This window comes from Chryseobacterium sp. CCNWLW53 (genome assembly GCF_037083525.1).
Lineage (GTDB): Bacteria > Bacteroidota > Bacteroidia > Flavobacteriales > Weeksellaceae > Chryseobacterium > Chryseobacterium lathyri.
The window spans coordinates 1-57,671 of sequence record NZ_JBAOJR010000002.1 but is presented as its reverse complement, the minus strand read 5'-3'; the positions used below and the strand labels follow the sequence as shown (position 1 = coordinate 57,671).

The following is a 57,671-nucleotide window of genomic DNA, read 5'->3' as shown; positions in this document are numbered from 1 at the left end:
GCTCACGCTGCATGATTCTGTAAAAACATTTTTGATGTCTTACTCTTCCGGAAAACTGGTCTACGATCTTTTCTATCTTCTGCCATTCATTGATATCTGTTCTTTCGAGAATATCTTTAGCAAAGAACTGACCTTCATTCATTCTGTATTCCACTAATTTCTCATACAGCTTTTCCTTGGATCCGAAATAATAAGAAATCATAGAGATATTTACATTCGCCGCTTTGGAAATCTCCCTCGTGGAAGTCCCTTCGAAGCCTTTTTCAGCAAAAAGCTTCTCTGCAGCAAATAATATATTTTCTTCTTTTGAAACCATAGCAATTCTATTTTTCAGGGCGCAAATTTACATAACATTTTGAATAAATCAAACGATTGATTGATTTTTTAATCAATATTTAATATTAGCTAATATAAACAGCTGAATATTAATTGCTTTTAAACAAAAATATTTTAAAGAAACTTAGGCCGCTATAGAATTCCATACACTATAAGGTCCGGAAAGGATCGGGACTTTATCATGTTATTTAAAATTTCAGAATGAATCTGTCTTAATTATGAGTTTTTGTGAATGTAACGTGATAGTTTGATTCCAAGGTCTGTCCATACAATTTTAGGATTTCCATTTCGGGTGAGGTGCAGATCCGCAGTGCTGATTTCTTCCAGAATACTTTCAATATTGGCCCCGCTGATGAATTTTGAGAATCCTGCCCAGTTGAAGCCGTCTGCATCAATCTTTTTATACACCAGATTTTCAGACTGGTAGTTTTGAAGCAGGGCAAGCCTGAAGATCTCGGAGCAGTAGTTCAGAAAGTTTTTCTGCTTTTCACGATTCCAGCCTGCAATTTCTCTGGCCCAGAGGATAATACTTTTCAGAAACTGAGGCTTCTTTTTTACCATGAATGCATCTCTTACCCATTGTATAAAAAGCTTTTCAAATTCATCGCTTTTATGTCCGGAATTTAAAATCTTCAGGGCTTCATTGAGATCTCCCTGTGCTTCATGAACAATTTCCCTAATCTTTTCTTCTGAAATTTGAAAATTCTTCTTAAAATAGTTTTCAAGATCTTCATCACTGATTCTTGGAACTTCTACGATCTGTGTCCTGGAAAGAATGGTGGGAAGAATATCATTGGCCGTTTCAGCAGTAAGAAGAATGAGCGTTTTTGCCGGTGGTTCTTCCAAAAATTTCAGAAACTTATTCGCGGCAGCTATATTCATTTTATCAGCTCTCCAAACGATCAGGATTTTGGTTCCGCCTTCAAAACTCTTTAAAGCGAACTTCTGGTTCTGGTCATCAATTTCATCTGCAGAGATAAAAAGCTGTTTGTTTTCAGATTCCAGAAAAGCGGTCCAGTCGTCATAGCTTGCATAGGGAGAAGCCATGATCATTTCCCTGAAATCCTCAAATTTATTTTTACTTAAAGAATTTTTGTTATCGGTAAAAACGGGGAAACTAAAGTGCAGATCAAGATGATTCAAGTGTTCCACTTTCGAAGCAGCATGCTCATTTTCCTGGCTGAAGATCTCTTTGGCATACGCCAAAACCATAGGAAATGTACCATATCCTTCTTTTCCTAAAAAAAGTTGGGCATGGCTTACCCTATTTTCAGCAATGCTTTCACGAAGAAGTTTTTTCAGATTTTCCTGTCCGGCGATGTTCTCCCAATTCATGGCTCAAAGATAAAGAATTTTTGGAACGGATGATTTGTGAGATGTGAATTTTGCTTCGCAAGTGAATGGCTAATTTTAGTAATATAATTTATAAATAAGACATAAAAATCATGAACAAAGCGGATTCACAATTGACAATTCATCATAATTATGGCTATTCATCCCCCTTAACAAACTTTAACCACATATAATTTTTACAATTCATTAATATTTAAGATATTTGCGCATTGTTTTAAAAATAAAGAATGAAAAAAATCTTTGCCGTATCATTCATATCAGTTGGATACTTCCTAAATGCACAGAGTATCAGTAACTCTCCGTATGCAGCTTATGGAATTGGAGATGTAAAATATGATAATACGATTGAAACTGCCTCTATGGGTGGTATATCTACTGCTTATATCAGTGACTTCACGAGCAGCTTCAATTTCGCAAACCCTGCGAATAACTCTAATTTCGAGCTTACAAGCATCAGGCTGGAAGCTACCAACGAAAACAATTACTTCAAAACCGATTATAACGATACGAAGTCTACCAAGCACTCTACGTATCTTTCTAATATTGCATTGGCTTTCCCTCTTTCTCCAAAGGTAAAGATGGGACTTTCCTATCAGCCTTACAGTTCCAAGAGCTATGAGATCATTAATAAAGATTTTAATGATGACGGAAGCTATTACACCAACCGTTTTAAGGGAAGCGGGACTTTGAACACTGCGCAGGCTGCGATTTCATACAAAATCGACCAAAACTTTGCGGTAGGTTTGAGAGCTAATCTTTATTTTGGAAATCTTTATGATCTGAACGAGCTTAGATCTTATGATAAAGACGGAGCTTCCAACGCTGAATACATCAACGGTTATGAAACCAAAAACAAGATCAAAAACTTTAACTTCACTCTTGGGGGTAGCTATCAAAGTCTGAATACCCGTACAGACAGAAAATTAACCATAGGGGCTACAGCTACATTTGGTAATACCAGCAATATGACTACTGATTACACCAACAGTACTTATGTATATGCTGATGCAGCACAAACGGTTAAAGCTTTGGAAACGATTATAGATCAGAAAAGCACAAGCTCTAAAAACCTTCTTCCATTACAGGCATCCTTAGGAGTTGGATATGGGAGTGAAAACCACTGGTTCTTCTCAGGACAGCTGGATTATAAAAAAGGAGAAGACATTTCTTATTTTGGAAAAACTTTTGACTTCCAGGATACCTACAGAATTTCTGCCGGGGGATGGTATCTGCCGAATTATAACAACTTCAGAAGCTATTTCTCAAGAGTAACCTACAGATACGGGGCGTTCTATGAAAGAGGAAATCTTAAAATAAACGGTACCAGCATCAATAAGTTCGGAGTATCTGCGGGAGTATTGCTTCCGTTCAAAACCAGCAGTATTACAAGAATGAGCGGTCTTGAACTTGGCTTGGAAGTTGGAAAAAGAGGAACTCTTAATAACAACCTGATCAACCAGAATTTCATCAACTTAAAAGTCGGCTTCAACTTTGCTGACAGATGGTTCAGAAAGACTCTGTACAACTAAAATGAATTTTTCAATAAAAATATCATATAAAAATATAGCATGCCTTTTTAGTTGTGCTATATTTTTTATACTGACATCCTGTGAAGAAGATCTCACCAAAGCCAATGGAAACAAAAGCAAGAACTTCCCATCACAGATCATCAATAACGCTAATATTATACAGAGGGATTCAGGTTTTATATCTTTAAAGGCCAAGGCTCCGATCATTGAAAAATACGAGCTGATCGACAGCCCATATGTTCTGGCTAAAAGAGGGATCAACATAGAGTTTTATGATAAAAAAAAGCCAAAGGTACCTGGTAAAATTACCGCTAAATATGCCCGTATTTTTGAATATAAAAGATTTTACGAAGCTAAAGGCGATGTAAGGATTACGACCAATGAAGGGCAGCGATTTGCTATGCAGAGTATTTATTGGGATCAGAAAAAGAAAAGGATCTATACAAAAGATACGGTATATGTCACTATGGAAGACGGCTCTACCCTGGTTGGTGCCAATGGGATGACAGCCAAAGATGATTTCTCCGAATATACTTTCTTCAACAATTCAGGGGATTTCAGTACAAAAAGACTTGAAGAAAAAAAAACACCGCAGTAATATGAAAGTTCAGGCTATTGGACTCATGTCCGGAACCAGTCTGGATGGTCTGGATATCTGTTTTGCCGCTTTTGAAAAAAAGAAGGATTGGAATTTTCAGATCATAAAGGCTGAAACCCTTCCCTATTCTCAAAACTGGGAAGAAAAACTCAGAAATTCGATTCATTTATCTTCGGAAGAATTACTGGAACTTCATTCAGAATATGGTTTTTATCTAGGACAGAGTGTCAGGGAGTTTATTGACCGTAATCATCTTGAAAATATTGATCTGATCGCCTCTCATGGCCACACTGTTTTTCACCAGCCTAAAAAGAAATTCACCCTCCAGATTGGAGATGGAAGAGCCATCAAAATAGAAACAGGGCTTCCTGTTATTTATGATTTCAGAAGCCAGGACGTGTTGATGGGAGGAAATGGAGCACCTTTAGTTCCCATCGGGGACGAACTTCTTTTCTCTGAATATGATGCCTGCCTGAATCTTGGCGGATTTTCCAATATTTCTCTAAAGCAGGAAGGCAAAAGAATAGCTTTTGATATTGCTCCTGTCAATATTGTCCTGAACAGGCTTGCTCAGAAATTCAATAAAAACTTTGACGAAAATGGTGATTTTGCAAGAAAAGGCAAGCTCCACGATGATCTTTTAGCCAAGCTTAATTCCTTAGATTTTTACAAGCTGTATCATCCTAAATCTTTAGGAGTTGAATGGTGCAATGAGACTATCTTCCCACTTTTGGAAGGCATTAAAACTGAAGATGCCATAGCTACTTTCACTGAGCATGTGGCCCAGCAGATCTCAAATGTTATTAACTTAAACCGTTTACAAAACGTCCTATGCACCGGTGGAGGCAGCTATAATATCTGTCTTATCGAAAAGATCAGGGAAAAAACAGAATTTACGGTTATCATTCCGGAAAGGCAGATCATTGACCACAAAGAAGCGCTGATCTTTGCCTTTATGGGAGTTTTAAGGATGAACAATGAAATCAATGTCCTTTCTTCTGCAACCGGCAGTACCAGAGATCACAGCTCAGGTGTATGGGCATAAAAAAACCTCCATTGCTGAAGGTCTTCATATTATTTGTAAGCTTCGATTTTATCTGTCAGTGTATTGATAAAGTTTTGAAGCGGTTTTTCTACCATCATTTTTATAAAAGGATTAAATTTCCCTTCAAAAAGCATCTGAACTTCAGTTTGACTTTCATTGATAGAGTTTAAAGCCGCTGTTAAGGTAAAATCCAGACTTGAGCTTGCAGACTTTAAAACGGCTTTCTGCTCATTCACTTCATCTATTTTCAGAGCAATTTCAGGCATTCCCTGAAGACCGAATTTGAATCCATTATCTCTGGTTTCAAATTTCTGAAGACCGTCCGGCATAAAATCTTTATAGTTTTCAGGCGATTTCAATATTTCAGACAAGTCTTTAGATGATTTATTGACAATAATCTTTCGTCCTTCTAAATTCATTTTTTATTTTTGTATTTAAATTCTTAATTCTTACAAATATATGTATAAAGTTTTTGTGAACGAAAAAAAATTATTAGTGTCTAAGCATCCCGAGCCTCTTGAAAAAGAACTTAGGTACGAAAGTTTCACAACTTTAGAGATTGCATTGGATCTTTTGGAAAATACTTCTGTGAAAGAACTTAATGTTTTCGGTGAGAATATTGAAGAAATCTGGAGCGAATTCCAGAAGCTTTTCAGAATCATAGAAGCGGCAGGTGGCCTGGTCAGCAACCCTGATGGAAAGCTACTTTTTATTAAAAGGTTAGGTAAATGGGATCTACCCAAGGGTAAAATGGAAAAAGGTGAATCCCGAGAAGAGTCGGCGGTAAGAGAGATTGAAGAAGAAACCGGACTAAAAGATGTGGAACTGGTAAAATTCATCAATACAACTTACCACATCTATATTGAAAGAAACGGTGAAAAAATCCTTAAATGCACGCATTGGTTTGAAATGAACTTCAAGGGTGAAGACACCTCAAAACCTCAGATAGAAGAAGGAATTACAGAAGTTGCCTGGAAAAACACCACTCAGATCGAAAATGAAGTTTTCCCAAGCACTTTCCAAAATATTAAGCTGATCGTAAAAGAATTCTGGAATTCAAAGCTTAAATAAATCCGATAGACTTTTCAAGAGCAATTCCCCTTGAACCTTTTAACAGAATATTTTCAGCGTGGATTTTATTCTGTTTAAGGTATTCTATCAATTCTGCCGTATTTTCGAAAGACAGCGATGAAAAATTGACTGCTTGAAAATGCTTTCCTACCGTAATGATTTGGTCAAAAGCTAATTCCTGGGCAAGCTTTAAGATATTTCGATGTTCTTTTTCACTCTCCTCACCCAATTCAAGCATATCACCAATAATGATGGTCTTACTGCCTTCAAAAGTTACAAAATTATGCAGTGAGGCAGTCATAGAGCTTGGATTGGCATTGTAGGTATCCAGAACTAATGTTGTATTTTCTTTTTTCACAACCTGCGAACGCATATTGGTCGGAGTATAGTTTTCAACAGCATGTTTTATTCTTTCAAAGCTGATTCCAAAATAAAGACCAAGACTGGCTGCTGCACATAAATTGGTAAAATTATATTCTCCAGTCAGTTTAGAAACAGCTTTTATACCCTGATAGTCTAGCCCTACAAAGTGTTCTTCGGAAAACAACCCGAACTGGTAATCGGAAGTACTTTTCCCAAAGGTAATTTTTGGGGTATAGTTTTCTGTCTTTTCTGCCTGTATCGGATCATTTTCATTGACAACAATAGTCTGATTATGATTTTTCAAATAATCATACAGCTCAGATTTCCCTTTAATCACGCCTTCAAATCCACCGAAGCCTTCAAGATGGGCTTTTCCAAAGTTGGTAATATATCCAAAATCCGGCTGTGCAATGGTACATAAAAGCTCAATCTCTTTCTGGTGATTGGCTCCCATTTCTACCACTGCCATCTCATGCTCAGGCTTAATGGAAAGAATCGTTAACGGAACTCCAATGTGGTTATTTAAATTTCCGGAAGTATACTGTACATTGAACTTCTCAGAAAGCACCGCATGGATAATCTCCTTGGTCGTTGTTTTTCCATTACTTCCCGTAAGTCCGATAACAGGGATTTTAAGCTGATTTCTATGGTGAACTGCAAGCTGCTGCAGAAACTCCAGCGTAGAAGGAACATAGAAAATATTTCTATCCTTATTTTCAAATTCCTGTTTCTCCACAACCACTGCCAGAGCTCCGTCATCAGCAGCTTTTTCTGCCAGGGTTGCAGCATTGAAATTTTCACCGGAAAAGGCAAAGAAAATATCATTCTTGCTGACTTTTCTACTGTCGATCGTCACTTTATCTGACTGTAAAAATAAAGGATAAAACTGTTCTATATTCATAGTTCAAAAATAAAAAAACCTTCCGGAAATCCGGAAGGTTTTTTATAAGTATTTTTTGATAATATTATCTTCTAGTTCTGCCTTTATCGTTAGCTCTGGCATCCTGTGCAACACGGAAGCCAATCCATCCATAAGCCTTACCTTCGTTTTTATATCTTCTTTGTCCCGGATCCAACCAATATGCTGTATCCTGCCAAGAACCACCTTTTACCACTCTTACGTCATTAGACACTGCAGAGGTTCTGTCTCTGGTATCTTTCTGAAGTTTTACTCTTCCTCCTGCATCTACAACAAACCTTCTCTGAGGAGCATTGTACATATCAAATGAAGAAGCCGAATCTGAAGCTCTGTAATATTCTAAAGAAGACTGTCTGTCACCATCTCTGTAGTTTCTGTGATCAGCAACGGTTTCTCTTTCAAACTGTCCTGGAAGACCTCTGTATACTAATCTACCATCTGATAAGGTATCATACTTGATTGTACCTTCGTCGATCATTTTGTAAGTTCCGTCACCGTTTCTTACAATAGCCTGAGGCATATTTCCTCTATAGTAGTTGAAATCGTTGAAGTCTTCATCAATAATTGGTCTGTACACGTCAGCCGTCCATTCAGAAACGTTTCCATACATACCGTAGATTCCAAGATCATTAGAAGGATATTGTCTTACGTCTGCTGTTTGTGCAGCTCCGTCATTTTTCCATCCTGCAATACCGGAATAGTCACCTTTTCCCATTTTGAAGTTTTCAAGGAACATTCCTTTATCTCTTCCTTTGGTACCTCTTAATCTTTCGATTTCAGGCTTTTTACCAAGGTATTGATTGTATTCTCTGTTTTTAGCCATACCAAGAGCAGCATATTCCCATTCCACTTCTGTAGGAAGTCTGAATTTCTGAACCATTGAAGCATTTGGGGCTCTGTTTGCAGAAAGAAGTCTCTGGTTGGTTGTTTTCATACCAGATTTTTGCTGCATTCTTTTCTCGTTGATGTATCCCTGCATTTCCGGATCATTCGCTTTGAATTTATCCATATTGAATGCAGTTCCACCCTGGTTATTGGATTCGTTGATATACAAATCTTTAGCAATAACTCCGGCTTGCATTAAAGCTTTTTCATTCGCTCTGTCTGTAAGCCATTCACAGTATCTGTTCGCCTGAGTCCAGGAAACGCCTACTACCGGGTAGTAATCGAATTCCGGGGAACGAAGATACGTTTCATTATAATCGTTTCTAGCTAGTTTGTTGTCCCATAAGAGAGTATCTGGCAAAGCGCCGTTATAGATCTCCTTGAAGCTAGGGTCACTTGGTGGAAATACATACTTCAACCATGTAAGGTATTCGCGGTATTCGTAGTTAGTAATTTCTGTTTCTCCGATGAAGAATGAACTTACCTGCATTCTGCGCGGTGTGTTATTCCAATCATGCATAACATCATCTTTCACTAATCCCATTGTAAAAGTTCCACCTTCTACATATACCATTCCTGGCCACCCCTTCTGTTTTTGTTGCTTTCCTGCAAAAAACCAACCTTGTTTTTCGTTTGGTTTCCAACCCGTCTTGCTGACAAATTTTTTAGTACCGCCTCCTTTGCTGGTCCCGGATCCGCCACAGCTGGTTAATGCAAGTGTAGAACTTAATGCTATTAATGAAAACAACTTTAGTTTTTTCATAGTCGATATAAATATTTTCAAAGTACAAAGAAAAAATAAATTATTCAATAAATCAAGTAAACATTTGATTTTTTTGAAAAACGTTAACAAATTAATTTTATTGTATCACAATTTAATTCTAAAATTTTCATTTTATTTGTAATTCAGAAATTTCAATAATAAACATGAAACAAAAAATCACCTTTTTATTACTAATCTCTTTTGTGTCAACACTTTGGGCCCAGAGAAAAGCCATAGAATGGGAAGGCTCTAAAATCCAAGATTTTGGTGACACAAAATTAAATCTTCCAAATTTCAAAAATGAAGGTTTTTCGTTCAGCCAAAATAATGTTTTTATCATCACCAAACAAAAAATAGGAGAAAAGCAGCTGAAAGTTTCGGATCTGGCCTGGGAAAGTGTTTCCACTAAGGATTTATATGATCTTGACAAAGGCAGACTGCCGGATTATGACATTGCAGATGTTGCCTACTATACGCTGGAAGGAGAAAGATATGCAAGCATCAGTGTGTCCTTATTTAAGAATGTAAAGGGACGTATCCAGAGACTTTCTTCATTTAATATTTCTGAAACAGCAGCTCCCAACAATTTCACATCCGGAAATGCAAACAAAGTGGGAAGCACTGCAAATCCTCTTTCGAGTGGTGGCTTTTATAAGATTAAAGTAGACAAATCGGGAATATTTAAAATTACAACACAGTTTTTAAAAGATAACGGCATTAATCCGGCTTCTGTAAATCCGAAAAATTTCAGAATTTATGGAAACGGTGGTGTAATGCTTCCTGAATATAACCTGGACACCAAATACAGCGCACTTCAGGAAAATGCTATTCAGGTAGTGGGTGAAGAAGATGGTGTATGGAATGACGGGGATTATGCTCTGTTCTATGCTCAGGGGCCAAACGGATATAATCTTTATGACGCATCCAACGGAAATGGTTTTAAGAGAGTGGACAATAGAATGGACAGAAGCAATAATGTCAAAAATATATATGAAGATTTTTCTTACTATTTTATCAATTTTGACAAGGGTGCAGGCAAAAGAGTTCAACCAGTCGACGTTAATCTTCCGGCCGGTAATTTAATAACAAGGTATGACAATTACCAGGTGATTAACAATGACCAGAAGAATCTTTTAAAAGTAGGACGAATCTGGGTAGAAGAAGCACCATTTACCACGGATAAAGCAGTAACTTTTACAACCAATTCACCAATACAGGCTGGTGATGTCATAAGATACAGGACACAGGTGATAGGCTATAGGTCTCAGCAGAATACTGTTGAATTTAAAATCAACAACCAAAATCCTATCCCTCAGACGGTTCCTGCCAATACCAATAATTATGTATTTGATTTTTATCAGCTAAGATATGACGGAACGATATCCAACCTGAGCGGAAATCAGATTACTCTTAATTACGCTCCCAATATTTCTGTAAACCCTAACGGAGTTTTCCATTTTGATTATGCGGAAGTACAGTATAAAGAAAATCTTGCCTTCAACGGATCTCAGATGAATTTCAGGGATTTCTCACTTACCAGCGGAACCAATATCAATTACGGCTTTGGTATTTCCAATGCAGCAAACCTTGAGCAGGTATGGGATGTAACTGATATTACGAATGCCAACAGAAGAGTAAATAAAGCGGGTGCCGGCAGTTTTAACTTCGGCTATTTTACTTCTGACCCAAATTTCAATAATGAATTTGTGGCTTTCCGTGCTGATGCAGCCTATAACCCTCAGTTTGTAGAAAGAGTTGCTAATCAAAATCTTTCCGGGCTGCAGAATGTGGATTACCTGATCATCACGGTTCCTGAAATGATGGGCCAGGCACAGAGACTGGCCAGCTACCACCAGACTAAAAACAATTATACGGTAGAGATCGTAGATGCGGCTAAGATTTATAATGAATTCGGAAGCGGAAGCAGGGATCTTACTGCAATAAGAGATTTTGTAACAAAACTTAATAACAGCGCAAGACTTAAATATGTATTTATTTTGGGAGACGCTTCTTATGACTACAAAAACAGGATCTCCGGCAATTCCAATATCGTTTCCGGCTATCATGGTGAAAATTCAGCAGATTTTGTCGGTTCTTTTATAACCGATGACTATATCGTAATGACGCAGCCGCAGACGGCTTCTTCTATTGAAAATAACCTGCCTGATATCCCTGTAGGAAGAATTCCTGCAGCCAATGTAACTGAAGCAGGAAATATGATCAGTAAAACCCTTGCCTATTACAATGCTCTTCCCGGCCAGTCTTCTCCTTTCGGAGAATGGCGTATGAAGCTTGATTTTGTAGTAGATGATGATAAAGATGGCGGAAGTCCTTTCCATGAGGTAATGAATAATACGCTATCCAGTGTTTTTGAAGCTCCCGGCCAGCAGGATCTGAAAGAATATAATGTGAGAAAATTATATCTGGATGCTTTCCCGGCCCAAAGTACAGCGGCTGGACAAAGGTTTCCTCAGGTGACTCAGGCCATTTCAAATGATATCGGGAACAGTCTTTATTTGTTCTATTTCGGACATGGAGGAATCAACGGATGGGCACAGGAAAGAGTGCTGACGAGTACTGAAATTCAAAATTCCAATAACTTCTCCAATGTATACAGCAGATTTCCGTTTGTATCTACCATTACCTGTGAATTTACATTATGGGATGAACCGGCTACTTCTTCTGCAGGGGAGCAGTTCATTAAGCTTAAGCAAGGAGGTGCTGCTGCCATGATCACATCAAGCCGTGCCATTGGGGTAGATTACGGACGTAACTTCACAGATCTTTATACGAAGAATATTTTCAAACTGACCAGCGACGATTTTGAAACTTTAGGATATGCCCATTTAAATGCTAAAAAACAAAAAGGAGCCAATATCGACCATCTGAAAGTAAATTTACTTGGGGATCCTGCAATGAAACTGAGCAGACCTCAAAGACAACTTGTTATCGACAATATTGAATCTCCGGTTCCGGGATTGATCAGAGGTCTCGATTTTATTAAAGTAAAAGGCCATATCAACAATCCTAACGGAACGGTTAATACAACCTTCAACGGAAGGGTTTCTATCAATATTTTTGATAAAAGATTAAACAAAAAAACCTTGAATAATGACGGAGCATTAGCGCCTGTCATGGATTACACAGAAGAAGGAAGTGCTATTGTTAAAGCTTCAGGCACCGCAGTAAACGGAGTATTCACTGTAGAATTCTATGTACCGAAGGATATCAACTATGCTGTGGGACAAGGAAGAATATTGGGCTACGCAGACAATAAAGTAACGGACGTATTCAATAACCAGGCAGTACAGGTGGGAGATATAAACCCTAACGGAATCAATGATAACGAACCTCCAAAAGTAAAATTGTACATGAATAATACAAATTTTGCTGACGGCGGAATCACGAACCAGAATCCAATGCTTTTGGCCTGTGTTACGGATGACACGGGAATCAACTCTACAGGATCCGGTGTGGGCCATGATATTACCGTTTATCTTGACGGGCAGATCATCAACACGGTTGTTCTGAATGATTTCTTTGCATCAGGCGAAGGAAACGGATGTCTGAGCCCGAGTCTTGCTGATTACCAGAAAGGAAATGTAACCTACCCTTTCAGGAATTTAGCAATAGGACAACACCAGTTAACATTTAAAGTTTGGGACATAAACAATAATTCTACAACGTCTACGTTAAACTTTGAAGTTAAGGATGAAACCGATCAGCATTTGATCATTAACAGACCGCTGAACTGGCCGAATCCGTTTACCAATAAAACGTACATCCAGTTTGAACATAACTGCGATGATATTTTAGATGTAAATGTTCAAATCTATACAATAACAGGAAAATTAGTGAGAACATTATCTCAGCCTGTGGTTGCAGAACCGTTCCTACAGGGCTTTAGAACGCCTCGTCAGGCAATAGAATGGGATGGAAGAGACGATTTTGGGTCAACTGTTGCAAAAGGTACGTATATTTTTAAGATATTTGCAAAAAGTCAAAATCAAGAAAAATGCAAAGGAAGTGCTACAGCTGTAGAAAAAATGGTACTTTTGAAATAAATTAAATAATACATAGACAATAATTGTTATAAAAAACTGATAATATATAAAAGACAACATATGAATTTAACTACTAAACTGCTTTTGGGATTTGGTTTAAGTGCTGGTTTTTTAGGCTATTCGCAAGATTTAAGTAAAATAAATCCAGTATTAACCGGAGCTCCTTTTCTAAGAATTGCACCAGATGCAAGAGCTGGAGGTATGGGAGACCAAGGGGTGGTAACTTCACCGGATGCATTTTCACAATTCTGGAATGCGGCAAAATATCCTTTTAGCAGAACAAGTTCTTCCATAGGTCTTAACTATACGCCTTATATGGGGAAACTTACCAATGATGTATTTTTACTATATGGTGCATTCCATAAATTTTTAGGCCAGGAAGAAAGATCCACTATTTCTGCAAGTATCTATTATTTCAACATGGGTGAGGTAGACCTTACTCAGCTGGTAGGTTCAGAAGTCACTTCTATGGGGACGTCAAAGCCTAATGAATTTTCCATTGACGTTGCTTACGGTCTGAAACTTTCTGATTCTTACTCAATGGCCGTTACCGGAAGATTCATCCGTTCGGATTTAGCCGGAGGTTTCAACACAGATACTACCCTTAAAGCTGCTAACTCTTTTGCAGTTGACGTTTCAGGATACTATACCTCTCCAAGATTTTCAAGTTTCGGAGGTTATGATGGTAAAGTGAATGCAGGTTTTGCTATTCAGAACCTAGGTCCGAAATTAGACTATACAGGAAATGAAGAATCAAGATCTTATTTGCCTACGATGGCAAGATTAGGGCTTGGATATGATATGTATTTGGATGACATGAACAAGATCGGCATTAGTGTAGAAGGCTCTAAGATTTTGGTTCCGGGATCAGAATATGTAGGAATAGATCCTAACACAAGACAGCCAAGATATGAAGTCCCTAACGTAGGAGTAATGGCAGGGATCGGAAAGTCGTTCAAAAATAAAAACTCTATCATGATGAGTGGTGCTCTAGAATATTCTTATGACAATGCATTTGCCGTAAGAACAGGTTACTTCCACGAAAGTGAAGAGCAGGGAGCAAGACAGTTCGCTACAGCAGGTATCGGATTGAAATACCGTTCTTTCGGGCTTGATATTTCTTATCTGATCAATATGTCAAAAATCAATACTGCTTTAGATAATACCCTTCGTTTCGGTCTTACCTGGAACATCGGTGATGAAACATCTAATGTAGATTATTAAGATATTTAATACCCAAATACAAAAAGCCTCATAAAAATGAGGCTTTTTGTATGCACCGAATCGACGAACAGGTCAATGGTGAATTTTGCTTCGCAAGTGAATAGTGAATTGAGGGATAAAGAAAATTCAATGCAAAGCAAATTGACAGCGCAGCTTATTCATCATTCACACTCCTTTGGCAAATAGTACAATCCCAGCACTAAATTTGTGTTAGACTCAACCACAATCTATTACCAATTGAAAAATTATTAAAGAAATATAATATATAAGTTTGCAAAAGTCTCATTTTTATAAGGCATTTCTTGTTTTCAATAATTAATTTTGTAGTATGAACTATTCAGCAGAACTCAAAAAATTTGTTACCAGCCAATATGTATATTCTGCGATCAGAATTACGCTGGCAACCGTTCTGCCTTGTTTAGTCCTCGCCCACTTCGGAATCCTGAAAGAATACTTTTTATTTCCTCTCGGAACCAGCTTTGTAGCACTTTGTGATCAGCCCGGACCTTTTATCAGAAGGAGAAATGCGTTGACCTTTGCTATTTTTTGTTTTGTGTTCGTTGCATTTATTGCCAGCATGGTCATGAATTTTAAAGTCCTGGTCATCCTGGAGATTATTGTGTTCGGAATGTTTTTTTCCCTTATCGGGGTTTACGGACAGAGACTTGCCGCTGTGGGTTCGCTATCTCTTGTTGTGCTGGCGATATTTATTGACGGGCATCTTACAGGAGGTAATATTTTTAAAAGCCTGCTGATCTTTGCATCCGGCTGTATCTGGTTTTTACTGATTTTCCTTGTGGTTACCACCATCCAGCCTTATAAACTGGCAGGACAGATGATCGGGGAAAATTATCTGCAGCTCGCAGAATTTTTAAAAATCAAAGCTAATTATTACCAGAAAAATCCTGATTTTGATAAACTGACCACTCAGGTTATTGCCAAGCAGGTCGGGATCAAAAACCTTCAGGAAGAAACCAGGGAAACCGTTTTCAAGACGAGAACCATCGTTAATGAATCAACAACAACCAGTCGTCTGCTGATGTTGATGTTCTTGAATTCCATGGACCTTCATGAAAAGCTGATGACCTCTGAAAGTGATTATCAGAAATTGCAGCAGAGCTTTGAAGACAGTATGATCCTGGTCAATATCCATGATTACCTCAACCTGCTCGCCGAAGAAATTACCAATATTGGAATCTCGCTTCAGATCGGAACAAGGGCAAAATCCATTTTTGATCTGGAACATGAACTGAAAAACCTTAACGTTCATTATTTTGATTTACGCAATAAGCAGCTGACTCCGGATAATCTGGAAAATTTCATGATCCTCCGTCAGATTCTGATGCGCATCAATGAGATTACAAAAGAGATCAATGAAATTTATAAAGTATTTTCCCAAGATGTGAAACTGGCCAAAAGCCTTTCTACAGGGTTAGATTTAAAAAAATTCATGCCTAATGAAGAAAAACTCAATTTCAAAGTTTTAAGGAATAATATTTCACTTTCCTCCTCTCATTTCAGACATGCAATAAGAATTACAACTGCTCTGCTTGTGGGCTATCTTTTTTCTATGTTCGATTTTCTGGGCCTGGGCCATACCTATTGGATCCTGATCACGATTACAGCAATATTAAAACCCGCCTATTCCATTACGAAAAAAAGAAATCTACTCCGTTTATACGGAACCATTGCAGGCGCAGTTATTGCCTATACGATTCTACATTTTATACACTTCAATGGTCTTTTATTTACCATTCTGCTTTTGAGCATGATTATGTGTTTCAGCTTTCTGAAAGGCCGCTATTTCTGGGCGGTGTTGTTTATGACGATCTATGTATTTCTGAGCTTTAACTTTTTAAATCCCGGAAATGTAAATGTGATCTTTAAGGACAGAATTCTGGATACCATTATAGCCGGAGTTATTGCTTTTGCCGTATCCTATATTGTTCTGCCTGTATGGGAGCATACTCAGAATCTTGATTTGATGAAAAAATCTGCGGCAGACAACCTGATCTATTTTGAAAGTGTCATTTCCAAGTTCTTACAGGGAAATTTTGACATTGAAGATTATAAAGTAAAGCGGAAAAATGCCATTATTTCGCTGGCCAACCTTTCCGACAACTTCCAGAGAATGATCTCTGAACCGAAGAACCAACAGAAAAAACTGGAAGTGGTACACCAGTTTGTCGCAACTTCACACCTAATCACAGCCTATACCGCTTCCCTTTCCCAATACTCTAAAAACAATGAAAAGTATCCTGAAATAGATGCCGAAAGCTGGAGCAGAAAGATTGAAGCCGAAATGCAGCAAACGTCCGTTTTACTACATGGAAACGAGATCAATGAAGCTTTAAAAATGGAAAGCCGTCTGGAACCGGAAGATTCTTCCATTGAAGATCTGATTTCGAAAAGAAAAACGGAGATAGAGGAAAATGATCTGGTTGACAGAAGAGATCCTGATAAAATTTCACATTTAACAGAACTTAAAAACATCCATGATATTCTGGAACTGATCTACGACGTAGCCAAAGAACAGAGAAAAGTAATTGAAAAATACAGAAGCGAAGCTGATTCTATTCCTCCACAATCGTAAAGCAGTAGTCATCAAAAAATTCCACTCTCGCCTTGAATTCGTCTGAAAACTGTTCATCATAAACCCTGCAGCTTATTTTATAAAGATGCTTGAGCTCAAACGGCTTTACTTCGTAATTCTTCTTAAGAGACCAGTATTTGGAATGATGGATCTTGTACATGCTTTCCTTTACACTCCATATAATAGTATAGAAAGCGGGGGCATTATCTTCAGGAATAAATCCTCTTTCATTCTCGTAAGTGAATTTATCAATAACCCTTAAAATTTTTGGATTGAATTTTTCAATATCAATACCTATTTTATTTTTAGAAACTGCTATAGCTGCGAAAGGAAATGAATGAGTGATAGAAATTTCCGCATCTTTAGGAGAAAGGAAGGGTTCTCTTTCTTTATATAGTATTTTGGAATTGGGTTTTAAACCTTTCAAAAGTTTACGGACCATGAGCACCTCCAGAAGCTTTTTCGGATGGTAGTCTTTTACCTTTTCAGCATTTTCCGGTTCCAGAAGCTCATTGATGTCAAGTTTTTCGCTTTCATCATATTTCCATACAAGAATCGTGGCATTGTCATCTGAAAAATCTCGGTAAAGGGGCATCGTTTTTTTATTCGATAAAAGTAGTGAAAAGATGTGGAAGATAAAAGAGGATGGGAGTAAGGAAGCACGAAGATGGAAGTTACTATTCGTTTGTCCATTAACTTTAAAGTTTTGATTACAAAGAATCTATTAAAAAAGAATTCTTCTTTACTTAATCATTATAAACTTCCATCTCCCCTCTCCCATTCTTATCTATTTATTTCGGCTGATGGTTCACATCATTTCTATGCTCAAGAATTTCAAGATTCTCATCTACAAAATAAGCGCTTCCAAATCCGTTCACATAAGAACCCTTTACAGGCTGCAGAGCAATAAGAATAAAATCTCCCATTTCTGAAATAACTTCAACCACTTTTCCGTGATTTTCTTTAAGTTTAGTAATAACAGTGTTCCAGGTTTCAGAATCTCTTTCTATCTGGGAAGCTGATGCCTCGACGGTGAGACGTTCACGGGCATAGATCTGCTTGGTTGCAGATTCGTCTTCAATAAACATCACTGAAGTTTTTCTTCCGTCCGCAAGATTTTTAGTGTGTCTTGCCATAAAAGATACCAGAACATATAACGTGTTTCCTACCTGTACAAAGGGTGCATAGCTGGAATTAGGAGTTCCTTCCGCATCTACCGTGGCCAAAATCACACTTTTGGTACGTTCTATCAGTTCCTTTACTTTTGGAGCAACCGGCTTTGCTTTTCTGTTAGCCTCTCCCTGGATATTCGTATGGTTCATAGTATAAAATTTATCTGAACAAAAATAGCTATTTATATTAAGACTAAATAATATTAAATCATGTATAATCTCATAAACTCTAACCCTGTCTCTCGTTTTTTTATCTTAATTATTAATTGTAATTTTGCAGTTCGTTATCAATTGAATTTAAACTTATTCATTACATATGAGTACTACAACACAATACGTTCCTTACAAAGTGAAGGACATATCCCTAGCAGAATGGGGAAGAAAAGAAATTACCCTTGCCGAAGCAGAAATGCCAGGTTTGATGTCTATCCGTGAAGAATACGGACCATCTCAACCCTTAAAAGGCGCAAGAATTGCCGGATGTCTTCACATGACGATCCAGACAGCTGTTCTTATCGAGACATTGGTGGCTTTAGGAGCTGAAGTTACCTGGTCTTCTTGTAATATTTTCTCTACACAGGATCACGCTGCTGCTGCTATTGCTGCTGCAGGAATTCCGGTTTATGCCTGGAAAGGTCTGAACGAAGAGGAATTTGACTGGTGTATTGAGCAGACTTTATTCTTTGGTGAAGACAGAAAACCATTGAATATGATTTTGGATGATGGTGGAGATTTAACGAACATGGTTTTCGATAGATACCCTGAATTCACAAAAGATATCAAAGGACTTTCTGAAGAAACCACTACAGGTGTACACAGACTTTATGAAAGAATGAAGAATGGAACTTTAGTAATGCCTGCTATCAACGTAAACGATTCGGTAACTAAATCTAAATTCGACAACAAATACGGATGTAAAGAATCTGCAGTAGATGCTGTAAGAAGAGCTACAGATGTTATGCTTGCCGGAAAAAGAGTGGTAGTTTGCGGATACGGAGACGTAGGTAAAGGTACTGCTGCCTCTTTCAGAGGAGCTGGTTCTATCGTTACCGTTACTGAAATCGATCCAATCTGTGCACTTCAGGCTGCCATGGACGGTTATGAAGTAAAAAGACTGGATACAGTTGTAGACAATGCAGATATCATCATCACTACTACAGGTAACTTCAATATTGTAAGAGGAGAACATTTCCTTAAAATGAAAGATAAAGCGATCGTTTGTAACATCGGTCACTTCGACAATGAAATCGATATGGCCTGGTTAAACAAAAACTACGGTCAGACAAAATCTGAAGTTAAACCTCAGGTAGACATCTACACCTTAGAAGGTGGGAAAGAAGTAATCATTCTTGCTGAAGGTAGGTTGGTAAACCTTGGTTGTGCAACAGGGCACCCAAGTTTTGTAATGTCTAACTCTTTCTCTAACCAGACTTTGGCTCAGATCGAATTGTGGAACAATTCTGCTGCTTACAAAAACGAAGTGTATATGCTTCCTAAGCATTTAGATGAAAAAGTAGCTGCTTTACACCTTAAAAAATTAAGCGTTGAACTGGAAACTCTTTCTCCGGAACAAGCTGAATATATCGGTGTAGATGTGAAAGGTCCATTCAAGCCTGAGTACTACAGATACTAAGATTTATTTTAATCTATATACAATCCCATTATTCAATATAGTGGGATTTTTTTATTGCTCTATTTTCAAACCTAACAAGTATTCCTTATTTTTGAAAAATAAAAAAAGAGAATGAAAAAATATTTATTTCTGGGGTTAATGGGCTCAGCGACAATTTTTACAAGCTGCAGCAGCGATGATAACGAAATTACAAATGATCCTTCAGAAAAAAAATTGTTATTAAGTAAAGTCACTACCATTTACTACGACAATCCTTCCAATCCTGAAACCACTGTATCTACATTCGAATACAACAGCCAGGGAGAGCTCATAAAAATGCTGTCCGGAGGGAGATCTTCCGTTTTCGAATATAGCAACGGAAAACCGACAAAGGTAAATTACTACACAGCCACTCAGACTTTAGAGTATTATGCTGTATTTAATTATAATGGTGATCAATTAGTTGATATCAAAGCGATCTATACGAACCCGGATTTCAACAGAAAAAGCACTTATACATATAATTCAAACGGTAAACTCGTATCTTCCACCCTTTGCCAGTCAGAAGACTGCTCCAATCCCAGTACTTCCACATATGCTTATAACGGAGACAACATTTCCGTGGAAACTTCCACCATCGGAGGAACAATAAGCTTTGCTTATAAAAGAGAGTTCTCGTATGATGATAAATTAAGTCCGTTCACCAATACAAACAAGTACATGAGAATTATGATGGAAAGAGCCTATTCTTTAAGCAAAAACAATTATACAGCAGAAAAAATAAGCTACAAAAACAGTGACGGAAGCTGGACCCAAAATCAGAATATTACCTATACCATACAGTACAACAACGCTCAACTGCCCATTCAGGTGGTTGGAAAAGAAGCCAATGGAAACAATTACGTGCAATACAATTACGAATATATTACACAGTAACGGTTACAGAAAACTTTCCATTAGGAGAGTTTTTCTTTTTTGAAGCTATTCCCGCTATCCGCTTCTACTCCTCGCGCCAGACTTAAGCCTCACTGCTGTGGGGTAACCGCTTCTATCGGGGCTAATGGAATCCTAATTACTGCCGTATCCGTATTTTACCCATATTTTGGGTACAACGACTGTTAAGTTTAGAAAAAATGAATATATTTAGCCCCTAAAACAAAAACATTTAATTAATGAAAAAACAAAGAGTATCAAATGCGTTCGTAGCCGCATCTTGGGTAGCATTGGGAGCAGGAATGATAGGCTTCATCGTAGGTCTTGCCAGAGCAGAAATGCTGCTGAATGAAAAAGGATATTATTTTACCATACTTCTTTATGGGCTATTTGCCGTAGTTTCTTTGCAGAAAGCCGTCCGTGACCGTTTGGAAAATATCCCGGTAACGGATATCTATTATGGGATCTGCTGGTTTGCCACCCTTTCTTCCATCGTGCTGTTGGCAGTTGGGCTTTGGAATGCCACCATACTTCCAAGTGAAAAAGGATTTTATGCATTTGCATTTCTCCTCGCCCTTTTCGGAGCCATCTCCGTCCAGAAAAATACACGGGACAATATGATCCAGGAATAATAAAAAAACGCTTCAAATATTGAAGCGTTTTTTTATTAAAAGCAATATAATGAGAATACAGGAATAGATTTTCCACCATTTGCAGAATTTTATTAATTTACATATATTTATTTCCAAAAAACTAATATATGATTAATAAAATTCTATTATTTATTTCAATAATATTATTATTTCAACCTATCAAGGCCCAGGATGAATTTATTACAATCTGGAAACCCAACCTCCAACCACTGAACTCCGTCACTATAGATGCTCCTGTGCAGGCAGGGGTTAATGAAATATGGTTTCCCGGAATTGGTGAAAACTACACCATTACTTGGGAAGAAGTAAACTACCCCCAGCATAATGGTACAATGGTGAATGTCAATTCGAACAAACAGGTACTGATTCAGTTCGGAGCTCCTCTGAACCCCATTCCTGCCAATGCCACTTATAAAGTAAAAGCAAGCAACGGAAACGGTCTTTTCAAACAGATTCAATTCAGCAGCAACATAGGCAACTCATGGACTAATTACGGAAATATTGATAAGATTATGGAAATAGTTCAATGGGGAAATATCCAATGGACATCTATGAAGAGGGCATTTGCAAACTGCCCTTCTCTCCAGCTGACTGCATACGACGCACCTGATCTTTCCCTGGTTACTGATGCATCCTATATGTTTTACAATATCAGACAGTTTGCGGGAAACCCATCAATGGACACCTGGAATACATCGTCCATAATAAATTTTGAATATATGTTCGCCTGTCCTCCTTTTTTATCACAGGATAATTTTGATACACCTATAGGTTCTTGGGATACTTCATCTGCCGGGAATTTCAGTTACATGTTTTACAATAACAAAAAATTTAATCAGAATCTGAATAACTGGAATACATCAAATGTTACAAATATGCAGTATATGTTCGCTGAAACACTTAATTTTAATCAGCCCTTGAACAACTGGAACACTTCGAATGTGACCAATATGACCTTCCTTTTCCATTTCAACCCCAATTTTAATCAGCCGCTCAACAATTGGAATATCTCCAACGCCACTGATATTTCCCATATGTTTCATGGCTGTACCGCATTCAACCAACCTCTTGATTCATGGAATACCAGCAAAGTGACTACTATCAGTACGATGTTTACAGGAGCGGTACATTTTAATCAAAGTCTGGAAAACTGGAATCTTCCATTTCTTACCGATGCGCACACGGCTTTTTATAATTCGGGGATTAACTGTACAAATTACAGCAAAACCCTCTCCGGATGGGCCATGAATATCAATACAGCAAATAATATTAATCTGGGCCCGCTGCAGCCCCTTTCCTATTCTTCGGATATTATTGATAAAAGAAACATCCTGATTGCCAAAGGCTGGATTTTCACTTATGATCTGCCTGGAGATTGCCGTGTATTATCTGTTTCAGACTCACATTTGGAAGAAAGCGGATCTATCTATCCCAACCCCGTGCATCATAGCATTTTTATCAGGAATATGCCGGAAATCATTTCTTATATAATTCTGGATACATCAGGCAGAATATTAATGAAAGACCATATAAAAGGAGATAGCATCAATGTAGAATCTTTACTACCGGGAAATTATATGCTGCAGCTTATTTCAAAAGAAAAAATCCGGTCTTTTAAATTTATCAGGAAATAAAACAAAAATCGCCTTATCTTCTGATAGGGCGATTTTGTCTTGGTGTATGTGCTATTAAAGATCAAAATGATTCGGGTGAATGGCTTTGATATCATCCACCGTTCCCAATACTTTGTCTTTTAAAGAATCCTGATATTTCTGAAGGTTTTCAGCAATCGCTTCATCCGCACTTCCTAAGATTTTCACTGCTAATATTCCTGCATTCAAAGCTCCGTTTAAAGCTACCGTTGCTACAGGAATTCCACCCGGCATCTGAAGAATAGACAGTACAGAATCCCAACCGTCAATAGAATTGCTGGACAGGATTGGAACCCCAATCACAGGTAAGGTGGTACAACTGGCTACCATTCCCGGAAGATGTGCTGCCCCGCCGGCTCCTGCAATGATCACTTTAAGGCCTCTTTCCTTTGCCGTTTTTGCATAATCAAACATTCTTTCCGGTGTTCTGTGCGCCGAAACTACCGTCAGTTCGTATGGAATATCGAGGCTTTTCAAAAAATTTGCAGCCTGTTCCATGATCGGCAGATCGCTCTGGCTGCCCATTATAATTCCTACCATCTCAATTTTTATTAGATCGTCAAAGATAAAAAAATATAACCTTTTTTGAAGTATACATTTCTTCCTGCCTTCCAGTCTAAAAAAGATAAAAAGATTTCGCTTTATAAATCAAAAAAAGTTAAACTGTGTTAATCTTGATTCACTGTTATCATTTTTTTACAATATTTGTTTCACTAACCAACATAAAATTTATTCAAAATGAAAAATTTAAAAAAGCTTAAAAAAGAAGAACTAAAAAAAGTTTTAGGAGGTATGGAGGCCTGCTCATTCCAGCTTTGCTTTAGAAACGGCAAATGGCAATGTGTTCCTTTTGACACATGCGGAGGATTCCAACCTTAAAAGCCAAAAGAGTACATTAAAAGTGTACTCTTTTTTATTGTTACATATTTTACCCGTTCTTCTGAGCCTTCAAAAAACACAGCAACTGTACCCATCCGCTTAATTTCATAACCTGTATATTTGCTTGGCCTATTTAATTTCTACATTGAAAGATTATAAACTTACTTTTGCAGTACTGACCGTTGCCATTGTATGGGGAACTACCTTTTTGTCGATCAGGGTAGCAGTCGAGACCATTCCCGCATGGTTTGTCGCCGGAATACGTCAGTTTCTGGCCGCTATTATTATGTTTCTGATTCTTCTGTACAGGAAAGAATTTAAATGGATTGGTTGGGAAAAGCTGAAATACCAGCTTATTTTTTCGTCATTAATGCTGATTATTGCAAACGGAATGACGACGGTAGCGGAAGAAGAGGTTACCAGCAGCCTTACATCCCTGATCAGTGCCTGCTCCCCCATTCTCGTTTTTCTGGGAAGCCTGGCATTTGGACTTCAGAAGTTCCATGCAAGGGCTTTTATCGGTATCATCCTGTCTTTCAGTGGGATTGTTTTCATATTTTGGGATGGTATTCATGATCTCAAAAATCCGGACTATGCCTTAGGAATCCTGTTTCTGTTTATTGCCATTGCAGGCTGGGCTTCAGGAACAATCTTTACGAAAAAAATGAATATCCAGAGTGGCAATATTTTTCTGAATCTGTTTTACCAGTTTCTGTTTGCCGGGATCGTACAGATTATTTTTGCATTTCTGCTTTCAGAAAATTATAATTTTGAGAACTGGAGCTTAAAAAGCATATCTGCTATGCTTTATCTGGCCGTTTTTGGCTCTGTAGCAGCATTTTTTGCTTTTCATTATGCTTTAACAAAGATTTCGCCGGTACAGATATCAATACTTGCCTACATCAATACCCTCATCTCTATATTTTTAAGCTGGCTGATTCTTAATGAGGAAATCAGCGTCAAATTTATCATTGCAGCCATACTGATCATCCTTGGTGTATTCATCATTAATTATAATCCGCAAATGTTCAAAAAACAAAAAATGGAATAATAATGAAATTAGACCGTCCAATGGGTGGATATTCCAATTCGTTGAAGTCAAAACTATTGATTTCAACGGCGTAATTTTTCCCGAATTTGAGCGGATAGGGGCAGGGAGATTTTATATTTTCCTTATTTTTCCTTATATTGTTTACACCAACACTGACAATATGCTTAAAAACACATTTTTTATCCTTTTTGCCGGCTCATTTTTACTGATCAGCTGTGATTATAAGGAAAAAGAAAAAAATCTGACAGAAAGGGAAAAACAGTTGCTCGAAAAAGAAAAAACATTCGCTCAAAAAGAATCTGAATATCAGTCTCTTTTAAAAATGAGGGACAGTATTTTTGCAAAAAAAGATTCCGTTAGGATCGCTTTATGGCCGGAAGAAATCTCAGGACCATGGACCGGAAAAGTCATCTGTACAGAATCTAATTGCAATGACTATGTAGTGGGTGATCAGCGTACGGATACCTGGGAATTCGACAGTGACTCTATTCATCTGTCAGCAAAAATCATCAATAACAATAACCTGGTAAGGGTTTATTCCGGAAAGTTTGAGCATAATGAGATTAAGCTTAATTTCAGGACAGATTCCACTTCTCAAAAGAAAGTAGAAATGAATGTCCTGCTTAACGATATTTCGGATACCAAACTGAAAGGCACAAGAACTATTATTGCCGACAATGGCTGTACAGCCAAATTTTCCGTCGAATTAGTACGTTCCACAAAATAAAAACACCTATGATTTTACTGAGTATACATAATCTGAATTTTCCTATAGAAGATCCGGTTCTAAAATTCCTGTTGGTACTGGTTATTATCCTTGCCGCTCCCCTGCTTCTGAATAAAATTAAAGTTCCGCACCTGTTGGGCCTTATCATTGCAGGAGCTGTAATAGGACCAAACGGTTTTAATGTGCTGGCAAGAGACAGCAGCATTGTTGTAACGGGAACTACAGGCCTTCTTTATATCATGTTTCTTGCAGGACTAGAAATTGATATGGGTGATTTTAAAAAAAATAAATGGAAAAGCCTTACTTTCGGAATCTACACATTTACTGTTCCGTTCGTTCTGGGTTATCTGGGCGGTTACTATCTGTTGCATTTCTCTATATTGACTTCCATTCTTTTTGCAAGCCTTTTTTCTTCACACACACTGATCGCCTACCCATTGGTCAGCAAATTGGGAATTGCCAAAAATAAAGCAGTAAATATTACAGTCGGCGGAACCATGATTACTGATATTCTGGCGCTTTTGGTGCTTGCCGTGATTGTAGGAATGTCGCAGGGTGATGTAGGTACGGAGTTTTGGGTTAAACTCTCTGTTTCCTTTATCGTTTTTGCTCTCATTGTTTTGATTGTATTCCCTATAATAGGACGATGGTTCTTCAAAAAGGTAGATGATAAGATTTCACAGTATATTTTTGTCCTTGTGATGATTTATCTGGCAGCAATGCTTGCTGAACTTGCCGGGGTGGAAGCTATTATCGGCGCGTTCTTTGCCGGACTTGCTCTAAACAGGCTGATTCCGCATACCTCATCTTTAATGAACAGAGTAGAATTTGTAGGAAATGCGATTTTCATTCCGTTCTTCCTGATCAGTGTAGGAATGCTGATCGACTTTAAAGTTTTCTTTAAAAGTTGGGAAACACTGGAAGTAGCGGGAATTATGCTCGTTGCATCCATCGGAGGAAAGTATATCTCAGCGGTAATGACCCAAAAGACATTCCGGCTGTCCAAGGATGAAGGAAAGCTTATTTTCGGACTGAGCTCCGCTTCTGCAGCAGCAACATTAGCCTCCGTAATGGTGGGATACAATATTATTCTTTCTGAAACTGAGACCGGCGAACCGGTAAGATTACTAAATGAGCATGTACTGAACGGAAGTATTCTTCTGATCCTTATTTCCTGTACCATCTCTTCATTTATTTCAATGGCCAGTGCCCAAAAAATTGCAGAAAGTGACAATGAAGATACAGTTTCCGGCAACAGCCATGAAGAGGAAAATATCCTTCTGGCTATTAACCATGAGGAAACCGTGGAGAGAATGGTGAATCTGGGTATTTTAATCAAGGCCCATTCTAATACAGAAAACCTGTTCGCTTTGAATGTGATTAATGAGGATAAAAATGAATCTTCAGTGAAAAATGCTGAAAAACTTCTCCATCAGGCAGCCGATGCAGCCGCCGCCGCTGACGTTAAAATGCAGTCTCTTAAAAGGTATGACAATGATGTGATCAATGGGGTTAAAAATGTCATTAAGGAGCAGAATATTACCGATCTTATTATCGGTCTGGAGGATGAGAAAGGCTTTTCCCCCTCTTTTGTGTACAACCTTTACAGCGGTTATCTTCAGAATGATGATGTGAATGTACTGGTATATCATGCCGCACAGCCACTATCCACGATAAAGAAATATGCAGTGATGGTCCCGGAGAATGCCCATAAGGAAGCAGGATTTTTCCATGCACTTCTGAGGGTATGGAATATTGCCAGAAATTCCGGTGCCAGTGTAGTTTTTTATGCTCCGGAAAATATTCTGGATATTCTTCAGAAGATTGTTAAAAAAGCCAATATAGAAGCAGAATTTATCATTATGAGTACCTGGCAGGACGGCGAAAAAACAGCAGCTAAATTGAAAGAAGATGAAGCACTGATTGTCCTGATGGCCAAACGAGGCATGAAGTCCTATATTCCTCGGATGAGACTTATCCCGGAATTACTGAACAAATATTTAAATGATAATAATTATCTGTTGATCTTCCCATTTTCAGAATTTGATGAAAACAGCCCGGAGATACGTTCAGTAGGGAACCATGGGGATTTTGTGGAGATTGGAAATGTAATCCAGAAGATTTTTAAATGACAGGAATAAATAAAAAAGCCGGAAGAAAAATCTTCCGACCTTAGGCTACCAAAGGGGTATCTTTATTGTATGTACCAACGTCCACAAGCATTATGACAACCCAAATTAATATCAGGGTCATAATTTGGAGATTGAAGACAGGCAGTCTGACTTGTATAATATGGCTGCCCTGAGCCCCACCATTGTGCACATTCCGGAGTAATTCCTCCTTTTACAGATTTTAAAGATTCTCTTGAAATTTTTTTTAAATTTTTCATAGTAAATAATATTTGATGTTTCTCCTCCTTTTATACTTTAGGATTCGTATCATGAAAATACATGTTTTATTTCAATTTCAACATATTTTTTTTATTAAAATCACATAAAAAAGTAAAATAATATTATAAAGAGACACAAGTCACCATCTAATGTAATATTTGATAATATAACAAGGCATTGTAAATTGTTAATGGTTCTGAATAAATAAGAAAACTTTAATATTCCATAAAAAGCTTCTCAATAAGAAAGATCTTTTCTACGCAAAAGCCTAATACTATATTGTAAATTTAAGGAATGTAAAGGTGGAATCAACAATTGGATTTGATGAAGCGGACAGATTGGAATCACATAAAAAGAGCTGTAATGATTTTACAGCTCTTTATCTTTTTTCTTTTATCTAAGTTTTATTCAGCGATAACCCTTACCATGCTTTTCACCTTCACCAGCTTTTCCATCAGCTCTTCTCTGGAGTCAGCCAGAACATTGATGTGTCCCATTTTTCGTCCTGGTTTGGTTTCGGTTTTCCCGTAGAGATGAATGTAGGTTTTCGGTAACTTAAGAACATCATCCATTCCTTCATAGATCACTTTTCCTGCATGTCCTTCTGCGCCAACAAGGTTAAGCATTCCGCTGTAAGTGAAAGCATCTGTGTCTGCCAATGGCAGGTTTTTTACAACCCGGTACATCTGCTCAAACTGGGAATTGGTATTTCCTTCCTGGCTTTGGTGACCTGAATTATGCAGCCTCGGAGCTGTCTCATTCACCCATACTTTTCCATTTTTGTCAAGGAATAATTCGATGGCAAAAAGACCTGGAGAATTTACAGCATTTAGAAATTTCTCAGTAATGGAATCGATCTGCTTCTGGATATCGTCACTTAGAAATACGGGACAGATATTAAAATCCAGTAAATTCAGCTTTGGATCAGCTACCATTTCTGTTACGGGAAAAGTTTTGGTTTCACCGTTTTCATTTCGGGCAACGATTACGGAAAGTTCCTTGTCTATGTCGACCAGACTTTCTATCACGGAAGCGTCTTTCCATAAATGTTGATAGTCACCTTCGGTTTTAATTACCTGAACTCCTTTACCGTCATAACCTCCTGTATTCATTTTCTGCACAAACGGCAAAGGCATCATGATCTTTTCTTCGCTGTCCCAAACGACCTGAAATTCAGGGCTTGGAATATCGTATGTTTTATAGAATTCTTTCTGGAGGATCTTCTGTTGAATGGTTTTAATAATGGCCGCATTGGGAACTACTTTCACACCCTGTTGTTCAAGCTCGGCTAAAGCATCTGCATTTACGTGTTCTATTTCAATGGTTACCACGTCTTTATCTTTTCCGAAATTCAGTACCGTATCATAATCGTTGAAATTCCCCTGCGTAAAGTGGGAAATACTGCTGCACGGTGCATCGGAAGCTGGGTCCAGTGTATAAAATTGGTCATCGTATTTCAGTGCGCTTTGTATCAGCATTCTTCCGAGCTGTCCGCCTCCTAAAATTCCTATTTTCATTCTTACTTTTATTTTTTCTATTAGATTTTTTAATGGAAAGCTTTATTGAATTTTATCGATCTTTAAGTACCCAAGCCCTATTGGGTTTTCCTGATTCTCTGCCTCAGATTTTGAAAGGATGATGGAATATTTTTCTTTCATTTTTTCCGGCAGAATATCATTGACATTGAAGATATCATCAATATCAACACCGTGCTTATCATCAATATGGCTTACAGCTCCTTCAAAGCCCATTGTCGCATAAAATTCTGTCGCCTTTGCCCTTTTAATGATTTCTCCCATTGATTTCCCCACCATCAGGTGTTGTTCGTGAAATTCTTCAAAAAAGCCTTTTTTGTACCCTCCTAAATTAAGGAAATACAGCTGGTCTTCGGATGGCAGATCTGTTTTTTCAACAATCTTCACCTCATATCCGTCTGCAAATCTCACTTCCTGATAACAGTCCACATGAATCTTTCCTTCTGCTTCTTTCCAGAAATCTTTCATATCGGGAACAAGATCTTTAAGGTTTTCTGCGATCCCGAAAAAAACGTCATGCTGCTCGATATTCCTGCCTTTGGGCGTTGCACCGAGAATGATATAAAATAATTTCATTTCAGTTTTCATAACTGCAAAAATACGTCAAATTTATCTTTTTTAAACGTTTGGCAGAGTACTACAATAGTTTTATATTTGTAGCATGTCAGAAATCATCATTCTGTTTCTCGGCGCAGTTTCCGCCGGTCTTTTGGGTTCACTTACAGGTTTGGGAGGAGGAGTTATTATTATTCCTTTATTGACGCTGGGTTTCGGCGTTCCGATGCATTATGCTATTGGTGCTTCTTTAATTTCTGTGATCGGTACTTCTTCGGGTGCTGCCGTAGCTTTCGTGAAGGAAGGTTTTACGAATATGCGGATAGGCATGTTTCTGGAAATCGGGACTACTGCCGGAGCGATTATCGGAGCATTAGTTTCCGGAATGCTTAATCCCAATACCATTGGAATTATTTTCGCAAGTATCCTTTTATTAACAGTTATTATCAATCTTAAGGGAAAGCCTGATCACCAGGAACCATTGATAAAAGGAAGCCTTGAAGAAAAACTGAAATTATACGGAACTTTTCCCGATAAAGGAGTTTTAAAAAGTTATTCTGCAAGAAATACGGTTTCGGGATTTCTGATGATGCTGTTTGCCGGTGCCATGTCCGGACTTTTAGGAATAGGTTCCGGTGCATTAAAGGTTTTGGCGATGGACAATATGATGAAGTTGCCGTTTAAGGTTTCTACAACGACGAGTAACTTTATGATTGGTGTAACGGCTGTGGCCAGTGCCCTGATCTACTTCCAGAGAGGCGAGATCATTCCTGTAATTGTGGCTCCGGTACTTATTGGTGTCGTAGTAGGAAGTTTCATAGGTTCAAAAACCCTGATGGTATCCAAAACGAAGAAATTAAAAGTATTCTTTGCAATTGTGATCACCATTTTATCAATATATATGATGTATAACGGTATCAATAAAAGTTTCAGATAATGAGAAAGAATTTTACAGATGTGGATCTGAACCGTTCGGTAGGAAATCTTCTGAGGCTTGGTGTTATTTTGTCTGTGGCCACATCATTGATCGGCTTTATTAAGCTTTTTATGGAAGGCTTTAAAATGCCTAAAAAATATACTTCTCTGGACATGGGTTCCTCTTCTGAAAAGGTATGGGGAATGTTTTGGAATTCTTTATGCAAGGGAGAAGGTATGGCCATCATCCAGCTGGGAATATTGCTGCTGATCTTTACGCCTCTGGTTAGGATTATTTTTGCCCTGGTAGGGTATTTAAAAGAAAAAGACTACGTGTATGTAGTCATTTCTTCAATCGTGCTGGCTATTATGGCTGTTAGCTTCTTTACGGGTTATGCCCACTAATTTTTTTTACATTTCATAAAACTCCAGCGGAAGCTGATCCGGATCCTGGGTAAAGAAAAATTCTTTTCCTGTATATTCATCTATGCGGATGGCTTCACAGGTGAGCCCTTTTGCTATGAGCTCATCTCTTTTGATTCCGACATTATCTACAGAGAATGCCAGATGCCTTAAGCCACACGACTCGGGGCGGGAAGGTCTTGGCGGCGGATCAGGAAATGAGAACAGCTCAATAACGTAATGATCACCGATAGCAAGATCAAGCTTATATGACTGTCTTTCTGCACGGTAAACTTCGCGGATAATAGTAAGGCCTAAAACTTCAGTGTAGAATTTCTTTGAAACTCTATAATCTGAGCATATAATGGCAATGTGATGAATCTTCATTTAAAATGTTTTTAAATTCGTGTGTCAGATTTCTATAGATTTGAAAATGAAATCAGATTAATTCTCATTATTTTATTTCTCTGCAGTTCTCTTTTCTTCTGGTATCGATGATGTACTGAATTTTCCAGTCATTTTGCTGCTTAACCAATTGAAAACTGTTCGCTCCGCAATGTGAGAATTTACCTTTGAAGAAGAAAGAATACGGCGTAAAAACACTGGCAAGTCCGCCATCTGTATGCACAGCATCAATGACAATTCTTTCATCCAGATCATCTTTTGAAAATTTGGAAACAGAGGCTATAAATTCCTGTACATTTTCGTTTTTCACTGTTCCGTCTTTAGCAATGCTCTGGAGAATGGCTCCTTCTGCAAAAGCGGATTTCATCAGTTCAGGATCTGCATTCTTCATTCCTAAAAACAGATCACGGACCGGTTTTTCTATTTCCTGGTTCTGCTGTCCGAAACAGAAAGTACTGAAGAGCAGGACAACTGCAATAAGTTTATTCATATGGTTTTATTAATCTGACAGAATAAAAATAGGGAAAATTATACTAATCTATTAAATTAGCATAGCTAAAAAGCGAATTGATTTGAATTGTATAAAAAATAAACTATTTTTATCCGTTGATTAAATTTTATGTGGGGTATTTATTTGTCGTTAATCGGATTGCTGGTGCTTTTGACACTATTGCCTAAAATTCAGAATTCCCATTGGATATTCAGGGTTCCGGAGTTTGGTAAGATTCAGATTACTTATGCTGTTTTGATCACTTTTGTTTTGGGGCTTTTACTTGATCAGACTCAGCATCTCTGGTACTCACAGAGTCTTCTGTTGTTATTGTTCATTCACCACGGGGTTACCCTCGTGAAGTATACACCGCTTTATCCGGTCAAAAAGCATAAGCAGCAGCATAAATCTTCTCGAAAATTACATTTTATTTCTGCCAATGTTTATCAGTTTAATAAGGAATACGAAAGATTTATTCAACTTATTAAAAAATACAAACCTGAAGTCTTTATGACTATGGAAAGTAATGGAGATTGGGAACAGGCCTTGAAAGTTCTTGAAAAAGATTATCCGTTCCGGCATAAAGTAACTCTCGAAAACACCTATGGAATGCATTTCTACTCTAAACTTGAGATCAAGAGTGCACAGACTCATTATTTTGTGGCTGATGATATTCCGAGTATTGAAATACACCTAAAGACTGAAGACGGATTTTCATTTGTATTTTTCGGAGTGCATCCGCCTCCGCCAAGCCCTACTGAAGAAGAAACCTCTAAAGAAAGAGACGGTGATCTTTTAAGTACGGCCAAACGGGTAAAAGATATCCATGAACCGGTTATTGTTGTAGGAGATTTTAATAATGTAGCATGGTCGAAATCATCCATATTATTTAGAAAAACGAGTCATTTGATTGATCCCAGAATCGGACGTTCTTTTGTGTCTACCTTTCATGCGAAATACCGCCTGCTAAGATTTCCGATCGATCTGATGTTCCACAGTGAAGATATTTTTATCAAAGAGCTTAAAACCCTGGAAAATTTCGGTTCAGACCATCTTCCGGTATATTGTGAATTTTTCATAGACCATCACAACGATGAACAGGAAGAGCGGGTTCAGGAAGCGACTCCGGAAGAGAAAGCGGAAGCAGAAGAAATGATACAGGAAGGAAAAGAAGAAGATGGTAACCGCGATGAAGTGGTAACTGAAGGATAAATATGTCTGACAAAAACCAATAATTTATATAATAAAAAAGAGACTGTCAGGTGACAGTCTCTTTTTTTATATTGTATTCTAAAATTTAGAATAATTCTTTTCTGATAATATTCTGGCTTCTTTCAGGACCTACAGAAACCAAATATACATTGATTCCCAGATATTCCTCAATAAACTCTATATATTTCTGAGCATTATCCGGAAGCTCGTCATAGCTTCTTACTTTGGTAAGATCTTCGTTCCATCCCGGTAAATCGTGATAGATTGGTTCGTAGTTGTATAATTTCTCCGTTGAAGAAGTGAAATAATCAATGATCTTATCATCTTCAGTCTTATAATGTGTAACGATTTTCAGATTTTCAATTCCTGTAAGTACGTCTAATTTTGTAATAACCAGGTTGTTGATTCCGTTGATCATACAAGCGTGCTTTAAAGAAACAAGGTCTAACCAGCCTGTTCTTCTTGGTCTTCCGGTTGTAGCACCAAATTCACCACCGATCTGTCTAATCTTTTCTCCTAATTCGTTATCCAGCTCGGAAGGGAAAGGTCCGTTTCCTACTCTTGTACAATATGCCTTGGCAACCCCGATAAGGTTTTGAAGTGAAGTCGGTGGAACACCGGCTCCTGTACAAACTCCTCCTGTAGAAGGTGAAGAAGAAGTTACGTATGGGTATGTTCCGAAGTCGATATCCAGCATCAATGCCTGAGCACCTTCGAATAAAACATTTTTACCGTCTCTGATCGCTTCATTCAACTCTACTTCCGTATCTACGATTCTGTCCTGAAGCTGCTTTCCGATGGCTAAAAATTCGTTATAAATTTCCTCTACATCCAGTGTTGGCTTTCCGTAGTATTTTTCAAAAAGAGAATTTTTAACTTTTAGGTTTTTCTCAATTTTGTCTCTTAAGATTTCAGGATTTAAAAGGTCTACCATTCTGATCCCGATTCTTGCGATCTTATCTTCATAGCATGGCCCGATTCCTTTTTTTGTAGTTCCAATCTGAGTTCCTCCATGTTCCTCTTCACGGTATGTATCCAAAAGAATGTGGTAAGGCATGATCACATGCGCTCTTCTGCTGATAAAAATGTGGTCAGTTCTCAAGCCTTTGCTCTCGATCTGGCCAACCTCTTTAATGAAAGATTTTGGGTTTACCACTACTCCATTAGCAATGATACACTTCCCTTTGCACTGCAGTACACCAGAAGGAAGAAGGTGAAGTACAAATTTTTCTTCGCCTACATAAACCGTGTGACCAGCGTTGTCCCCCCCTTGGAAACGAACAACATAATCCGATTTAGCCGATAAAACATCCGTGATTTTTCCTTTACCTTCATCTCCATACTGAAGACCTACAACTACGTAAGTTGACATATTTTACTTTTATTTTAGATTCATGCAAAATTACTTTTTAAAAATAGGGTGGGCAAATTATGAGGGAAATTTATTTTATGGGTGAGGTGGAAATCATGTGTTTATTATATAAAAATTTCTTTATCATGACAGACGACCCAAAATATTTAATGTAAAAAAGAAAATTATTAATTCCGTATATTTGATTGTCTACTGAAATAATAAGGCAACCCATATGGCATCAAAAAAATCATCTTACTTCTCCCCAACAACTACCAGCAAGACAAAACTCTTCCATACCCTGTTCACTCCTGATACAGTTCCCGTAAAAGCTACTTTACTCATTATCCACGGCATGCAGGAACATAGCGGAAGATATGCTGAAATTGCCGGTTATTTTGCAGACCGGGGGCTGGCTGTACTAACTTATGATCATCTGGGACATGGAAAATCCGTAAAAGATAAAAAAGACATCGGATTTTTCCAGCTGAACCAACCCGATGAAAAACTTGTTTCAGATGCTGAAGCAGTGAGTAAACATCTTCACCAACAATATCCGGATGTCCCTCATTTTGTTCTTGGACATTCCATGGGATCTTTTGTTACCCGCTGCCTTCTTCAGAGAGCCAGCAGCCAGTTTACCGGAGCAGTTATTACAGGAACAGGAGGTTCCCTGGCCGGCATCAGTCTGATAAAAGGTTATCTTTCATTAGCGAACAAAATAGCGCCTCATCATCTTACTTACCTCAATACTCTTTTCAATATTGTCAATAACAAACATTTCAAGAAAGATCCCGATTTCAGTGATACAAGCTGGCTCAGTCTGAATCAGGCTAACAGGAAAGCTTTTACAGAAGATGAACTTTGTGGTGTTCCGTTTACCAATAATGCTTTTTATGCATTGTTCAGTATTTACAAAAAAGCAACGGCAAGAAGCTGGGCTGCTTCTATTCCAAAATCCTTCCCTTTCCTTTTCATTAGCGGACAGAATGATCCTATCGGAGATTTCAGTAAAGGAGTGCTACAGACAATCAATCATTTAAAGCAGGATGGATTTAATGATGCACATACGAAAATCTACCCCGAAATGCGCCACGAAATATTAAATGAAGAAATCAGGGAAGATGTCTTCAATGAAATATACCAGTGGATTCTAAAGCATTTATAACATTAATATCCGTGTTCATCTGTAAAATATGCGGGAGATCTTTATTTTTGAAGGCTGCAAGCTTACTTTCTTCTTTCATTTTTTTAATTATTATATATTTAAGCATTGATAATTATAACAAAAAACACAAAAAATTATGGCTAAAAAATTAAATTTTATTGTTGCTCTACTTTCCCTCGTAACATTTTCGCTACATGCTCAGAATAAAACGATTGAATATTTAAACATTCCCGGCCCAATTAAAATGGATGGCAAAACCTATAATTTGATCTGGAGTTCTCATCCCAATGAAAATTATTACAAGCAGGAATATTTGTGTTCCAATGAAAAGATTGAAAAATACAATACATTAGCTTTGATCGAATTTGTAAAGGGAGATTTCAATCTTAAAGATGTTGTTGATCAAAAAGTAAGCGAACTTGAAAAAATGAAGCAATCGAATCCGGTTGTAAATTATAAAATATATGAAAATGATGGTGAATATATTTTAGACTTTCTCATGAGTGAAAATTCGAAAGATGGAAAGGAAATATTAATTGCAGAAAGAAATATATACCGTTATAAACTGATTACTGTTAATGAAAGCAAAGGCGTTTTACTTTTCGCTATAAGTGAAAGAGGCTATAAAGAAAATATGGAGAAATTTTTCAATAATCTAAAAAATAACTCTACTCACTTAATAGAAGTTGTTGGGAATTATAAACTACCCAATGTTCAGTTAAAATAAAAAAATAAAACTTTGCGAACAACAGAGAAACGTTACCTCCACTCGAACCTTATAGGTTTCTAAAACCCATAAGGTTTACATTTGCATCCAAAAAAATACAATATACTATGCCATCTGTGAAATCTGCGGGAGATTTTCAACCATGGTATCTCCCGCAGACTACTCCTTTATATTTAGATAAGAGATTGCTTCGTCGCTGCGCTCCTCGCAATGACAAAATACAAAAAAACATCTGCTTAATCAGCAAAATCCACGGGAGCATACAACAATCAGAACGTAGCACCTCAATTTAGTCCAAAACAATCTCCCTCTCCACCCCGATATCTTCCAGGAAAAGCTCATCATGTGAAATTACCAACAATGTTCCCTTATAATCTTTAATAGATGCTGTTAAGATTTCTACGTTCTGCAGATCCAAATTATTCGTCGGTTCATCAAGGACAATCATATCAGGAGCTTTACTGCTTATAGAAAGCCCACAGAGAAGGAGTCTTAATCGCTCTCCTCCGCTCAGTACTCCACATTTCTTATCCCAGGTTTCTTTTCCAAACAGAAATCTGGCCAACAGAGTTTTCACTTCAGATTCCTGCATTGCTCCGTCATTAAACTGCTTCACAAAATCATACACACTTATTTCGTGCCCGATCAGGGAATATTCCTGATCAATGTAAATCGTATTAAATTCTGATCTCGAAATATTACCAACATTCGGTTGTAAACCTCCCAACAACAGTTTTATCAAAGTTGTTTTCCCCGATCCGTTTGAGCCTTTGATAGAAATTTTGTCACCACTCCTGATCTCAAGACTGAGATTTTCCTTCCAGAGATTTTGATGTCCATATTTGAAATTAATGTCTTCCGCACTGATCAGAATTTTTCCGGAATGCAGATTGGAATCGTTGAAATTCACTTTCATCTGATCAGAATTTTTCAGTGAAAAACGAAGATCGCGAAGATCGCCGGAAATACCGCTGATTTTTTCAGCATGAACGCCTTTTAATTTAGAAGTATTTTTTTCAGCACTATTCCGTAAGGTATTCATCATAATTCTCGCTACACCGGATTTCTCCTGCTTCTGTTTTCCTCTTGCATCCAGTTTCTGTTTGCGTTCTATAGTTTCCCGTTCCTTTTCTTTTGCTTTTTTCAGGGCCCTTTCCTTAGCATGAATATCATTCTGGAGTGCTTCCTGCTCTATTTCTTTCTGTTCAGCATAAAAGTCATAATTTCCACCATAAGTAGAAATTCCCTGATTGCTTAATTCAAAAATGGTATCGACCAAATTCAGCAAAGTACGGTCATGGCTCACAATCACAACAGTCGAATTTGTTTTTTCAATAAAATCATACAACAGATTTCGTCCTTCCAGATCGAGATGATTCGTAGGTTCATCCAGAATGATAATATCCGGCTGACTAATCTGAATACCAGCCAGAAAAACTTTTGTTTTCTGTCCTCCGCTTAAGCTTTCCAGCTTTTGACTTAAGTCCAGATCTTCAAGTTTCCAGTAACTTAATGCATTCTGACAGCGTTCCTCAATATCCCAGTCGTCATTTAAAATTTCAAAATATTCTTCATCTACTTCGCCACTTGTGATCTTTTGAAGAGCATTCAGTTTTTTGTCAATTTTAAAACATTCTGCCACAGTCAGATGATCAAAATTTCCGAACATCTGCGGAACACAGTATACATCACCCTTAACGGTTACACTTCCTTCTAAAGGTTGAATCTCCTGATCCATAATCTTCAGGAGCGTAGATTTCCCAATACCGTTGCTTCCGGCTAATGCCGATACAGTGTGAGGTTGTATGGTTAAATTGATTGAATTAAAAAGGAGATCCCCTCCGGGAAACCCGTAAGATATATTTTGCAGTAAAATCATTATTTCTTTCTTGTAATAGTTAAACATCAGCAGCACCTGGGCTACTGTTTGATAGATCGGAAAGAAACTGAATCCTACATGTTATAATTGGGTTTTGGAAATACAAAGATAGCAAATTATTAATTATTCATTTTTTTTAGTTAAAAAACATAAAATCTTCATATAAAAAACAAAGGTAAAAGCACAAAAAAAGCAATATTTTTACAATGGTTAAATTCATTGGATCAGAATTTCTTTTACGTAAAGGACTTGTAAAACGAAGATTTTTCCGAATAGATTATGATAATTAAAGCTTTAAAAGGTGAATTATTTCAAGATATTCGTTTTAAATGATATGTTTATTAAATCCGGAATAAAAGTAGAAAAGATTTTAATCAAAAATCCGTAACTTTGCCGACTACTAAAATTTTTTATGGAAAGCATTAAAGTTCACGACAAAACTTTCGTTCCTTATCTGAAGGACGCCGAAATTCAGGAAATTGTAAAAGAAACAGCGTTAAGGATTTATGAAGATTACAAAGACGAGGTTCCTGTTTTCATCGGGGTTCTGAATGGAGTGATCATGTTCTTCTCAGATCTTTTAAAATACTATCCGGGCGAATGCGAAATTGCTTTTATCCAGATGAGCTCGTATGCAGGAACAGAGTCCACAGGGATTGTTTACCAAAAAATGGAACTGACTAAAGATGTGAAAGACCGTCACATTATTCTTGTAGAAGATATTGTAGATACCGGAAACACAGTTGAGAGTCTGTTCAAATATTTTACGGAAACACAGCGTCCTAAATCTGTAAAGCTGGCTTCATTCTTACTAAAGCCGGATGTTTACAAAAAAGATTTCAAGCTGGATTATATCGGAAAAGAGATTCCAAATAAATTTGTTCTTGGTTATGGTCTTGATTATGATGAATTGGGAAGAAACCTTTCAAACCTGTATCAACTGGAAGAAGGACAGATCAACCATTAATTACTGCTACTAGCTTTTGGCTATTAGCCATTAGCTTTAAATATTAAAATCGAAATAAAGTAAATATTAACTAAAAAAGCTAAAGGCTGAAAGCTTAGTGCCGGAAGCTGCAAGCGAATCAACATTATGATAAACATTGTTCTGTTCGGCCCTCCAGGAAGTGGAAAAGGAACACAAGCTCAAAACCTGATCGAAAAATTCAATTTAAAACAGATTTCAACAGGTGATCTTTTCAGATATAACATGAAAAATGATACGGAGCTTGGAAAACTGGCTAAGTCTTATATCGATAAGGGAGAACTGGTTCCGGATCAGGTAACAACGGATATGCTGGTCGACGAGCTCAGAAAACCTACCGATACCAACGGATTTATCTTTGACGGTTACCCAAGAACTACTGCCCAGACGGAAGCTTTGGAAAAAATTGTAGCAGAGGAACTGAACGATAAGATTGATATCTGTCTTTCGTTAGTAGTAGAAGACAAAATTTTAGTGGAAAGACTTCTGAAAAGAGGGGAAACCAGCGGAAGATCTGACGACAGTAATGTGGAGATCATTGAAAACAGAATTAAAGAATATTATACTAAAACAGCAGAAGTTGCCGAACTTTACAAACAGCAGGGAAAATATGTTGAAGTAAACGGCGTAGGAGAAATTGAAGAAATTTCCCAAAAGCTTTTCGCTGAAGTCGAAAAAATTAAATAATCGGGACATGAGTTACAGGATTTGAAAAATTCAGATTCTGTAACCTACAACCCGCAACACAAACTATATGTCTAACTTTGTAGATTACGTAAAGATCCATTGTAAAAGCGGACACGGAGGTGCTGGTTCTGCCCACCTTCGCCGTGAAAAATATATTCCTAAAGGTGGTCCGGATGGAGGCGACGGAGGCCGTGGCGGACACGTCATCATGAGAGGAAATGCTCAGGAATGGACTTTACTTCCGCTTCGATACACCCGTCACATAAAAGCTGATCGTGGTGAAAACGGAGCGAAAAACCAGCTGACCGGTGCTGACGGTGACGATATTTATATTGATGTTCCGATTGGGACTATCGCTAAAAATGAAGAGGGAGAAATTATCGGTGAAATCCTTGAAGACAAGCAGGAAATTATCTTGATGCAGGGAGGAAAAGGAGGAAAAGGAAATGAGCATTTCAAATCTTCTACCAACCAGACTCCAAGATATGCACAGCCGGGAATGGATGGCGAGGAAGGTTTTGTTGTTTTCGAGCTTAAAATTTTGGCCGATGTAGGTTTAGTTGGTTTTCCAAATGCCGGAAAATCTACCCTTCTTGCATCCGTATCTGCTGCAAAGCCTAAAATCGCGAATTATGCATTTACAACTCTGACCCCCAATCTTGGTATTGTGGACTACAGAAATTACAAATCATTTGTAATGGCTGATATTCCGGGAATCATTGAAGGGGCTGCTGAAGGGAAAGGTTTGGGACACAGATTTTTAAGACATATTGAAAGAAATTCTATCTTATTATTTTTAATTCCGGCTGATTCTGAAAGTCATTTCCAGGAGTTTAAAATTCTGGAAAATGAATTAACGGAGTACAATCCTGAACTTTTGGATAAAGATTTCATCATTTCTATTTCAAAATCAGATCTTCTGGATGATGAGCTGAAAAAAGAAATTTCTGCTGAATTCCCTGAAAACAGAAAGCCATTATTTTTCTCTGGTGTAACGGGAGAAGGCCTTGTAGAACTGAAAGACGCAATCTGGAAAAAACTTCACGGATAAAAGATGATACACTCATTGAAGAAAATAACAGCACCCGCTGTTATTTTTGTTTCATTTCTCCTGCCTGCCCTGACTTATGCTCAGGACAGCTTTTCATTCATGGAAACATCCAAACAGGATGAACGTGCTCCTTTAAATAATAAGGCGTTCTTTAAGTATGAATTCAACAAGAGGTTAAAATATAAATTTACTTACGAAAAGGCAGAGGGTCAGGGTACAGATAATGAGGTGAGCGATATTATAGAATATTACACCAATGAAAGTGATTTTTCTGTGTTGTATTTTAACAACAGCAGAAATGGGATTATCTATAATTTAAACAAAGATACCAATCCTGTACTTCCTGTTTCGATCAAGGATCAAAGTAAAGAGATCAAACCCGGAAATTTTGATTATTTCACCGGCGACATTCCTTTGGAATCTGAAATTGCTGACATCAGAAAAAGGAAAAAATTGAAAACTGATCAGATATTAGAGTTGGTTGAAAAGAAAACGGAAAATGATCTTATCCATTATAAGTATAATCTTATCCGTAATAATAAAGCAAAAACGAATCTGGGAATTATTGAACTGGATGTAACCAACGATGACCAGAATTTCAACAATAATATCCTGTACGATATGGAACCTTTGTTCTTCAAAAATAAGATCATGTTTGACAAAGGCGAAATAAAAAGCTATTCTTATTACAATACTGCCAAGAAGAGAACAAAGTACTATGAATCAATGAATAATGATTCTATACTATTAAGATTATCATTTACCAAAGGTTGTTGTGTTTCATCTCTGGAATAGTTTCTATACTACGACAGTTCAGCATTTGGAATAATTATTGAAAGAAAACAGGAAACCATCGCTATGAAATATATATTAAGTCTTTGTGCATTTTTATTTTTATTTTCTTGTACAACCCAGAAAACCAATTCAAAATACGCTAAAATCGAATATGAAGCAGGAGCATGTTTCGGATCCTGCCCTATCTTCACCATGACCATTAATCCGGACAGAACAGCCATATTGGAAGCTGAGCATTTTAATTTCTCGAAAGATTTTTCAAAAGGGGAATTTTCAAAACCGCGTGAAGGAACTTTTAAAGGGGTAATCAAGGAAGCAGATTATAACAAATTAGTTTCTCTACTGAATGGTCTTGACGTGAAAAATCTAAAAGATAAATACGGAACAAGAAATATCACGGACCTCTCAACTTCATATCTGAGAATTAATTTTACGGATGGAACTTCCAAAAACGTAGAAGACTATGGCAAAAGAGGAAGTGAAAAACTGAGGGAAGTCTACATGTTCATTGAAGACCTGAGACATAACCAGCAGTGGGCAAAAGTAAAATAATCCGTTTAAAAATATTTAGACTACCTTTGCATCGTATCATTCCTTCACATTGAGGGAATTTTATTTTAAATTAAAAAAACAGTTCATTTGAATTTTACAGACCTAAACTTAATAGAACCTATTGCAAAAGCAATTCAGGAACAGGGATATACGAATCCCACGCCCATTCAGGAGAGATCTATCCCTGAAATCTTAAAAGGCAGCGACTTTTTAGGATGCGCACAGACAGGAACAGGAAAGACAGCGGCGTTTGCTATTCCTATTCTTCAGAATTTATCAAAAAATAAGACCAAAAATAATCATATAAAAGCCCTGATCTTAACGCCAACAAGAGAACTTGCCATACAGATCGAGGAAAATATTAATGCATACGGAAAATACCTTCCGCTCAAACAGCTCGTGATTTTCGGAGGTGTAAAGCAGGGAAATCAGGAGGCCGCCTTAAGAAAAGGCATCGACATTCTGGTGGCAACTCCCGGCAGACTTCTGGATTTTATCGCTCAAGGTATTATCAGCTTAAAAAACATTGAGATCTTTGTTCTTGATGAGGCAGACAGAATGCTGGATATGGGTTTTGTACATGATGTAAAAAGAGTGATCAAACTTCTTCCACCAAGAAGGCAGACTTTATTCTTTTCAGCAACAATGCCTTCTGAAATCCAGAAACTGGCAGATTCTATCCTGAATAATCCTGTGAAGGTAGAAGTGACTCCGGTTTCTTCCACTGCAGAAACGATTAAGCAATCAGTTTATTTTGTAGAAAAAGACAATAAGCTTAATCTTCTTTCCCATATTTTAGAGAATGACATTGCAGATTCTGTACTGGTATTTTCGAGAACAAAACACGGTGCTGACAAAATTGCAAGGAAACTGCAAAAAGATAATATCTCAGCAGAGGCTATTCACGGGAATAAATCCCAGAATGCAAGACAAAATGCCCTCAGTAATTTTAAGTCCGGAAAAACAAGAATTCTGGTCGCCACAGATATCGCTGCAAGAGGTATTGACATCGATGAACTTAAATATGTAATCAATTTTGAGCTTTCCGATGTTTCTGAAACGTATGTTCACAGAATCGGAAGAACAGGAAGAGCGGGAGCTGAAGGCTCTTCGATTTCTTTTGTAGACAGTCTTGACCTTTTAAATTTAAGGAATACGGAGAAACTTATCGGAAAGAAAATTCCAGTTATAAAAGACCATCCTTTCCACACGGATGATCTTGTAGCCCAGAAAAGAGATTCTAATAACAAGCCTATGGCAGCCGGTGGTGACAGAAGACCTCCGAGGTCTCCAAAGCCACAAAATAATAACAATAAGCCTGCAGGCAGCACACCAACGAGTTTTAAAAAACCGAAGAATAAAAATTTCACCAGAAAAAAATAATACGAAAGCCCTTTCCAACGAAAGGGCTTTTTTATATTTAACAAACTAAATGGCAGAATGTCTTTTCATTACAATTAATCATTTATTCTTCTGCACCAAATAGTTGACGTGCGTTTTCAGTAGTGATTTTATCAATTTCAGAAAAATCCTTACCATAGATATTCACCAGCTTTCCGGCTACGAGGTCCAGGTAAGAGCTTTCATTTCTTTTTCCTCTGTGCGGAACAGGAGCCAGATAAGGTGAATCTGTTTCCAGAACGATCTTGTCCAGAGGAATTTCATTCAGAAACTGATCAATCTTCCCATTCTTGAACGTCACAACTCCGCCTATTCCCAATATAAAATTCAGATCAATGGCATGTTTTGCCTGTTCGAGATCTCCCGAAAAGCAGTGAAAAATTCCACGAAGCTTCGGATGCTTTTTTCTTTCCAGAACCTCGAATGTTTCATCAAAACTTTCTCTTGTATGAATCACAATAGGAAGATCCTTTTCTATAGCCCAGTCGATTTGCTGTTCAAAGGCTTTAATCTGGATATCCAGTGTTGTTTTATCCCAGTAAAGGTCGATTCCGATCTCTCCTATTGCCGGAAAATCCTTTTCATCCAGATAATTTTTAACGATATCAAGCTCTTTTTCCCAGGATTCAGGCTTTACATAACACGGATGAAGCCCCATCATGGAAATGATCTGCCCTGGATATTCAGCTTCCAGCTGAAGCATCTTTTCATGGGATTCCGAATCAATGGCAGGAAGATAAAATTTTGTGATTCCTTTATCTACAGCTCTTTGAATAGCTTCTTTTCTGTCTTCATCAAATTCTTCAGCGTATAAATGCGTATGGGTATCAATCATTGTCTTAAAATTTTAACAGATCTTCATACGGGTTTTTCAAGTCCATCAGTAAACCGAAAGCCGGTTCAGTCTTGATTCCCTGTTTCTTAAGTTCTATTATTTTATGTTTAAAATCTGCTCCTTTTTCTTTTAATATTCTATATTCAGCCAGCATATGCCGGTAAGCATTCTGTTCAAGTGAGGGTTTGTTCTGGCCGAAAATCTCTATTGGAAATTCTTCCAGCATAAAGTTCAGAATAATGCTTTTTTCTCCGTTAATAATGATATTTTCAATTTTCACTTCAGTATCCACAGGAACTAATCGGCTAGCCGTGATATTATCGAGAAAATCTTCTTCAAATTCAAGATCAACTTCACAAATGATATCCAGATCACTGTTTTCAATATCAATTTCAATCGGAATAGTTCCGGCAAGAACTGGAGAATAGAGCTTTAATTTCTCAAAGATCTGATATTTTTCAAGAACTTCATAAGTCCTTTTTTGCCTTTCGTTTCCGGATTTCAAATAATCAAGGTTCGTGAAATCAATCATTTATAAAAATTTTATGCCTTACTTTTTCCCTCTGAACTTCAATTCTTTGATTTAATTTTTCTCTAAATTCAATATACTTCGGATCCTTTTCATCATCAATTCTATGTTCCAGTGCTTTACTGATCTTAAAATTTTCTTTGATAAAACTTTTTGTCTCATCTGAGAAATAGGCTTCTCCGAATTTATCAAAAATGTAACTGACAGCCTGCGATGTCGGATGGATCATATCTTCCTTATAAAAACGGTAATCACGCAGATCATCCATCAGTATTTCATAAATGGGCAGGTAATGGCAGTTTTCCAGCTGCAAAAGTGCTTCATGAACAGCGGTGATCAGCTTGGATTTGCTGAGCTGATTCTCAATCATTCCATCCTTGGTATGACGTACAGGTGACACAGTAAAGAGGATCTGTACATCATCCCTGCAGATATCTTTCAGGTTTAAAACTGTATTATAAATGGAATCTGTAAGTTCCTGATGGGAAAGCAACCGTTTTTCAAAAAACTTCTGTGGGATTTTGTGGCAGTTGGCAGCCAGTTTTTTTTTCGGGATAAATTCATAAATAAATGAAGTTCCGTACGTAATGATCACCCACCCTGCATCCTGCAAAAACCTGTTTCCTACTTCTATCCCCATATTAATCCTGTCCAGAGTCTGATGAACATATCTTCTGTCGAAGCTGCTGTGATGGTCCAGGGAGATAAATTCATCGTTAAAAGTAATCAGCTCATCTTCTGTATAAAACTCTGAATCATGGAGTCTTTTAACAGCATTACTGATCGAAAACGGATTAAAAATAGTTCCGAACGGATTGTTGACCGTCTGAAGCTGCCCCTGACCCAGCAAATCTGCCATTTCTGAAGCAAAGCAAGATCCTATTGAAAATATTTTATCTTCAATATCAATCTTTTTTTCTGACTCCGGAATGTCAACTTCAGTTCTGAATTTCATTAATAAGGGATTAGGAATTAGAAATCAGGGTTAGGAAGCTACAATAAATAACTAATCCCTACACCCTAATTCCTACTACCTTTATTTAACTCTCTCTTCTTAACAGATAATTAGCCAGTTCTATGAAAGGTTTTTTCTTTTCTTCTGGAATATTGATCTTCTCAAGGTAGCTCTGCCCTATTTCATTGTGCTTTTCGATCAGACGCAATGCTTTTTCATCCACTTTGGTTCTTCTGAAGATCTTTTCAACACCATATACTTTATCAATATTATCAGTTTTCTTACCATACCAATGGTCCAGCTCTCTTCTTTCTTCATCTGTTGCATGTTCTCTGGCTAAAAGATACAGCACTGTTTTTTTATTTTCATAAATATCCCCGGCATGTTTCTTCCCAAACTGAGCCTGGTCTCCAAATACATCAAGATAATCATCCATAATCTGGAACGCAATACCAATATGCTTTCCAAAGTTGAATATAGCCTTGGCATCTTTAAAATTAGCTTTTGCAATAAGTGCCCCTATTTCAAAGGAAGATGCACTCAGAACTCCTGTTTTATAAGTAATCATTCTGATGTAGTCATCATACGTTACATTCTCCTGAGTTTCAAAATTGATGTCGTACTGTTGTCCTTCACACAGAAGAAGTCCTGTATGGGTAAAGATCCTGATACATGCTTTGAAAATTTCAGGCTCAAGGTCTTCGAAAAACTTATAAGCTTTCAGCATCAGCCCGTCTCCGGAAAGGATCCCAACGTTGATCCCATGAAGGGTATGGATGGTAGGTTTATTTCTTCTTAAAGGAGCCTCATCCATAATATCGTCATGGATAAGCGTGAAGTTATGGAAAAATTCAATGGCCAGCGCAGGTTTTATAGCCTGTTTAAGGTCTCCCCCGAAAAGGTCGCAGGCCATTAGCACCATAATAGGACGAAGACGCTTCCCGCCATGGGAAATGATGTAGTTCATCGGATCGTAGAGTTCCGCAGGCTTGTCTTTGAAAGTATACTTAGTGATGGCTTCAGCAACGATCTGCTGGTATCTGTCTAAAAATTCCATAAAATTTAATAGTTTAAACAAAAATACAATTTTTCAAGGCTTTATAAAACAAAAAACTTTGTCCAGAGGGACAAAGTTTATATGATGTATTTGAACATTTAAATTAAGACAGAAACGTTACTGCAAGATAAGTAACCGCAGCCACAATTGCTGAAATTGGAATCGTTAATATCCAGGCCCAAAGAAGGCTTACCGTAATTCCCCATCTTACAGCAGAAATTCTCTTCGTTAATCCTACCCCAATGATAGAACCGGTGATGGTATGTGTTGTAGATACAGGAATACTAAGCTGATCTGTAATAAAAAGCGTGATCGCTCCTGCAGTTTCAGCACTTACTCCTTCTAATGGAGTCACTTTTGTAATTTTCGTTCCCATTGTTTTAATGATCTTCCAACCGCCACTCATAGTTCCTAAACCAATTGCAAGGAATGACACCAAAGGAACCCAAAGATAATGCTGTGCAAAGTAGTCAAAACGACCGGCAGACGGAATGTTAAGATATACCGGATCATGAAGCATCTCCACGTGATAGTAAATAAGGGCTGCCCCAATAATTCCCATTACTTTCTGAGCATCATTCAGACCGTGTCCTACACTGAAAAGTGCTGAGGAAACAAGCTGCAATCTCTTGAAAGACTGGTCTGCTTTGTACGGGTTTGATCTTTTGTAAAGGTGAACAATAATTAATGTAATGATGATCGAGATTACCATCCCTATCACAGGAGCCATGAAAATGAACAGGAAAATAGGAATTACTTTATCAAATTTCACAACACTCTGAGTTGTTAACTGATGAAAAGCCTGTGATAATGTATCAAACAATCCCAGGTTAGGTTGTGTCGCTACTACATCGTGATAGTCCAGCATAAAAGCATGCATCAGAGCCGCTCCTAAAAATCCTCCGATAAGGGTATGGGAAGATGAAGACGGGATACCAAACCACCATGTTAAAAGATTCCATGCGATTGCCGCTAAAAGACCTGAAAATATTACTTCAAGCGTGATGAAATTCTCATTCACTGTTTTAGCAATTGTATTCCCTATCCTGAACTCACCTATCACATAGGCTGCTAAAAAGAAGGCTGCGAAGTTCCAGAGTGCTGCCCAAAGTACAGCCTGAAAAGGGCTTAAAACTTTTGTGGAAACAATGGTTGCAATTGAATTGGCCGCATCATGAAAACCATTAATATAATCGAAAATTAATGCCAAAGCAATAATAACCGTAAGTAAAATCGGAAATTCCATTTCTGTAAGTTATAATTGTTTAAGCGTATTTAATCATGATGTTCTCAATCGTGTTGGCAACATCTTCTGCTTTGTCAGTTACTATTTCAAGATAATTAAGTACAGATGAAACTTTGATAATGTTAATGGCATCATTAGTTTCAAAAAGATCTACCATTGAGTTGGAAAGCAGGTCATCTGCAATGTTTTCAATAGAGTTCACTTTGATACATGCTTCTTTTACCTGGTCCATATTTTTGAATCCTTTTAGGTTTTTCATTGCATTCTGGATCTCAAGACAAGCTTTGTGGATCAGTAATGAAAAATCTGAATAAGCCTTCATTTCAGGCGATTTGTATAGGAAGATGTATTTTGTGGAAGCGTAGATGTAATCAGCGATATCATCAAGGCCGGTTGCCAGGGTGTGAATATCTTCACGGTCGAACGGCGTAATGAAGTTTTTTCCTAATTCAACAAAGATCTCATGGGTAAGTTCGTCGTTTTTGTGCTCGTAGTCACTCATTCTTTTTAACATTGTATCATCATTAAGATCGAAATCTTTGATACCGTTATTAAAGTCTTCAGACATTGCCACTAGGTTCTCCGTTACTTTTTCAAAAAGCACAAAGAAGATTTTATCTTTTGGTTGAAAAGCGTGGAAAATATTACCAATTCCCATTTTTATGTATTTATAATTTGAGTGCAAATTTCCTAAAAAAGGATTTGCCCTGAAACAATATAACATTAAGTTTTGTTAACATTAGGTTAACACTTGATTATCAAATAAAAAAACCGGCCAAAAGCCGGTTTTATATATCTTGAGATGCCTTAGTTTGCTACTTCAGCTCTCATTTCTTTTCCTTTAAATTTCATTGAAGGAATATTGCTCATTACATTTTCCTGGAATGATTTTTCCACTTCAAAGAAAGAGAATTTCTCCAGGATTTCAATATCACCGATTTCCGCTCTTTTTTTGCTTTTCCCGGCTGTTGCTTTATTGATGATATCTAATACATCAAGTTTTTTCAACTGATCTTTTTTCCCAAGGTTGAAGAAGAATCTTACCATGTTTTCGTCCTTTCTTCTAGGTTTTCCACCACGGTCTCTGCTATCTCTGCTTCCTCTGGTATCACGATCTCCACGTTCTCTTCCTCTGTCTCTATCCCTGTCGCGTCCTCTGTCTCTTCTTGAATAATCATCATCTCTGGTACTGAACTTCTGCTCAACAAGGTCATGCTTATCTTTGTAGTACAGCGCAAGATCTTTCAACTGGAACTGTAACAATTTATGAACAAGTTCTTCTTTAGTGAAAGCACTTAGATCAGGAATCAAACTGTCGTTGAATTCAAATATATCTTCTTCGTGTTCTGTAAATAGTTTTTCAAAAACTCCTCCAACCTGAGCTTTGATAATATCATCACCCGTTGGAATAAATTTTTCTACAATATCAATCTTAGTTGCAGATTTGATCTGCTTCAGCTTTCTGCTTTCTTCCGGCTTTATTAATGCCATTGAAATACCGTCTTTTCCAGCTCTTCCGGTTCTTCCGCTTCTGTGAACGAATACTTCCGGATCATCAGGTAAAGAATAATGGATCACGTGGGTTAAAGAGTTCACATCCAAACCTCTTGCAGCAACGTCAGTTGCAACAAGGATATCAATGTTTTTCAGTCTGAATTTCTTCATTACCGTATCTCTCTGTGCCTGGGAAAGATCTCCATGAAGAGCATCAGCCGCATAACCATTCTGCATCAAGAAATCTGCGACTTCCTGAGTTTCCATTCTTGTTCTGCAGAAAAGAATAGAATACTGGTTAGGGTTTGCATCAATTAATCTCTTAAGAGCTTCTTTTTTCTGACGGTAACCCACTACATAGTATTCATGCTTAATGTTCTTTTTAACCTCGTTAATAGAACCTACAGAAATACGGTGCGGATTGGTAAGATAATTTTTAGAAATTCTCTCTACTTCTTTGTTCATCGTTGCCGAGAATAAGAAAGTTTGCTTTGTGTCCGGTGTTTCGCTTAAAATTGTTTCCAATTCATCTTTGAAACCCATAGAAAGCATTTCATCAGCCTCGTCTAAAACTAACCAATGAATGGCAGAAAAATCAAGTGCTTTTCTGTTGATAAGGTCAATTACTCTACCAGGAGTACCTACAATAATTTGTGGCTTGTCCTTTAAAGAGCGAATTTGATCCATAATACTGCTTCCACCGTAAACCGCTGTGGTTTTGATGTCTTTCATGTATTTGGAATAATTTTTTATGTCTTTAGAAATCTGAAGACATAATTCCCGTGTCGGACAAAGGACCAAAAATTGGATTTTGCGACTCGTTTCGTCAATCATATCCAAAATCGGAAGCGAAAACGCTGCTGTTTTGCCTGTCCCTGTCTGCGCAAGTGCGATCAAATCGCGAATATCTGAAAGAATGAAAGGGATAGTCTGTTTTTGGATTTCTGTCGGGCTTTCATAACCCAGTTCGCCAACTGCCTTAAGGATGTCAGGACTTAAATTGGACTCCGTAAATAAATTCATTAAATATTTTAAAATTTTTGCAAAGATACAACAAATATTTGATTTGTTTTTGAATAAAGTTTTAAATATGTAAACTTTAATTCAGAATCCTTTAATAATTTCTTAATTTTTAAAAAATTAAATCCAAAAAAACACGGTCTGCATTAAAAACATGTTAAATATTATTTTTTTTTATTAAATTGGATTGATTTTTTTGGTATTATTTATGAATTTTCAAAAATAACATTATTCATGGTAAATTTTTCTTTAAAATTACCTTTCTTTCCCAACCGCGTTATTTCCTTTAGCTGCCGCAGTTTTTAGATATTGATCACTCAATAGTTAAGCATAATTTTCTTTACTTCCGGTTATTTTAAGTATTATATTTATTTTTTAAAACTGCAGGAATTGCCTGCTTTTATTTTAAGGTATAGACTGCAGTATATAATTTTGGTCAGCATAACTTTATTTTTTAACTTGGTTTAAAATAAATTCAACAGCACATCATATTAAACATTAAAAACATGAATAGTATAAATCCGGAAACACTGACATTTCTAAAAAACCTAACCGTTAACAACAACCGTGAATGGCTTAATGAAAATAAAGCCGCTTATACCGAGGCACAGGAAAATGTTATTACCTTCCTTGATGAACTGATCAAAGAAATGTCCGGTTTTGATGAAGAATTAGGAAAAATTGATGGTAAAAAATCACTCTTTAGAATTTACAGGGATACAAGGTTTTCAAAAGACAAATCACCATACAAAACCAATTTTGGAGCATCTCTGGGAATGGGCAAAGGAAGCCAGAAAGGAGGCTATTATCTTCATATGGAACCAGGAAAGTCTTTTCTTGCAGGCGGTATCTATATGCCGGAATCGTCTGTCCTGAAAGAAGTAAGGAAAGAAATTTCGTTATATGGCGACGATTTCCTTAAGATCATCAATCAAAAAGACTTCAAAAAGCATTTCCCAGAGCTGGATCAGGATGATAAACTGAAAAAAATTCCTCAGGGATTTGAGAAAGAAGATCCAATGGGCGAATATCTGAAATTAAAGAATTTTATTGTGATTTATTATTTAAAAGACGAAGAAATTCTGGATAAAAAAGCCATAAAAAACATCACTAAGATCTTTAAGCTTATGAAGCCTTTTAATGATTTCCTGAATGCCCCCTTTCAATAAAATTTTGATTAATTTTCTTTGCGTACTACATATTTTTTAACGCAAAGGATAATTTTTAACCTTGTAATTTTAAACCTGCAAAGAGGGAATCAATTGCATTGATTTGATGAAGCAGAGATATGATACCTTAATCAATACATTTTAATTAAGATTAGTATTAAAAAGAATCTGCTTGATCTGCTAAATCTGCGAGAAACTTTTTGCACTCGCAGATTTAGCAGATCAAACAGATATTGATATTCTTTATTCTTAAAACTTCATTACATCTTTCACTACTCCATTTTTCTGGGTATGCTGCAGTAATTCTGTTTCGATAAATGCTTTGATTGTATCTTCAGATCCATTGTCAGGGAATAGAAGATGAACATTAGCTCCTGCATCCAGTGTGAAGAATAGCGGAAGAGCCGTTTCTCTTCTAAAATCCCAGATCTTATTGATCACTTCCAGTGTTCCGGTTTTCATCAGGATAAAAGCAGGATCACTCATCATCATCATGGCGTGAAGAGTAAGTGCTTCATGTTCTACCAATGTGATGAACCGTTCCATATCCCCGCTTTTAAGAATTTCCTTCATCGGAACAAAATTGTCTCTTGCTTCCTGAAATCTTCTTTCAGCATAAGGATTGGTATTCATCAAGCCGTGTCCTACCGTTGAGGAAACACTTTTCTGGCCTTCATGGATCAACAGCACCCAGTCGTTGAAGCTTTTAAATATATCATGAATTTCGGTATCCGGATATTTTACCGCAAACAGATCTGAACTTCCTGCTACCTCATCTGATGTTCCCCAGACCACCAATCCATTGTATAGACTTCTGCATGCACTTCCGCTTCCTAATCTTGCTAAAAATGATGCTTTTCTTAATGATTCTTCTTCAGATTGATCTCCTGAAAATTCTGCATCCAGCTTCATCAGGCATTTGGCAATGGCTCCGAACCCAGAAGCAGAGCTCGCAATCCCGGAACTGTGGGGAAAGGTATTTTCTGTTTTGATGATGTATTTTCCTTTCAGAATCCATGGAAGATACTGTTCAATATTTTTAAAATACTTTTCTATTTTTTCAGCAAATTTCACCTCCTCATTTCCTGACAGGAAAGTCTGAACAGAGAAAGGTTCATCTGCCAGAAATTCTATAGAAGTATTGGTCTTACAATGATTCAATGTATAACTGATGCTTGGATTTGCAGGAATCTGATTATCGTATTTGCCCCAGTATTTGATCAGGGCAATATTGGATGGACAGCTTTCTGAAACTGTCTGAGTATGAATGGTGAAATTTTGTTTTCCTAGGAATTCTTGTGTTGTCATAGTCTGATTTAAAATGGTAAAACGCTTTTATTTAACCACAAAAGTCACAAAAGAATCTTAACACTTGAGTTATTGATAAAGTTAAATAAAACGGTCTATTCTAGACCACTTAAGTTTTCAAAAATCTCTGATTTTTTATTGAAAAACCGTTTGCGTCTTTTGCGATTTAGATCGTTTTATTTTAATACATTTTTTCTATAATATCTGCATATTTTTTAAGAACCACATTTCTTTTGACCTTCAATGTAGGCGTAATTTCGCCTGTATTGATATCAAATTCAGCAGGCATTAATGTGAATTTTTTCACTTTTTCAAAATCCGCCAGGTGAACCTGCAGTTCTTTAATTTTTTCTTTGTATAAAGCAATGATTTTCTCATTTTCCACCGCTTCTTCCCAGTTGGTAAAAGGAATATTGTTTTTCTTCATAAAGTCCTGCAGAAACTCGAAGTTAGGAACGATAAGAGCTGAAACGAACTGCCTGCCTTCTGCTACAAGCATGATCTGCTGGATAAAATTATTATTGGTAAGAAGATTCTCGATCTGCTGTGGGGCTACATACTTTCCGTTGGATGTTTTCATCAGGTCTTTGATCCTGTCTGTGATGATCAGGTTTCCTTTATCATCAAATTTTCCGGCATCCCCGGTTTTGAACCATCCGTCTTCCGTGAAAACTTTCTGTGTTTCTTCAGGTTTATTGTAATAGCCTTTCATAATCCCGTTTCCTTTAGCCTGGATCTCGTCATTTTCTCCGATACGGATTTCTACACCCGGCAAAGGTTTTCCGCTTGTTCCGTGCTCGAAATGGGTTAATGGGAAAAGCGTCAGTGTAGCGGTAGTCTCCGTCAACCCATAGCCTACTGTTACGTGAATTCCCACCGAGTCAAAGAATTTTGTAACTTCCGGTGAAAGAGAGGCTCCTCCACAAGGTAAGAACCACAGCCTTCCGCCCATCTTTTCTTTAATTTTGCTGAACACCAACATATCTGCCACGGATTCTTTCAGTTTTAACCCGAGAGGAATCTGTTTTTCGTTTCTTCTCAGTTCTGCGGTCTGCCATCCTGTTGCCAATGCCCAATCGAAGATTTTTTTCTTCAATGATGAACCTTCTTCTGCTTTTTCGAGAACACCGGCATATACTTTCTGGAAAAACCTCGGCACCGCACACATCATGGTAGGTTTCACTTCTTCCAGAGTTTTGGCAATATTTTTTGGATCTTCTAAGAAATAAACTCTCGCACCACCATACAAACAAAGCAGGCTCCAGCTTCTTTCGAAAACATGGCTTAATGGAAGAAATGCCAATGACAGTTCTTCTTCAAAATTTTTGAATTTAAAAAATTCAAAATGGGAATCGAAAGCTTTGATGAAATTGCCATGAGTAAGCATTACGCCTTTTGGAGTTCCTGTAGTTCCGGAAGTATAGATCAGGGTTGCTGTATCGTCATATTCTTTTTTACAGATCTCCAGTTTAGGAGAAGATTTGGCAATGAAATCTTCGAGGTAAAAACTATTGAATTCTTTCTTGATCCAGACAGATTTTTTGGAAACAATAATGGTTTCCAATTGATTTTCTTCTTTCTGCAACAACTCCAGACAGGCATCATACTGCTCCTGGCTGCCAACAAGCACAGCCTTTGCAGAGGAATCATTAATAATATATTCTGCCTGCTCTGCATTATTGGTAGAGTAAACAGGTACGGTAACCGCACCAATGGCCATTGAGGCCAGATCAAAAATCATCCATTCAGAGGAATTATCTGAATAAATGGCTACTTTATCATTTTCCTGAATTCCTGCATTTTTTAGTGCATTGGCTGTTTTAAAAACGATTTCACCGAATTTTTTCCAGCTCAGTTCTTTCCACGCCTCATCTTTCTTTTTAAAGCCTATCGCTGATTTTACCGGATGCTTTTCTACATTTTTAAGGATAATTGCTGCTGCAAGATTCATGAATTCAGCTTTTTGTCGTTAATATAATTTTTAAGATGAAAATCAATACTGTCCTTCACAGGAATAAATTGATAATCAAGTTCTTTTTTAATTTTTTGGTTGGAAATGGTATTGAGCGATGATATGGATTCAACATTTGATTTGGTGATGATTCTCAGCTTCGGAATCAGCCATCCAAAAAGGATATTGGCAAATCTCCCCAGGCTCAATTGAGATTTTGTAAGGATTTTCGCTTCTTTCAGACCAAGCTGTGATCTGATCTGTTTTCCTAGCTCTGCATATCTTTTATTTTCGGAAATAAGAATAAAACGTTCTCCGAAAGCATTCCTTTCCATGAGCTCAATGGAAATCCGAGCAGCATCTCTAACGTCTATATAACTGGTTCCCCCTGAAAATGTAAAGCCGTTTTTTTCAAACGTAGGAAATATATCTCCACTGCTCTGTCCCCAGTTTCCACTTCCGATGATCATTCCCGGATTCACAATTATGGTGTTCAGCCCTTCAGCAGACGCTCTCCAGACTTCCATTTCAGCAAGATGTTTGGAAACAGCATAAGCAGAATGTTCTTCTTTGGGATTAAATTCTGAAGTTTCGTCCAGTTCTCCTTTTTCATTAAAAACATCCAAAACAGCAATTGTGCTTACGTGCAGAAATTTTTTCACTTCTGTACCTTCGCAGGCAAACAACAGATTTTCTGTACCTTTTACATTGGTATGGTACATTTCTTTTGCATCATGAGGATGGAAACTTACTTTTGCGGCGCAGTGATAAACCTCATCTATCCCTTTCAATGCATTTTGAAGGGAATCAAGATTATCAAAATCTACGTCTACCCACTCGATCTTATTAAAAAGATCTTCGGGATTCTCCGTATAGAAGCCGTAAGAATGTTTTACATCGTTCAAATTGCTGCCCGGTCTTTTGGAGGCACGTACGTCTCTTCCTCTTTTCAAAAGTTCCAAAACGATTACTCTACCCAAAATTCCCGTTGCTCCTGTTACAAATATCATTTACTGATTTAATTTATTTTTCCGCTCCCAAGCATTGTCTGCCATACAGGTTTATATATCGTATTTTTAATACCTTCTGTATGATAAGGATTCTTTTTATTTCCTTTATTGGGATTCTCTAATGAAAAGTCTATTTTTTTATCTAAGGCAAAGATATGATCTTTTGGGATTTTTAATGCGGTACATATTTCTATTAAAGATTTAGCAGCTACTTCATCAATATGATAGGCGGCATACCATTTCTCTACCGGTGTTTTGCTTTTATTAAAATACCAGCTGGCAATTTTTTTCTCTTTAGAATCTGAATAATCCCAACCGCCTGAAAAGCTAATAACCCTGTCTACAGAATTATTCTGAGCAATAAATTCTGCCATACCTCCGCCCTGTGACTGTCCGGCAATGGCAATTTTGTTCCAATCAGGATTTTCATTTTTCAGATAGGCAGACCAGCCTCCCTGAAGATCAGATTTTGAAAGGCTTTGTAATAGTTTTGTCAGCCTGGGTACTATTGCATCCTGAGGCTTATCCGGAATTAAAGAAAAAGCGGGCGTTCCGTAAATTCTCATCCTTCTAAATTCAGCAGCACAATCTGTATCTGAATTTAAAGTATCCCCTATGCAAACCTGAGAAACTCCCGGTTCAGAGATAAACGAAAGTGCAATTACTCTATACCCGCTTTCTAAAGCTGTATTGATAAATAATTCGGGAATATGTTTTGTTGTTCCTCCTGTTCCTGTAAGCCAAAGCAAAATTTTATTATTTTTTACTTTTGGATCATAAAAAACAATATGGGGATCGTCCGCCATCCGGACAGATTGATCTAGCTTGCTTGGTTTCACTTTAATTATTTTGTAAACAGCTGAATCTATATTTTTTTGTGCTGTTACCATTACAGGAACATACATTAAAGCTATAATTATAACCAGAATGTTCCTACTAATACCTTTTTTCATTCCTTTATGTGCTTATTTCACAAAGGTAGTATTTTAGCTAATGATAAAAGTATTTTTGCATGGCTGTTGCTTAAATTTTATGACTTTTTAGGAATTGTTGAAAATTAGATTTATTTATACCAAAATCCTATTATTTCTTCTTGGTGCTTTGTCGCAGAGAACGTCTGCGATACTTTTGGAAATCAGGTTTTCCTCCGTTAAGTTATCTAACCAGAAAAATTC

Annotated in this window: 53 protein-coding genes (1 of these 53 running past the window's edge); 27 read left to right on the top strand and 26 right to left on the bottom strand. The window is 37.4% G+C overall.

What is annotated here, in order from left to right:
* A protein-coding gene (locus tag V6R96_RS05310) for a TetR/AcrR family transcriptional regulator (protein ID WP_336378213.1) crosses the window boundary here: on the bottom strand, positions 1-316 show its 5' portion. The gene continues 311 nt to the left of window position 1, outside the view; only the first 316 of its 627 coding nucleotides appear in the window; its start codon is at positions 314-316; the stop codon falls past the left edge of the window.
* 236 nt (positions 317-552) lie between these two features.
* Complete coding sequence (locus V6R96_RS05305; protein ID WP_111960637.1) at positions 553-1,671, bottom strand: DNA polymerase III subunit delta'; 1,119 nt, start codon at positions 1,669-1,671, stop codon at positions 553-555.
* A 245-nt stretch (positions 1,672-1,916) separates the two neighbouring features.
* On the opposite strand from V6R96_RS05305, the gene V6R96_RS05300 reads away from it, so the two are divergent.
* From V6R96_RS05300 to V6R96_RS05290, 3 genes are read left to right on the top strand one after another with little or no spacing between them, the layout of a single operon-like run.
* Positions 1,917-3,218, top strand: coding sequence for a hypothetical protein (locus V6R96_RS05300; RefSeq protein ID WP_223558925.1), 1,302 nt, complete (start codon positions 1,917-1,919; stop codon positions 3,216-3,218).
* Position 3,219: 1 nt separating this feature from the next.
* Positions 3,220-3,816, top strand: coding sequence for an LPS export ABC transporter periplasmic protein LptC (lptC, locus tag V6R96_RS05295; protein WP_336378212.1), 597 nt, complete (start codon positions 3,220-3,222; stop codon positions 3,814-3,816).
* Between the two features lies 1 nt (position 3,817).
* Entirely contained in the window at positions 3,818-4,861 is a 1,044-nt protein-coding gene (locus V6R96_RS05290; RefSeq protein WP_336378698.1) for an anhydro-N-acetylmuramic acid kinase, read from the top strand.
* Between the two features lie 29 nt (positions 4,862-4,890).
* Here V6R96_RS05290 and V6R96_RS05285 read toward each other — a convergent pair whose 3' ends face one another.
* Positions 4,891-5,280, bottom strand: a complete 390-nt coding sequence (locus V6R96_RS05285) for an SRPBCC family protein (protein WP_111960645.1) — start codon at positions 5,278-5,280, stop codon at positions 4,891-4,893.
* 40 nt (positions 5,281-5,320) lie between these two features.
* Between V6R96_RS05285 and V6R96_RS05280 the strand changes: the two genes are divergently transcribed.
* Positions 5,321-5,932, top strand: coding sequence for an NUDIX hydrolase (locus tag V6R96_RS05280; RefSeq protein ID WP_111960647.1), 612 nt, complete (start codon positions 5,321-5,323; stop codon positions 5,930-5,932).
* On the opposite strand, the gene murF is transcribed toward V6R96_RS05280, so the two are convergent.
* Both murF and gldJ read right to left on the bottom strand, forming a co-directional pair.
* Complete coding sequence (murF, locus tag V6R96_RS05275; RefSeq protein WP_336378211.1) at positions 5,925-7,196, bottom strand: UDP-N-acetylmuramoyl-tripeptide--D-alanyl-D-alanine ligase; 1,272 nt, start codon at positions 7,194-7,196, stop codon at positions 5,925-5,927. The two genes, V6R96_RS05280 and murF, sit on opposite strands and share 8 nt — an antisense overlap.
* A gap of 64 nt (positions 7,197-7,260) precedes the next feature.
* Entirely contained in the window at positions 7,261-8,862 is a 1,602-nt protein-coding gene (gene gldJ, locus V6R96_RS05270) for a gliding motility lipoprotein GldJ (RefSeq protein ID WP_111960651.1), read from the bottom strand.
* Positions 8,863-9,026: 164 nt separating this feature from the next.
* On the opposite strand from gldJ, the gene porU reads away from it, so the two are divergent.
* The 3 genes from porU to V6R96_RS05255 all read left to right on the top strand — a co-directional run bounded on the left by porU (position 9,027) and on the right by V6R96_RS05255 (position 16,743).
* A complete protein-coding gene (porU, locus tag V6R96_RS05265) occupies positions 9,027-12,926 on the top strand; it encodes a type IX secretion system sortase PorU (protein WP_111960653.1) in 3,900 nt (1,299 codons plus the stop codon).
* Positions 12,927-12,986: 60 nt separating this feature from the next.
* Positions 12,987-14,150, top strand: a complete 1,164-nt coding sequence (gene porV, locus V6R96_RS05260) for a type IX secretion system outer membrane channel protein PorV (RefSeq protein ID WP_111960656.1) — start codon at positions 12,987-12,989, stop codon at positions 14,148-14,150.
* Positions 14,151-14,478: 328 nt separating this feature from the next.
* Positions 14,479-16,743 carry an FUSC family membrane protein gene (locus tag V6R96_RS05255; RefSeq protein WP_336378210.1) on the top strand — a complete coding sequence of 755 codons (2,265 nt, stop codon included), beginning with the start codon at positions 14,479-14,481 and terminating at the stop codon, positions 16,741-16,743.
* Here V6R96_RS05255 and V6R96_RS05250 read toward each other — a convergent pair.
* Positions 16,724-17,338 carry a 4'-phosphopantetheinyl transferase family protein gene (locus tag V6R96_RS05250; RefSeq protein ID WP_111960660.1) on the bottom strand — a complete coding sequence of 205 codons (615 nt, stop codon included), beginning with the start codon at positions 17,336-17,338 and terminating at the stop codon, positions 16,724-16,726. The two genes, V6R96_RS05255 and V6R96_RS05250, sit on opposite strands and share 20 nt — an antisense overlap.
* A gap of 196 nt (positions 17,339-17,534) precedes the next feature.
* The gene (locus V6R96_RS05245) at positions 17,535-18,065 is read right to left on the bottom strand and encodes a pyridoxamine 5'-phosphate oxidase family protein (RefSeq protein WP_336378209.1); all 531 of its coding nucleotides are present in this window, start codon (positions 18,063-18,065) and stop codon (positions 17,535-17,537) included.
* A 166-nt stretch (positions 18,066-18,231) separates the two neighbouring features.
* Between V6R96_RS05245 and ahcY the strand changes: the two genes are divergently transcribed.
* From ahcY to V6R96_RS05225, 4 genes are all read left to right on the top strand, one after another.
* On the top strand, positions 18,232-19,548 hold the full coding sequence (ahcY, locus tag V6R96_RS05240) for an adenosylhomocysteinase (RefSeq protein WP_111960665.1): 1,317 nt from the start codon (positions 18,232-18,234) through the stop codon (positions 19,546-19,548).
* A gap of 111 nt (positions 19,549-19,659) precedes the next feature.
* Positions 19,660-20,463: a hypothetical protein gene (locus V6R96_RS05235; RefSeq protein WP_336378208.1), complete on the top strand. Its 804-nt coding sequence runs from the start codon at positions 19,660-19,662 to the stop codon at positions 20,461-20,463.
* A gap of 236 nt (positions 20,464-20,699) precedes the next feature.
* Entirely contained in the window at positions 20,700-21,092 is a 393-nt protein-coding gene (gene yiaA / locus V6R96_RS05230) for an inner membrane protein YiaA (protein WP_111960669.1), read from the top strand.
* A gap of 128 nt (positions 21,093-21,220) precedes the next feature.
* Entirely contained in the window at positions 21,221-22,747 is a 1,527-nt protein-coding gene (locus V6R96_RS05225) for a BspA family leucine-rich repeat surface protein (RefSeq protein ID WP_336378207.1), read from the top strand.
* A gap of 54 nt (positions 22,748-22,801) precedes the next feature.
* On the opposite strand, the gene purE is transcribed toward V6R96_RS05225, so the two are convergent.
* Positions 22,802-23,305 carry a 5-(carboxyamino)imidazole ribonucleotide mutase gene (gene purE, locus V6R96_RS05220; RefSeq protein ID WP_336378206.1) on the bottom strand — a complete coding sequence of 168 codons (504 nt, stop codon included), beginning with the start codon at positions 23,303-23,305 and terminating at the stop codon, positions 22,802-22,804.
* A 198-nt stretch (positions 23,306-23,503) separates the two neighbouring features.
* On the opposite strand from purE, the gene V6R96_RS05215 reads away from it, so the two are divergent.
* The 4 genes from V6R96_RS05215 (at position 23,504) to V6R96_RS05200 (ending at position 27,554) form a co-directional block, all read left to right on the top strand.
* Positions 23,504-23,644, top strand: a complete 141-nt coding sequence (locus V6R96_RS05215) for a bacteriocin-like protein (protein WP_157963416.1) — start codon at positions 23,504-23,506, stop codon at positions 23,642-23,644.
* A gap of 145 nt (positions 23,645-23,789) precedes the next feature.
* On the top strand, positions 23,790-24,695 hold the full coding sequence (locus tag V6R96_RS05210; RefSeq protein ID WP_223558920.1) for a DMT family transporter: 906 nt from the start codon (positions 23,790-23,792) through the stop codon (positions 24,693-24,695).
* Positions 24,696-24,855: 160 nt separating this feature from the next.
* A complete protein-coding gene (locus tag V6R96_RS05205; RefSeq protein ID WP_336378205.1) occupies positions 24,856-25,422 on the top strand; it encodes a hypothetical protein in 567 nt (188 codons plus the stop codon).
* A gap of 8 nt (positions 25,423-25,430) precedes the next feature.
* A complete protein-coding gene (locus V6R96_RS05200) occupies positions 25,431-27,554 on the top strand; it encodes a cation:proton antiporter (RefSeq protein ID WP_336378204.1) in 2,124 nt (707 codons plus the stop codon).
* Between the two features lie 62 nt (positions 27,555-27,616).
* Here the strand turns inward: V6R96_RS05200 and V6R96_RS05195 are convergent, their stop codons facing one another.
* The 3 genes from V6R96_RS05195 to V6R96_RS05185 all read right to left on the bottom strand — a co-directional run bounded on the left by V6R96_RS05195 (position 27,617) and on the right by V6R96_RS05185 (position 29,923).
* The gene (locus V6R96_RS05195) at positions 27,617-27,811 is read right to left on the bottom strand and encodes a bacteriocin-like protein (RefSeq protein ID WP_146897209.1); all 195 of its coding nucleotides are present in this window, start codon (positions 27,809-27,811) and stop codon (positions 27,617-27,619) included.
* 405 nt (positions 27,812-28,216) lie between these two features.
* On the bottom strand, positions 28,217-29,329 hold the full coding sequence (locus V6R96_RS05190; RefSeq protein WP_336378203.1) for a 5-(carboxyamino)imidazole ribonucleotide synthase: 1,113 nt from the start codon (positions 29,327-29,329) through the stop codon (positions 28,217-28,219).
* Between the two features lie 42 nt (positions 29,330-29,371).
* Positions 29,372-29,923, bottom strand: coding sequence for a DUF1543 domain-containing protein (locus tag V6R96_RS05185; protein WP_223558916.1), 552 nt, complete (start codon positions 29,921-29,923; stop codon positions 29,372-29,374).
* An 85-nt stretch (positions 29,924-30,008) separates the two neighbouring features.
* On the opposite strand from V6R96_RS05185, the gene V6R96_RS05180 reads away from it, so the two are divergent.
* On the top strand, positions 30,009-30,839 hold the full coding sequence (locus V6R96_RS05180; RefSeq protein WP_111960971.1) for a sulfite exporter TauE/SafE family protein: 831 nt from the start codon (positions 30,009-30,011) through the stop codon (positions 30,837-30,839).
* Entirely contained in the window at positions 30,839-31,222 is a 384-nt protein-coding gene (locus V6R96_RS05175; RefSeq protein WP_111960970.1) for a DUF1634 domain-containing protein, read from the top strand. The genes V6R96_RS05180 and V6R96_RS05175 overlap by 1 nt, the downstream gene beginning before the upstream one ends.
* Before the next feature lie 6 nt (positions 31,223-31,228).
* Here V6R96_RS05175 and V6R96_RS05170 read toward each other — a convergent pair whose 3' ends face one another.
* The gene (locus V6R96_RS05170) at positions 31,229-31,606 is read right to left on the bottom strand and encodes a VOC family protein (RefSeq protein WP_336378202.1); all 378 of its coding nucleotides are present in this window, start codon (positions 31,604-31,606) and stop codon (positions 31,229-31,231) included.
* Positions 31,607-31,673: 67 nt separating this feature from the next.
* Positions 31,674-32,114 carry a nuclear transport factor 2 family protein gene (locus V6R96_RS05165; RefSeq protein WP_336378201.1) on the bottom strand — a complete coding sequence of 147 codons (441 nt, stop codon included), beginning with the start codon at positions 32,112-32,114 and terminating at the stop codon, positions 31,674-31,676.
* A 129-nt stretch (positions 32,115-32,243) separates the two neighbouring features.
* Between V6R96_RS05165 and V6R96_RS05160 the strand changes: the two genes are divergently transcribed.
* Positions 32,244-33,326, top strand: a complete 1,083-nt coding sequence (locus V6R96_RS05160) for an endonuclease/exonuclease/phosphatase family protein (protein ID WP_336378200.1) — start codon at positions 32,244-32,246, stop codon at positions 33,324-33,326.
* 85 nt (positions 33,327-33,411) lie between these two features.
* Here the strand turns inward: V6R96_RS05160 and V6R96_RS05155 are convergent, their stop codons facing one another.
* Positions 33,412-34,698, bottom strand: coding sequence for an adenylosuccinate synthase (locus V6R96_RS05155; RefSeq protein ID WP_111960966.1), 1,287 nt, complete (start codon positions 34,696-34,698; stop codon positions 33,412-33,414).
* Between the two features lie 214 nt (positions 34,699-34,912).
* Here V6R96_RS05155 and V6R96_RS05150 point away from each other — a divergent pair, with 214 nt between their 5' ends.
* Positions 34,913-35,845, top strand: a complete 933-nt coding sequence (locus V6R96_RS05150; RefSeq protein WP_336378199.1) for an alpha/beta fold hydrolase — start codon at positions 34,913-34,915, stop codon at positions 35,843-35,845.
* A 136-nt stretch (positions 35,846-35,981) separates the two neighbouring features.
* Positions 35,982-36,572, top strand: a complete 591-nt coding sequence (locus V6R96_RS05145; RefSeq protein WP_336378198.1) for a hypothetical protein — start codon at positions 35,982-35,984, stop codon at positions 36,570-36,572.
* A gap of 289 nt (positions 36,573-36,861) precedes the next feature.
* Here V6R96_RS05145 and V6R96_RS05140 read toward each other — a convergent pair whose 3' ends face one another.
* A complete protein-coding gene (locus tag V6R96_RS05140; protein ID WP_336378197.1) occupies positions 36,862-38,451 on the bottom strand; it encodes an ABC-F family ATP-binding cassette domain-containing protein in 1,590 nt (529 codons plus the stop codon).
* 412 nt (positions 38,452-38,863) lie between these two features.
* Here V6R96_RS05140 and V6R96_RS05135 point away from each other — a divergent pair, with 412 nt between their 5' ends.
* The 6 genes from V6R96_RS05135 (at position 38,864) to V6R96_RS05110 (ending at position 43,904) form a co-directional block, all read left to right on the top strand.
* Positions 38,864-39,418, top strand: coding sequence for a phosphoribosyltransferase (locus tag V6R96_RS05135; RefSeq protein WP_223558909.1), 555 nt, complete (start codon positions 38,864-38,866; stop codon positions 39,416-39,418).
* A gap of 126 nt (positions 39,419-39,544) precedes the next feature.
* The gene (locus V6R96_RS05130; RefSeq protein WP_111960962.1) at positions 39,545-40,123 is read left to right on the top strand and encodes an adenylate kinase; all 579 of its coding nucleotides are present in this window, start codon (positions 39,545-39,547) and stop codon (positions 40,121-40,123) included.
* 67 nt (positions 40,124-40,190) lie between these two features.
* Positions 40,191-41,174, top strand: coding sequence for a GTPase ObgE (gene obgE / locus V6R96_RS05125; RefSeq protein WP_111960961.1), 984 nt, complete (start codon positions 40,191-40,193; stop codon positions 41,172-41,174).
* Between the two features lie 3 nt (positions 41,175-41,177).
* Positions 41,178-41,969, top strand: coding sequence for a hypothetical protein (locus V6R96_RS05120; RefSeq protein WP_336378196.1), 792 nt, complete (start codon positions 41,178-41,180; stop codon positions 41,967-41,969).
* Between the two features lie 63 nt (positions 41,970-42,032).
* Positions 42,033-42,521 (top strand): DUF6438 domain-containing protein, encoded by a 489-nt coding sequence (locus V6R96_RS05115; protein ID WP_336378195.1) that lies wholly within the window; start codon positions 42,033-42,035, stop codon positions 42,519-42,521.
* A gap of 87 nt (positions 42,522-42,608) precedes the next feature.
* On the top strand, positions 42,609-43,904 hold the full coding sequence (locus V6R96_RS05110) for a DEAD/DEAH box helicase (RefSeq protein WP_111960958.1): 1,296 nt from the start codon (positions 42,609-42,611) through the stop codon (positions 43,902-43,904).
* Between the two features lie 82 nt (positions 43,905-43,986).
* Here V6R96_RS05110 and V6R96_RS05105 read toward each other — a convergent pair whose 3' ends face one another.
* The 7 genes from V6R96_RS05105 to V6R96_RS05075 form a co-directional block, all read right to left on the bottom strand.
* Positions 43,987-44,757, bottom strand: a complete 771-nt coding sequence (locus V6R96_RS05105; protein WP_336378194.1) for a TatD family hydrolase — start codon at positions 44,755-44,757, stop codon at positions 43,987-43,989.
* Positions 44,758-44,761: 4 nt separating this feature from the next.
* Entirely contained in the window at positions 44,762-45,289 is a 528-nt protein-coding gene (locus V6R96_RS05100; RefSeq protein WP_336378193.1) for a DUF4269 domain-containing protein, read from the bottom strand.
* A complete protein-coding gene (locus tag V6R96_RS05095; protein WP_336378192.1) occupies positions 45,282-46,241 on the bottom strand; it encodes a GSCFA domain-containing protein in 960 nt (319 codons plus the stop codon). The genes V6R96_RS05100 and V6R96_RS05095 overlap by 8 nt, the downstream gene beginning before the upstream one ends.
* 85 nt (positions 46,242-46,326) lie before the next feature.
* The gene (locus V6R96_RS05090; protein ID WP_111960953.1) at positions 46,327-47,298 is read right to left on the bottom strand and encodes a polyprenyl synthetase family protein; all 972 of its coding nucleotides are present in this window, start codon (positions 47,296-47,298) and stop codon (positions 46,327-46,329) included.
* Positions 47,299-47,401: 103 nt separating this feature from the next.
* Entirely contained in the window at positions 47,402-48,544 is a 1,143-nt protein-coding gene (locus tag V6R96_RS05085; protein WP_111960952.1) for an inorganic phosphate transporter, read from the bottom strand.
* Positions 48,545-48,563: 19 nt separating this feature from the next.
* A complete protein-coding gene (locus V6R96_RS05080; RefSeq protein ID WP_040998750.1) occupies positions 48,564-49,202 on the bottom strand; it encodes a DUF47 domain-containing protein in 639 nt (212 codons plus the stop codon).
* 149 nt (positions 49,203-49,351) lie between these two features.
* Entirely contained in the window at positions 49,352-51,061 is a 1,710-nt protein-coding gene (locus tag V6R96_RS05075; RefSeq protein WP_111960951.1) for a DEAD/DEAH box helicase, read from the bottom strand.
* Between the two features lie 503 nt (positions 51,062-51,564).
* Between V6R96_RS05075 and V6R96_RS05070 the strand changes: the two genes are divergently transcribed.
* Complete coding sequence (locus V6R96_RS05070) at positions 51,565-52,227, top strand: DUF2461 domain-containing protein (protein ID WP_336378191.1); 663 nt, start codon at positions 51,565-51,567, stop codon at positions 52,225-52,227.
* Positions 52,228-52,476: 249 nt separating this feature from the next.
* Here V6R96_RS05070 and V6R96_RS05065 read toward each other — a convergent pair whose 3' ends face one another.
* The 4 genes from V6R96_RS05065 to V6R96_RS05050 all read right to left on the bottom strand — a co-directional run bounded on the left by V6R96_RS05065 (position 52,477) and on the right by V6R96_RS05050 (position 57,449).
* Entirely contained in the window at positions 52,477-53,535 is a 1,059-nt protein-coding gene (locus V6R96_RS05065) for a diphosphomevalonate decarboxylase (RefSeq protein ID WP_336378190.1), read from the bottom strand.
* 181 nt (positions 53,536-53,716) lie between these two features.
* On the bottom strand, positions 53,717-55,486 hold the full coding sequence (locus V6R96_RS05060; RefSeq protein ID WP_336378189.1) for a long-chain fatty acid--CoA ligase: 1,770 nt from the start codon (positions 55,484-55,486) through the stop codon (positions 53,717-53,719).
* The gene (locus tag V6R96_RS05055) at positions 55,483-56,496 is read right to left on the bottom strand and encodes an NAD-dependent epimerase/dehydratase family protein (protein WP_336378188.1); all 1,014 of its coding nucleotides are present in this window, start codon (positions 56,494-56,496) and stop codon (positions 55,483-55,485) included. The genes V6R96_RS05060 and V6R96_RS05055 overlap by 4 nt, the downstream gene beginning before the upstream one ends.
* A gap of 8 nt (positions 56,497-56,504) precedes the next feature.
* On the bottom strand, positions 56,505-57,449 hold the full coding sequence (locus tag V6R96_RS05050) for a BPSS1187 family protein (RefSeq protein ID WP_336378187.1): 945 nt from the start codon (positions 57,447-57,449) through the stop codon (positions 56,505-56,507).
* Positions 57,450-57,671: the final 222 nt, after the last annotated feature.

Excerpts from the sequence above, each read along its gene's own strand:
- V6R96_RS05305 (WP_111960637.1), bottom strand. The coding sequence starts at position 1,671 with ATGAATTGGGAGAACATCGCCGGACAGGAAAATCTGAAAAAACTTCTT.
- V6R96_RS05300 (WP_223558925.1), top strand. The coding sequence starts at position 1,917 with ATGAAAAAAATCTTTGCCGTATCATTCATATCAGTTGGATACTTCCTA.
- lptC (WP_336378212.1), top strand. The coding sequence starts at position 3,220 with ATGAATTTTTCAATAAAAATATCATATAAAAATATAGCATGCCTTTTT.
- V6R96_RS05290 (WP_336378698.1), top strand. The coding sequence starts at position 3,818 with ATGAAAGTTCAGGCTATTGGACTCATGTCCGGAACCAGTCTGGATGGT.
- V6R96_RS05285 (WP_111960645.1), bottom strand. The coding sequence starts at position 5,280 with ATGAATTTAGAAGGACGAAAGATTATTGTCAATAAATCATCTAAAGAC.
- V6R96_RS05280 (WP_111960647.1), top strand. The coding sequence starts at position 5,321 with ATGTATAAAGTTTTTGTGAACGAAAAAAAATTATTAGTGTCTAAGCAT.
- murF (WP_336378211.1), bottom strand. The coding sequence starts at position 7,196 with ATGAATATAGAACAGTTTTATCCTTTATTTTTACAGTCAGATAAAGTG.
- gldJ (WP_111960651.1), bottom strand. The coding sequence starts at position 8,862 with ATGAAAAAACTAAAGTTGTTTTCATTAATAGCATTAAGTTCTACACTT.
- porU (WP_111960653.1), top strand. The coding sequence starts at position 9,027 with ATGAAACAAAAAATCACCTTTTTATTACTAATCTCTTTTGTGTCAACA.
- porV (WP_111960656.1), top strand. The coding sequence starts at position 12,987 with ATGAATTTAACTACTAAACTGCTTTTGGGATTTGGTTTAAGTGCTGGT.
- V6R96_RS05255 (WP_336378210.1), top strand. The coding sequence starts at position 14,479 with ATGAACTATTCAGCAGAACTCAAAAAATTTGTTACCAGCCAATATGTA.
- V6R96_RS05250 (WP_111960660.1), bottom strand. The coding sequence starts at position 17,338 with ATGCCCCTTTACCGAGATTTTTCAGATGACAATGCCACGATTCTTGTA.
- V6R96_RS05245 (WP_336378209.1), bottom strand. The coding sequence starts at position 18,065 with ATGAACCATACGAATATCCAGGGAGAGGCTAACAGAAAAGCAAAGCCG.
- ahcY (WP_111960665.1), top strand. The coding sequence starts at position 18,232 with ATGAGTACTACAACACAATACGTTCCTTACAAAGTGAAGGACATATCC.
- V6R96_RS05235 (WP_336378208.1), top strand. The coding sequence starts at position 19,660 with ATGAAAAAATATTTATTTCTGGGGTTAATGGGCTCAGCGACAATTTTT.
- yiaA (WP_111960669.1), top strand. The coding sequence starts at position 20,700 with ATGAAAAAACAAAGAGTATCAAATGCGTTCGTAGCCGCATCTTGGGTA.
- V6R96_RS05225 (WP_336378207.1), top strand. The coding sequence starts at position 21,221 with ATGATTAATAAAATTCTATTATTTATTTCAATAATATTATTATTTCAA.
- purE (WP_336378206.1), bottom strand. The coding sequence starts at position 23,305 with ATGGTAGGAATTATAATGGGCAGCCAGAGCGATCTGCCGATCATGGAA.
- V6R96_RS05215 (WP_157963416.1), top strand. The coding sequence starts at position 23,504 with ATGAAAAATTTAAAAAAGCTTAAAAAAGAAGAACTAAAAAAAGTTTTA.
- V6R96_RS05205 (WP_336378205.1), top strand. The coding sequence starts at position 24,856 with ATGCTTAAAAACACATTTTTTATCCTTTTTGCCGGCTCATTTTTACTG.
- V6R96_RS05200 (WP_336378204.1), top strand. The coding sequence starts at position 25,431 with ATGATTTTACTGAGTATACATAATCTGAATTTTCCTATAGAAGATCCG.
- V6R96_RS05195 (WP_146897209.1), bottom strand. The coding sequence starts at position 27,811 with ATGAAAAATTTAAAAAAAATTTCAAGAGAATCTTTAAAATCTGTAAAA.
- V6R96_RS05190 (WP_336378203.1), bottom strand. The coding sequence starts at position 29,329 with ATGAAAATAGGAATTTTAGGAGGCGGACAGCTCGGAAGAATGCTGATA.
- V6R96_RS05185 (WP_223558916.1), bottom strand. The coding sequence starts at position 29,923 with ATGAAATTATTTTATATCATTCTCGGTGCAACGCCCAAAGGCAGGAAT.
- V6R96_RS05180 (WP_111960971.1), top strand. The coding sequence starts at position 30,009 with ATGTCAGAAATCATCATTCTGTTTCTCGGCGCAGTTTCCGCCGGTCTT.
- V6R96_RS05175 (WP_111960970.1), top strand. The coding sequence starts at position 30,839 with ATGAGAAAGAATTTTACAGATGTGGATCTGAACCGTTCGGTAGGAAAT.
- V6R96_RS05170 (WP_336378202.1), bottom strand. The coding sequence starts at position 31,606 with ATGAAGATTCATCACATTGCCATTATATGCTCAGATTATAGAGTTTCA.
- V6R96_RS05165 (WP_336378201.1), bottom strand. The coding sequence starts at position 32,114 with ATGAATAAACTTATTGCAGTTGTCCTGCTCTTCAGTACTTTCTGTTTC.
- V6R96_RS05160 (WP_336378200.1), top strand. The coding sequence starts at position 32,244 with ATGTGGGGTATTTATTTGTCGTTAATCGGATTGCTGGTGCTTTTGACA.
- V6R96_RS05155 (WP_111960966.1), bottom strand. The coding sequence starts at position 34,698 with ATGTCAACTTACGTAGTTGTAGGTCTTCAGTATGGAGATGAAGGTAAA.
- V6R96_RS05150 (WP_336378199.1), top strand. The coding sequence starts at position 34,913 with ATGGCATCAAAAAAATCATCTTACTTCTCCCCAACAACTACCAGCAAG.
- V6R96_RS05145 (WP_336378198.1), top strand. The coding sequence starts at position 35,982 with ATGGCTAAAAAATTAAATTTTATTGTTGCTCTACTTTCCCTCGTAACA.
- V6R96_RS05140 (WP_336378197.1), bottom strand. The coding sequence starts at position 38,451 with ATGATTTTACTGCAAAATATATCTTACGGGTTTCCCGGAGGGGATCTC.
- V6R96_RS05135 (WP_223558909.1), top strand. The coding sequence starts at position 38,864 with ATGGAAAGCATTAAAGTTCACGACAAAACTTTCGTTCCTTATCTGAAG.
- V6R96_RS05130 (WP_111960962.1), top strand. The coding sequence starts at position 39,545 with ATGATAAACATTGTTCTGTTCGGCCCTCCAGGAAGTGGAAAAGGAACA.
- obgE (WP_111960961.1), top strand. The coding sequence starts at position 40,191 with ATGTCTAACTTTGTAGATTACGTAAAGATCCATTGTAAAAGCGGACAC.
- V6R96_RS05120 (WP_336378196.1), top strand. The coding sequence starts at position 41,178 with ATGATACACTCATTGAAGAAAATAACAGCACCCGCTGTTATTTTTGTT.
- V6R96_RS05115 (WP_336378195.1), top strand. The coding sequence starts at position 42,033 with ATGAAATATATATTAAGTCTTTGTGCATTTTTATTTTTATTTTCTTGT.
- V6R96_RS05105 (WP_336378194.1), bottom strand. The coding sequence starts at position 44,757 with ATGATTGATACCCATACGCATTTATACGCTGAAGAATTTGATGAAGAC.
- V6R96_RS05100 (WP_336378193.1), bottom strand. The coding sequence starts at position 45,289 with ATGATTGATTTCACGAACCTTGATTATTTGAAATCCGGAAACGAAAGG.
- V6R96_RS05095 (WP_336378192.1), bottom strand. The coding sequence starts at position 46,241 with ATGAAATTCAGAACTGAAGTTGACATTCCGGAGTCAGAAAAAAAGATT.
- V6R96_RS05090 (WP_111960953.1), bottom strand. The coding sequence starts at position 47,298 with ATGGAATTTTTAGACAGATACCAGCAGATCGTTGCTGAAGCCATCACT.
- V6R96_RS05085 (WP_111960952.1), bottom strand. The coding sequence starts at position 48,544 with ATGGAATTTCCGATTTTACTTACGGTTATTATTGCTTTGGCATTAATT.
- V6R96_RS05080 (WP_040998750.1), bottom strand. The coding sequence starts at position 49,202 with ATGGGAATTGGTAATATTTTCCACGCTTTTCAACCAAAAGATAAAATC.
- V6R96_RS05075 (WP_111960951.1), bottom strand. The coding sequence starts at position 51,061 with ATGAATTTATTTACGGAGTCCAATTTAAGTCCTGACATCCTTAAGGCA.
- V6R96_RS05070 (WP_336378191.1), top strand. The coding sequence starts at position 51,565 with ATGAATAGTATAAATCCGGAAACACTGACATTTCTAAAAAACCTAACC.
- V6R96_RS05065 (WP_336378190.1), bottom strand. The coding sequence starts at position 53,535 with ATGACAACACAAGAATTCCTAGGAAAACAAAATTTCACCATTCATACT.
- V6R96_RS05060 (WP_336378189.1), bottom strand. The coding sequence starts at position 55,486 with ATGAATCTTGCAGCAGCAATTATCCTTAAAAATGTAGAAAAGCATCCG.
- V6R96_RS05055 (WP_336378188.1), bottom strand. The coding sequence starts at position 56,496 with ATGATATTTGTAACAGGAGCAACGGGAATTTTGGGTAGAGTAATCGTT.
- V6R96_RS05050 (WP_336378187.1), bottom strand. The coding sequence starts at position 57,449 with ATGAAAAAAGGTATTAGTAGGAACATTCTGGTTATAATTATAGCTTTA.